Origin of the sequence: Arthrobacter sp. MAHUQ-56 (assembly GCF_019710585.1) — a bacterium.
In the GTDB taxonomy this organism is placed as follows: Bacteria; Actinomycetota; Actinomycetes; order Actinomycetales; family Micrococcaceae; genus Arthrobacter.
Window position 1 is genome coordinate 113,644 of record NZ_JAIFZQ010000021.1, and the last position, 56,262, is coordinate 169,905.

The 56,262-nt window shown below is 66.0% G+C and carries 54 protein-coding genes and 1 tRNA gene (2 of these 55 cut by a window edge); 16 read left to right on the plus strand and 39 right to left on the minus strand.

Features of this window, described 5'->3' with window-relative positions; all coding sequences use genetic code 11:
* On the plus strand, positions 1-304 hold the 3' end of the coding sequence (locus K4G53_RS18160) for a DUF559 domain-containing protein (protein WP_221387076.1). Its footprint begins 608 nt before the window's first position; 304 of the gene's 912 nt are visible here — the last part of the coding sequence; its start codon lies off the left edge, out of view; it ends in the stop codon at positions 302-304.
* A gap of 58 nt (positions 305-362) precedes the next feature.
* Here the strand turns inward: K4G53_RS18160 and K4G53_RS18165 are convergent, their stop codons facing one another.
* Positions 363-938 (minus strand): cupin domain-containing protein, encoded by a 576-nt coding sequence (locus tag K4G53_RS18165; RefSeq protein WP_221387077.1) that lies wholly within the window; start codon positions 936-938, stop codon positions 363-365.
* Between the two features lie 249 nt (positions 939-1,187).
* Here K4G53_RS18165 and K4G53_RS18170 point away from each other — a divergent pair, with 249 nt between their 5' ends.
* Positions 1,188-2,708: a sodium:solute symporter gene (locus tag K4G53_RS18170; protein WP_221387078.1), complete on the plus strand. Its 1,521-nt coding sequence runs from the start codon at positions 1,188-1,190 to the stop codon at positions 2,706-2,708.
* Positions 2,709-2,823: 115 nt separating this feature from the next.
* Here the strand turns inward: K4G53_RS18170 and K4G53_RS18175 are convergent, their stop codons facing one another.
* Entirely contained in the window at positions 2,824-3,051 is a 228-nt protein-coding gene (locus tag K4G53_RS18175; RefSeq protein WP_221387079.1) for a hypothetical protein, read from the minus strand.
* Positions 3,052-3,350: 299 nt separating this feature from the next.
* Between K4G53_RS18175 and K4G53_RS18180 the strand changes: the two genes are divergently transcribed.
* Positions 3,351-4,487: a VIT1/CCC1 transporter family protein gene (locus K4G53_RS18180; protein ID WP_221387080.1), complete on the plus strand. Its 1,137-nt coding sequence runs from the start codon at positions 3,351-3,353 to the stop codon at positions 4,485-4,487.
* 38 nt (positions 4,488-4,525) lie between these two features.
* Here the strand turns inward: K4G53_RS18180 and K4G53_RS18185 are convergent, their stop codons facing one another.
* Positions 4,526-5,662, minus strand: a complete 1,137-nt coding sequence (locus K4G53_RS18185; RefSeq protein ID WP_221387081.1) for an LOG family protein — start codon at positions 5,660-5,662, stop codon at positions 4,526-4,528.
* 272 nt (positions 5,663-5,934) lie between these two features.
* Between K4G53_RS18185 and K4G53_RS18190 the strand changes: the two genes are divergently transcribed.
* Together K4G53_RS18190 and iolB are read left to right on the plus strand one after the other, a co-directional pair.
* Positions 5,935-6,675, plus strand: coding sequence for a GntR family transcriptional regulator (locus K4G53_RS18190; protein WP_221387082.1), 741 nt, complete (start codon positions 5,935-5,937; stop codon positions 6,673-6,675).
* Between the two features lie 17 nt (positions 6,676-6,692).
* Positions 6,693-7,586, plus strand: a complete 894-nt coding sequence (gene iolB / locus K4G53_RS18195; RefSeq protein WP_221387083.1) for a 5-deoxy-glucuronate isomerase — start codon at positions 6,693-6,695, stop codon at positions 7,584-7,586.
* Between the two features lie 142 nt (positions 7,587-7,728).
* On the opposite strand, the gene K4G53_RS18200 is transcribed toward iolB, so the two are convergent.
* The gene (locus tag K4G53_RS18200) at positions 7,729-8,934 is read right to left on the minus strand and encodes an MFS transporter (protein ID WP_221387084.1); all 1,206 of its coding nucleotides are present in this window, start codon (positions 8,932-8,934) and stop codon (positions 7,729-7,731) included.
* Positions 8,935-9,091: 157 nt separating this feature from the next.
* Here K4G53_RS18200 and K4G53_RS18205 point away from each other — a divergent pair, with 157 nt between their 5' ends.
* Positions 9,092-9,541, plus strand: a complete 450-nt coding sequence (locus tag K4G53_RS18205) for a MarR family winged helix-turn-helix transcriptional regulator (RefSeq protein WP_221387085.1) — start codon at positions 9,092-9,094, stop codon at positions 9,539-9,541.
* Between the two features lie 14 nt (positions 9,542-9,555).
* On the opposite strand, the gene K4G53_RS18210 is transcribed toward K4G53_RS18205, so the two are convergent.
* From K4G53_RS18210 to K4G53_RS18280, 15 genes are all read right to left on the minus strand, one after another.
* Entirely contained in the window at positions 9,556-10,599 is a 1,044-nt protein-coding gene (locus K4G53_RS18210; RefSeq protein ID WP_221387086.1) for a Gfo/Idh/MocA family oxidoreductase, read from the minus strand.
* Complete coding sequence (locus K4G53_RS18215) at positions 10,596-11,381, minus strand: TIM barrel protein (protein ID WP_221387087.1); 786 nt, start codon at positions 11,379-11,381, stop codon at positions 10,596-10,598. The genes K4G53_RS18210 and K4G53_RS18215 overlap by 4 nt, the downstream gene beginning before the upstream one ends.
* Positions 11,381-12,439 (minus strand): Gfo/Idh/MocA family oxidoreductase, encoded by a 1,059-nt coding sequence (locus K4G53_RS18220; protein ID WP_374226184.1) that lies wholly within the window; start codon positions 12,437-12,439, stop codon positions 11,381-11,383. The genes K4G53_RS18215 and K4G53_RS18220 overlap by 1 nt, the downstream gene beginning before the upstream one ends.
* Before the next feature lie 247 nt (positions 12,440-12,686).
* A complete protein-coding gene (locus K4G53_RS18225) occupies positions 12,687-13,622 on the minus strand; it encodes an ATP-binding cassette domain-containing protein (RefSeq protein ID WP_221387089.1) in 936 nt (311 codons plus the stop codon).
* A 5-nt stretch (positions 13,623-13,627) separates the two neighbouring features.
* The gene (locus K4G53_RS18230; protein ID WP_221387090.1) at positions 13,628-14,686 is read right to left on the minus strand and encodes an ABC transporter permease; all 1,059 of its coding nucleotides are present in this window, start codon (positions 14,684-14,686) and stop codon (positions 13,628-13,630) included.
* Positions 14,687-14,748: 62 nt separating this feature from the next.
* Positions 14,749-15,747, minus strand: coding sequence for a substrate-binding domain-containing protein (locus K4G53_RS18235; RefSeq protein ID WP_221387091.1), 999 nt, complete (start codon positions 15,745-15,747; stop codon positions 14,749-14,751).
* 243 nt (positions 15,748-15,990) lie between these two features.
* The gene (locus K4G53_RS18240; protein ID WP_221387092.1) at positions 15,991-17,448 is read right to left on the minus strand and encodes a sugar porter family MFS transporter; all 1,458 of its coding nucleotides are present in this window, start codon (positions 17,446-17,448) and stop codon (positions 15,991-15,993) included.
* Positions 17,445-18,320: a sugar phosphate isomerase/epimerase family protein gene (locus tag K4G53_RS18245; RefSeq protein ID WP_221387093.1), complete on the minus strand. Its 876-nt coding sequence runs from the start codon at positions 18,318-18,320 to the stop codon at positions 17,445-17,447. The genes K4G53_RS18240 and K4G53_RS18245 overlap by 4 nt, the downstream gene beginning before the upstream one ends.
* Before the next feature lie 73 nt (positions 18,321-18,393).
* A complete protein-coding gene (locus K4G53_RS18250; protein WP_221387094.1) occupies positions 18,394-19,407 on the minus strand; it encodes a Gfo/Idh/MocA family protein in 1,014 nt (337 codons plus the stop codon).
* Between the two features lie 57 nt (positions 19,408-19,464).
* A complete protein-coding gene (locus K4G53_RS18255; protein WP_221387095.1) occupies positions 19,465-20,376 on the minus strand; it encodes a sugar phosphate isomerase/epimerase in 912 nt (303 codons plus the stop codon).
* 25 nt (positions 20,377-20,401) lie between these two features.
* Positions 20,402-21,916, minus strand: coding sequence for a CoA-acylating methylmalonate-semialdehyde dehydrogenase (locus K4G53_RS18260; protein WP_221387096.1), 1,515 nt, complete (start codon positions 21,914-21,916; stop codon positions 20,402-20,404).
* A 32-nt stretch (positions 21,917-21,948) separates the two neighbouring features.
* Positions 21,949-23,898 carry a 3D-(3,5/4)-trihydroxycyclohexane-1,2-dione acylhydrolase (decyclizing) gene (gene iolD / locus K4G53_RS18265; protein WP_374226185.1) on the minus strand — a complete coding sequence of 650 codons (1,950 nt, stop codon included), beginning with the start codon at positions 23,896-23,898 and terminating at the stop codon, positions 21,949-21,951.
* A gap of 32 nt (positions 23,899-23,930) precedes the next feature.
* Entirely contained in the window at positions 23,931-24,866 is a 936-nt protein-coding gene (locus K4G53_RS18270; protein WP_221387098.1) for a deoxyribose-phosphate aldolase, read from the minus strand.
* Positions 24,863-25,879 (minus strand): 5-dehydro-2-deoxygluconokinase, encoded by a 1,017-nt coding sequence (iolC, locus tag K4G53_RS18275; RefSeq protein ID WP_221387099.1) that lies wholly within the window; start codon positions 25,877-25,879, stop codon positions 24,863-24,865. The genes K4G53_RS18270 and iolC overlap by 4 nt, the downstream gene beginning before the upstream one ends.
* Before the next feature lie 186 nt (positions 25,880-26,065).
* Positions 26,066-26,470 carry a tautomerase family protein gene (locus K4G53_RS18280; protein ID WP_221387100.1) on the minus strand — a complete coding sequence of 135 codons (405 nt, stop codon included), beginning with the start codon at positions 26,468-26,470 and terminating at the stop codon, positions 26,066-26,068.
* 166 nt (positions 26,471-26,636) lie between these two features.
* Here K4G53_RS18280 and K4G53_RS18285 point away from each other — a divergent pair, with 166 nt between their 5' ends.
* Together K4G53_RS18285 and K4G53_RS18290 are read left to right on the plus strand one after the other, a co-directional pair.
* A complete protein-coding gene (locus K4G53_RS18285) occupies positions 26,637-26,996 on the plus strand; it encodes a helix-turn-helix transcriptional regulator (RefSeq protein ID WP_221387101.1) in 360 nt (119 codons plus the stop codon).
* Positions 26,993-27,475 carry an SRPBCC family protein gene (locus tag K4G53_RS18290; RefSeq protein ID WP_221387102.1) on the plus strand — a complete coding sequence of 161 codons (483 nt, stop codon included), beginning with the start codon at positions 26,993-26,995 and terminating at the stop codon, positions 27,473-27,475. The genes K4G53_RS18285 and K4G53_RS18290 overlap by 4 nt, the downstream gene beginning before the upstream one ends.
* Here K4G53_RS18290 and K4G53_RS18295 read toward each other — a convergent pair.
* The 15 genes from K4G53_RS18295 to K4G53_RS18365 form a co-directional block, all read right to left on the minus strand.
* Positions 27,433-28,251, minus strand: coding sequence for a triose-phosphate isomerase family protein (locus K4G53_RS18295; RefSeq protein ID WP_221387103.1), 819 nt, complete (start codon positions 28,249-28,251; stop codon positions 27,433-27,435). The genes K4G53_RS18290 and K4G53_RS18295 overlap by 43 nt on opposite strands.
* 26 nt (positions 28,252-28,277) lie before the next feature.
* The gene (locus K4G53_RS18300; RefSeq protein ID WP_221387104.1) at positions 28,278-29,624 is read right to left on the minus strand and encodes an MFS transporter; all 1,347 of its coding nucleotides are present in this window, start codon (positions 29,622-29,624) and stop codon (positions 28,278-28,280) included.
* 92 nt (positions 29,625-29,716) lie between these two features.
* Positions 29,717-30,484, minus strand: coding sequence for an SDR family NAD(P)-dependent oxidoreductase (locus tag K4G53_RS18305; protein WP_221387105.1), 768 nt, complete (start codon positions 30,482-30,484; stop codon positions 29,717-29,719).
* Between the two features lie 38 nt (positions 30,485-30,522).
* Positions 30,523-31,476: a 3-hydroxyacyl-CoA dehydrogenase family protein gene (locus K4G53_RS18310; protein WP_221387106.1), complete on the minus strand. Its 954-nt coding sequence runs from the start codon at positions 31,474-31,476 to the stop codon at positions 30,523-30,525.
* Positions 31,473-31,967 carry a ribose-5-phosphate isomerase gene (locus K4G53_RS18315; RefSeq protein ID WP_221387107.1) on the minus strand — a complete coding sequence of 165 codons (495 nt, stop codon included), beginning with the start codon at positions 31,965-31,967 and terminating at the stop codon, positions 31,473-31,475. The genes K4G53_RS18310 and K4G53_RS18315 overlap by 4 nt, the downstream gene beginning before the upstream one ends.
* Positions 31,968-31,977: 10 nt before the next feature.
* A complete protein-coding gene (locus tag K4G53_RS18320; RefSeq protein WP_221387108.1) occupies positions 31,978-33,699 on the minus strand; it encodes a dihydroxyacetone kinase family protein in 1,722 nt (573 codons plus the stop codon).
* Between the two features lie 42 nt (positions 33,700-33,741).
* Positions 33,742-34,740 carry a sugar phosphate isomerase/epimerase gene (locus K4G53_RS18325; protein WP_221387109.1) on the minus strand — a complete coding sequence of 333 codons (999 nt, stop codon included), beginning with the start codon at positions 34,738-34,740 and terminating at the stop codon, positions 33,742-33,744.
* Positions 34,741-34,880: 140 nt separating this feature from the next.
* Entirely contained in the window at positions 34,881-35,570 is a 690-nt protein-coding gene (locus K4G53_RS18330) for a GntR family transcriptional regulator (protein WP_221387110.1), read from the minus strand.
* A 108-nt stretch (positions 35,571-35,678) separates the two neighbouring features.
* Positions 35,679-36,455, minus strand: a complete 777-nt coding sequence (locus K4G53_RS18335) for an SDR family NAD(P)-dependent oxidoreductase (protein WP_221387111.1) — start codon at positions 36,453-36,455, stop codon at positions 35,679-35,681.
* 9 nt (positions 36,456-36,464) lie between these two features.
* A complete protein-coding gene (locus K4G53_RS18340; RefSeq protein ID WP_221387112.1) occupies positions 36,465-37,814 on the minus strand; it encodes an MFS transporter in 1,350 nt (449 codons plus the stop codon).
* Between the two features lie 227 nt (positions 37,815-38,041).
* Positions 38,042-38,773, minus strand: a complete 732-nt coding sequence (locus K4G53_RS18345; RefSeq protein WP_221387113.1) for a FadR/GntR family transcriptional regulator — start codon at positions 38,771-38,773, stop codon at positions 38,042-38,044.
* A 201-nt stretch (positions 38,774-38,974) separates the two neighbouring features.
* Positions 38,975-39,877, minus strand: coding sequence for a succinate--CoA ligase subunit alpha (gene sucD / locus K4G53_RS18350; RefSeq protein WP_221387114.1), 903 nt, complete (start codon positions 39,875-39,877; stop codon positions 38,975-38,977).
* An 11-nt stretch (positions 39,878-39,888) separates the two neighbouring features.
* Positions 39,889-41,058: an ADP-forming succinate--CoA ligase subunit beta gene (gene sucC / locus K4G53_RS18355; protein ID WP_221387115.1), complete on the minus strand. Its 1,170-nt coding sequence runs from the start codon at positions 41,056-41,058 to the stop codon at positions 39,889-39,891.
* Between the two features lie 224 nt (positions 41,059-41,282).
* Entirely contained in the window at positions 41,283-41,990 is a 708-nt protein-coding gene (locus K4G53_RS18360; protein WP_374226181.1) for a hypothetical protein, read from the minus strand.
* Positions 41,991-42,017: 27 nt separating this feature from the next.
* The gene (locus K4G53_RS18365) at positions 42,018-42,695 is read right to left on the minus strand and encodes an NADPH-dependent F420 reductase (RefSeq protein WP_221387116.1); all 678 of its coding nucleotides are present in this window, start codon (positions 42,693-42,695) and stop codon (positions 42,018-42,020) included.
* Between the two features lie 129 nt (positions 42,696-42,824).
* On the opposite strand from K4G53_RS18365, the gene K4G53_RS18370 reads away from it, so the two are divergent.
* Positions 42,825-43,403, plus strand: a complete 579-nt coding sequence (locus K4G53_RS18370) for a TetR/AcrR family transcriptional regulator (protein WP_221387117.1) — start codon at positions 42,825-42,827, stop codon at positions 43,401-43,403.
* Between the two features lie 63 nt (positions 43,404-43,466).
* On the opposite strand, the gene pcrA is transcribed toward K4G53_RS18370, so the two are convergent.
* Positions 43,467-45,959: a DNA helicase PcrA gene (gene pcrA / locus K4G53_RS18375; protein WP_221387118.1), complete on the minus strand. Its 2,493-nt coding sequence runs from the start codon at positions 45,957-45,959 to the stop codon at positions 43,467-43,469.
* Positions 45,960-46,296: 337 nt separating this feature from the next.
* On the opposite strand from pcrA, the gene K4G53_RS18380 reads away from it, so the two are divergent.
* The gene (locus K4G53_RS18380; RefSeq protein WP_374226182.1) at positions 46,297-47,715 is read left to right on the plus strand and encodes an HNH endonuclease; all 1,419 of its coding nucleotides are present in this window, start codon (positions 46,297-46,299) and stop codon (positions 47,713-47,715) included.
* A 3-nt stretch (positions 47,716-47,718) separates the two neighbouring features.
* On the opposite strand, the gene K4G53_RS18385 is transcribed toward K4G53_RS18380, so the two are convergent.
* Complete coding sequence (locus K4G53_RS18385) at positions 47,719-48,549, minus strand: inositol monophosphatase family protein (protein ID WP_221387119.1); 831 nt, start codon at positions 48,547-48,549, stop codon at positions 47,719-47,721.
* Between the two features lie 32 nt (positions 48,550-48,581).
* Here K4G53_RS18385 and K4G53_RS18390 point away from each other — a divergent pair, with 32 nt between their 5' ends.
* Positions 48,582-49,211: a hypothetical protein gene (locus K4G53_RS18390; RefSeq protein WP_221387120.1), complete on the plus strand. Its 630-nt coding sequence runs from the start codon at positions 48,582-48,584 to the stop codon at positions 49,209-49,211.
* A gap of 42 nt (positions 49,212-49,253) precedes the next feature.
* Here the strand turns inward: K4G53_RS18390 and K4G53_RS18395 are convergent, their stop codons facing one another.
* Positions 49,254-50,027, minus strand: coding sequence for a DUF998 domain-containing protein (locus tag K4G53_RS18395; RefSeq protein ID WP_221387121.1), 774 nt, complete (start codon positions 50,025-50,027; stop codon positions 49,254-49,256).
* An 82-nt stretch (positions 50,028-50,109) separates the two neighbouring features.
* Here K4G53_RS18395 and K4G53_RS18400 point away from each other — a divergent pair.
* From K4G53_RS18400 to K4G53_RS18410, 3 genes are all read left to right on the plus strand, one after another.
* Positions 50,110-50,182, plus strand: a tRNA-Arg gene (locus tag K4G53_RS18400).
* A gap of 1 nt (position 50,183) precedes the next feature.
* Complete coding sequence (locus K4G53_RS18405; protein ID WP_221387122.1) at positions 50,184-50,669, plus strand: DUF6314 family protein; 486 nt, start codon at positions 50,184-50,186, stop codon at positions 50,667-50,669.
* The gene (locus tag K4G53_RS18410) at positions 50,666-51,157 is read left to right on the plus strand and encodes an NUDIX domain-containing protein (RefSeq protein WP_221387123.1); all 492 of its coding nucleotides are present in this window, start codon (positions 50,666-50,668) and stop codon (positions 51,155-51,157) included. Before K4G53_RS18405 ends, K4G53_RS18410 begins: the two co-directional genes overlap by 4 nt.
* Here the strand turns inward: K4G53_RS18410 and K4G53_RS18415 are convergent.
* Positions 51,154-53,067, minus strand: a complete 1,914-nt coding sequence (locus K4G53_RS18415) for an ABC transporter ATP-binding protein (protein WP_221387124.1) — start codon at positions 53,065-53,067, stop codon at positions 51,154-51,156. The genes K4G53_RS18410 and K4G53_RS18415 overlap by 4 nt on opposite strands.
* Positions 53,064-54,731 (minus strand): ABC-F family ATP-binding cassette domain-containing protein, encoded by a 1,668-nt coding sequence (locus K4G53_RS18420; RefSeq protein ID WP_221387125.1) that lies wholly within the window; start codon positions 54,729-54,731, stop codon positions 53,064-53,066. Before K4G53_RS18420 ends, K4G53_RS18415 begins: the two co-directional genes overlap by 4 nt.
* 188 nt (positions 54,732-54,919) lie before the next feature.
* On the opposite strand from K4G53_RS18420, the gene K4G53_RS18425 reads away from it, so the two are divergent.
* The gene (locus K4G53_RS18425; protein ID WP_221387126.1) at positions 54,920-55,657 is read left to right on the plus strand and encodes a hypothetical protein; all 738 of its coding nucleotides are present in this window, start codon (positions 54,920-54,922) and stop codon (positions 55,655-55,657) included.
* A protein-coding gene (locus K4G53_RS18430) for a hypothetical protein (protein WP_221387127.1) crosses the window boundary here: on the plus strand, positions 55,654-56,262 show its 5' portion. 129 nt of this gene lie beyond the right edge of the window; only the first 609 of its 738 coding nucleotides appear in the window; it begins with the start codon at positions 55,654-55,656; its stop codon lies off the right edge, out of view. The genes K4G53_RS18425 and K4G53_RS18430 overlap by 4 nt, the downstream gene beginning before the upstream one ends.

The following is a 56,262-nucleotide window of genomic DNA, read 5'->3' on the forward strand; positions in this document are numbered from 1 at the left end:
GGACTTCCTGCTGGGCGGCTTCTTGATTGTGGAGGTTGACGGCTTCGCATTCCACTCCAAGCGCGGGGACATGCTCCGCGACCGGGAGCGCAACAATGCCTCCGCCGTCAGCGGCTACGCAGTCCTGCGCTACATGCCGGAGCACATCTGGTTCAATTCCGGCCAGGTGATATCGGAAATCAGGACTGTCCTGGCGGCAGGGCAACGCAAACCGGGCCAGCGATTGTGCAGTCCAGCCCAGTTACTCCCACGCGAATGCACTGCGTCCTGCGGAATCCCGGGAAGGCGGGCGGCTCCCCGATGAAGACGACCTGAAGTAAGTGGGAAGGAGCGCACGGCAAGCACCTAAAAGCCCAGAAGGGTTAACGGCTGGCGGCGGGCACCAGGACCCACAGCACCTCCACGGGCTTGTCGGTTGGGTTGACCCAGGTGTGCGGCTCGCGGCCGGGGAAGGTCACCGTGTCCCCCGCGCCGAGGTCGTATTCCTCGTTGGTGAGGATCAGCTTGATGGATCCCTTGACCACATGCAGCACATCCACGTCGCAGTCCACGGCATAAAGCTCCGACTCGCCGCGGCCGTGCGGTTCGATGACGGCCTGGATGATCTGGACCCGGCGTTCCGAGCGGGCGGTGAGCAGCCGCTCCACGATCCCCTCGCCACCGAGGGAGATGCGGGGGCCGTCGTTCCGCCGGGTGAGGTGGGTTTCAGGCGCGGCGAAGAGATCGCCGATGGAGATGGACAGGACCTGGCACAGGGTCACCAGGGACGCCACGGAGGGCGAGGTCAGGTCCCGCTCCACCCGGCTGAGGAATCCTTTGGTCAGCCCGGTGGCATCGGCAACCTGCTCAATGGTGAGCCGTTGCGACTGCCGGGCGGCCCGGATCCTGGAGCCAATGGCTACGGGAACATTGCTCGGCTCAACTGGCAGTGCCTTCATCTACGAACCTTTCATGGGCCGGCAGCCCGGCTGCGCTCTCGAGCCATCCTAATCGGCGGCCGGATTGTGACGCGCGCATGCCACGGGAGCCATCGGGTCCTTGACTGTTACTGGCGTCACACCCTAGTCTTTGGAAACTCCTGTTGCCTATAAGGCAAATCAGGACTCCTTCCTCCCGTCAAGAGCGACGGGTTCAGGACGCGCCCCCGGAACGCACCCCGGTGCCCAACAGCTCCAAGGAGCCAACTTATGGATGCAAGTGCCATCAACATCGCCATCGTGGTGGTGTACCTCCTCGCCATGCTGGCCTTCGGCTGGTGGGGCAAGTCCCGCACCCGGAACAACAGCGACTTCCTGGTGGCCGGCCGCCGCCTGGGCCCCTTCCTCTACACCGGCACCATGGCCGCCGTCGTCCTGGGCGGAGCCTCCACCGTGGGCGGTGTGGGGCTTGGCTACAAGTTCGGCATCTCAGGCATGTGGCTTGTGGTGGCCATCGGCGCCGGCGTCCTGCTCCTGAGCCTGCTCTTCGCCGGGACCATCCAGAAGCTGAAGATCTACACCGTGTCCCAGATGCTCACGCTCCGTTACGGAAGCAGGGCCACGGAAGCGTCGGGCATCGTCATGCTCGCCTACACCCTGATGCTTTGCGCCACCTCAACCGGCGCCTACGCCACCATCTTCGTGGTCCTCTTCGGCCTGGACCGCGCGCTGGCCATCGCCATCGGCGGCGCGACCGTGCTGGTGTACTCCACCATCGGCGGCATGTGGTCCATCACGCTGGCCGACCAGGTCCAGTTCGTCATCAAGACGGTGGGCATCTTCTTCCTGATGCTTCCCTTCACCCTGAACGCCGCCGGTGGCCTCGACGGCATCCGCAGCCGCGTGGATGCCAGCTTCTTCCAGATCGATGGCATCGGCGTGCAGACCATCATCACGTACTTCGTGGTCTATACCCTGGGCCTGCTGATCGGCCAGGACATCTGGCAGCGCGTGTTCACCGCCAAGACTCCCAAAGTGGCGCGCTGGGGCGGCGCCACGGCAGGCATCTACTGCATCCTCTACGGCGTCGCCGGCGCGCTCATCGGCATGGCCGCCAACGTTGCCCTGTCCAACGTCAGGATAGCGGCGAAGGATGACGTCTACGCCGAGGTCGCCCAGAACATCCTGCCCGTCGGCATCGGCGGACTCGTCCTGGCCGCCGCTGTCGCCGCCATGATGTCCACCGCGTCCGGCGCCCTCATCGCCGCCGCCACCGTGGCCCGTGCCGACGTCCTGCCGTTCGTCGCCGGCTGGTTCGGCAAAACCATCAACACCGGCGACACGGAGAACCCGGAGCACGATGTGAAAGCCAACCGCATCTGGGTCCTGGCCCTCGGCATCGTAGCCATCGTCATCGCCATCATCACCAAGGACGTCGTCGCGGCCCTGACCATCGCCTACGACATCCTGGTGGGCGGGCTCCTGGTGGCCATCCTCGGCGGCCTGGCCTGGAAGCGCGGCACCGGGCTGGGCGCCGCCGCGTCCATGGCTGTCGGCTCGGTGGTGACCTTGGGAACCATGATCATCCTGGAGATCAACGCCGAAGCCCCGCTGGACGGCGTCTACGCCAACGAGCCCATCTACTACGGGTTGGTGGCCTCTGCGGTGGTGTATGTGGCGGTCTCGCTGCTCACCCCGCCCACCGATTCCCGGGTGATGCACGCCTGGCAGCGCCGCGTCTCGGGCCAGGACGCCCCCGAAACCCCTGAGGAAGTGCTCGCCGCCAACTAGCGGCAGCTGCCCCGGGGCGGGCCGCGGCGGGGTCCCTGGAACGGGCGGGCGTTAAAAAACGACGACGGCGCCTCCTTTCGCAGTTCAGCGAAAGGAGGCGCCGTCGTCGTAAGTCCTACTCCCCTGTGTCGCGGGGCTCGTCATCGTCGAGTGGAACCTCGCGGTCCTCGGCATCGATGACCACCGGCGGCGCCTGGACCACCGGCTCCTCCTCGTCGAGGAACTCGTCCTCGGCGTCCCAGTCGGCATCGTCTACCGGTGCATCCTCGGCGTAGTCGTAGGCGGGATCCGCCTCTACGGCATCCAGGTGCGGCATGTCCGGGTGTTGTCCGGTGGTGCTCATGATTGAACCTCCGTCTGTTCGCCTGACGTGCTCTTACAGGTAGGCGCGGGCAGCGCCACACCTTCATCACAGCACCGGGCAGGCGGGCGGGTCAATAGCCGCGCCGAGCCATTCGGCCACCCCCGGGAGGGGCGGAAAGGCGCCCGCTGGGGCCTGCAAAAGTGGACATGCCGGCGTCAGGAAATGAGGCTTACCGAAACCCCGGAGCGAGGTTCGCCAGCCGAAAAAGCGCGGAAATCCGCAGTAGGCTGGCAGGGCAAAGGCGCCGAAAACATGCCCTTTCCAGCCCAGGAGTACCAGTGTCGCAGCACGCCCAGCCCGAGTCCCACAGCGCGCCCGAGGAGGCAACCCGGACCCAGCCCTCGCCGGCGAACATTAAGCGGTGGCGGCAGTACCTGGCCGATGAGCGCGCCGAGGCGGCGGTCTACCGTGACCTTGCCCAAAACCGGGAGGGCGAGGAGCGCGACATCCTGCTGGCCCTGGCCGAGGCGGAGGGCCGGCACGAGGCACACTGGCTGGCACTGCTCGGGGAGCACGCGGGCAAACCGAAGAAGGCGTCGGGCAGGAGCCGGTTCCTGGGGTTCCTGGCGCGGCATTTCGGCTCCGTTTTCGTGCTGGCACTCGCGCAGCGGGCGGAAGGCCGGTCCCCTTACGCCAAGGACCCCAACGCAACCGACGCCATGGCTGCCGATGAGCAGATCCATGAGGAGGTGGTCCGCGGCCTGGCCACCCGCGGGCGCAGCCGTTTGGCTGGCACATTCCGGGCTGCGGTCTTTGGCGCCAACGACGGCCTGGTCAGCAACCTTTCCCTGGTGATGGGCATGGCGGCCTCGGGTGTGGCCAGCAGCGTGGTGCTGCTCAGCGGGATCGCCGGCCTCCTGGCCGGTGCCATGTCCATGGGCGCCGGCGAGTTTATCTCCGTCCGGTCCCAGCGCGAACTCCTGGCGGCCACCCGCCCCACCCAGGTCACCCTGGCGGCCGCGCCCAACCTGGACCTTGAACACAACGAACTCCTCCTCGTCTACCTGGCCCGGGGGATGTCGCGCGAAGCCGCGGAGCACCGCGTGGCCGAGCGCATGGGCCTGCTGTCCTGCGACTGCGACCCCAGCCTGTCCCTGCAGCCGGAACTGCCGGACGACGGGGACCAGCATGAGGCGGTCGGCACAGCATGGGGAGCCGCGCTGTCCAGCTTCTGCTTCTTCGCCTCCGGCGCCATCGTCCCCATCCTGCCGTTCCTGTTCGGCTTGACCGGCGTTCCCGCCCTGGTGGCGGCCGGGGCCCTGGTGGGCATCGCGCTGCTGGCAACCGGTGGCACCGTTGGCCTGCTGTCCGGCACGTCACCGCTGACCCGCGGCCTGCGCCAGCTTGCGATCGGCCTGGGCGCGGCGGCGGTCACGTACGTGCTGGGCCTGGTCTTCGGCACGGTAGTCGGATAGCGACGGTCGGTTAGCCGTGGTCGGCTAGCCGGGGCTGGCTAGCCCCGGCGCAGCACCTCGACGGCTTCGTCCACCGAGTCCACCAGGAAGATGCAGTCCGCCATGGCCCGGCCGGCCGCGAGGCTGCGCAGCATGGGCCAGGCCGGATACTCCTCTTCCCAGTGCCGCCGCCCCACCAGCACCATCGGGGCCACCTTTTCGCGGGCTCCGTAGTAGTTTTCGCAAGCGTCCTGGAAGATCTCCTGGACGGTCCCGGCAGCCCCGGGCAGGAACACGATGCCACCGTGGCACAGCTCCAGCAGGATGGCTTCCCGGATGGCGTTGGCGAAGTATTTGGCGATGTGCGTGGCGAAGTAGTTGGGCGGCTCATGCCCGTAGAACCAGGTGGGGATCCCCAGCGACGGCGTCCCGCCGGGATGGCGTTCGACGACGGCCGCGGCCGCACGCGCCCACGCGGACACCGAGGGACGGAACCCCGGGACGGCGGCGAGCGTGCCCAGCGCCGCCTCCACGTCGCCGTCGGACGCCCGGCTCAGGTAGGCGCCCAGGTTCGCCGCCTCCATGGCCCCCGGGCCGCCGCCGGTGGCGACGGCATGGCCGTCCCGGGCAAGGAGCCTTCCAAGCCGCGCCGCCCGGGCGAAGTCTGCGCTGCCGCGCGGTGCTGCATGGCCGCCCATAACGCCCACGATCGAGTCCCGGGTCCAGGGCGCGGACCGGGTCAGCTCGTCCAGCGCGTCGCCGATCGCATGGTCGTGAAGGGCCGAGGCCAGGGTGGAGTCCACCCGGTGCCGCTGGCCGGGCTGGATGCTCCAGTGGTAGATGCGGGCGTCCGGCAGTTCCTCGTAGGGTGACGTTGCGAGCCCGGCGTACAGTTCCGCCGGAGAGTAGAGGCTGGCGCGGTAAGGATCGAAGGGCACGCCCACCAACTTCGGGAAGATCAGTGCGCCCCGGCTGCGGAGGTTGCCCTCCATGCCCTCATCGAAGGTGCAGCCGAGGAACATCGCGCCCTCGACGTTCACCCTTTTAAGCGCCGCTGCCCGGCCGCGCAGGTCCAGGGACTGGGCGTGCCAACCGTGCAGGTTGACCGCGCCGGCGCCCACCAGACGGTCGAAGCTGGCCAGGTCCTGCACTTCAAGGTTGCGGGGGCGCGGGCCGAGGCTGCCGGCGAAATTCACGGCTGTTTCCCGGTCCAGGTCATGAGGCCAGCCTAGGCCACCACACGGAAAAACGGGGGCCGGATACCATCCGTCGGGAGGACCGATGTGTCCAGGTCTTCGGCCACGGCAGCCGCCCCTCGGCAAGGATTGCGGCGAACCCCTTGACCGGCCCCGGGCGCCTGCTACGATCAACGATGGAAGTATGTCCTATCAAGCGAACAAATAGCAGCAAGCTGCTGGCGCTGCCGCCCCGCCGGCCGCGCAGAGACCAAACATGAGGGAAACGCACCGTGGCGAACAACCTGGGACTCAGCATTGACCGCTCCTCCCCCGTACCCCTGTATCACCAGGTGGTCCAGGGCATCGAGGCCGCGATCTACAGCGGCGTGCTGGAACCGGGCAGCCGGCTGGACAACGAGATCGACCTTGCAGCCCAGCTGAACCTGTCCCGCCCCACCATGCGCAAGGCCATGGACGAGCTGGTCCGGTCCGGACTCCTGGTGCGCAAGCGGGGCGTGGGAACCCAGGTGGTCTCCAGCCAGGTCCGCCGCCCCCTGGAGCTCTCCAGCCTCTACGACGACCTCACCAACAACGGCAAGAATCCCACCACTGAAGTCCTCAGCTTCTCGCACGTGGAGGCGGACGATGCCACACTCACAACGCTGCAACTGCCCGCGGGATCGAAGGTCTACCACTTCACCCGACTGCGGAAGGTGGGCGGCAAGCCGCTGGCCCTGATGGAGAACTGGGTGCGCGACGACATCGCCGAGATGGATGAAGCCATGCTGGGCGCCGAAGGCCTGTATTCCATCCTCCGCCGGGGCGGAGTGAACTTCCGGCTTGCTACGCAGCGCATCGGCGCCAGGACAGCCGATGAATACCAGGCGTCCATGCTCGATACACCTGCGGGTTCCGCGCTGGTGACCATGGAACGCACCGCCGTTGACGATACCGGCCGCCGCGTTGAGACCGGCCAGCACGTGTACCGCGCCGATTCCTACAGCTTCGAAATGACACTCGTACAGCGCTAGCGCAAAGGAACACCTCCATGACCAACTGGGTCTACCCCCTGGGCACCGCCGCCGACGGCAGATGGGACGTCTCGATCGGAACCTCGGATTCCTCCCTCTCCGTGGACGGCTGGGCACACACCGGGTTGAAGGTCGCCACGCTTCCGGCCGGGGCCTCCGTCGAACTACCCGCCGCGGACGAGGAACGCATCGTGGTGCCGCTGAACGGATCCTTCACCGTCACCGTTGACGGCACCGACTACCCCCTCGACGGGCGCCCGTCGGTATTCTCCGGCCCCAGCGACGTGCTGTATTCGGGTACCGGACGCGCCGTGAGCATCAGCTCTGCCGACGGCGGCCGGGTTGCCGTGGCCACGGCACCGGCGACGGCGTCCTACCCCACGCGCCTGGTCCCGGCCGCCGAAACCCCGGTTGAACTGCGCGGCGCCGGCAACTGCTCGCGCCAGGTGCACAACTTCGGCACCCCGGCAGCGCTGGAGGCGGACCGGTTCATCGTCTGCGAGGTCCTCACCCCTGCGGGGAACTGGTCCTCCTACCCGCCGCACAAGCACGATGAAGAGAAGGACGGCGAGACCTCCCTGGAGGAGATCTACTACTTCGAAACCCAGGTGGCTGCCGGCTCTCCAGCACCTGCCGACGCGGACGCGATCGGCTACCAGCGCGTCTATGCCTCGGATGAACGGCCCATCGATGTCTCGGCAGAGGTCCGCAGCGGCGACGTCGTCCTGGTTCCCTACGGCTGGCACGGCCCGGCGATGGCGGCGCCCGGCTACGACCTCTACTACTTGAACGTGATGGCGGGTCCGGGGCCGGTGCGGGAATGGCTGATCAGCGACGACCCGCACCACGGCTGGGTTCGGCAGACCTGGGACAGCCAGAACATCGACCCCCGGCTGCCGTTCGGCGCCTGACCGGCGACCCACCACTCCTGCCCCGCACCCGGGCGGGCAGCGGCAACCAGGTGATGGTCGCCGTCGGCTCCGCCGGTCCGCGGGCCGGCGAAGCCGACGGCGTTGATTCCGTCCTGACCGACGACTTCCGTTCCGGCGCGGCCTAGCGGCTGACCAATTCCCCGGCTGCCGCCTGCCTCTGGCCTTCGCCGCGCTGCTCGCCCTTCCTGGCGGCTGCAGCGGCGAACGCCATGACGGCAAGGCCGGCGAGGGTGATGGCCGCCCCGGCCCAGATGGGTGAGGTGTAGCCCAGGCCCGCGGTGATGGTCACGCCGCCCAGCCAGGCGCCCAGGGCGTTGCCCACGTTGAAGGCACCGATGTTGGCGCCGGATGCGAGGGTGGGTGCGCCGCTTGCGTAGGTCATGACGCGCATCTGCAGGCCAGGGACAGTGGCGAAGCCGAAGCCGCCCATTAGGACCAGCGAGATGACGGTCAGGACCGGATTCGCCGCCGTCAGGGCGAATGCCACCATAACCAGCGTGAGGACGGCGAGTACCACCAGGAGCGTGCGGTCCACGTTACGGTCGGCCGCCTTGCCGCCCAAGGTGTTGCCGGCGAAGAGTCCCGCACCGAAGACGACGAGGAGCCATGGAACGGCGGAGGCGGCAAAACCGGAAACTTCAGTCAAGGTATAGGCGACGTAGGTGAAGGCACCGAACATTCCGCCGAAGCCGAGGATTGTCACCACGATGGACAGCCACACCTGGCCCGAGCGGAAGGCCCGGAGTTCCGAGCGGAGACCGCCTGCTTCCCCCGTTTCGCCTGCCTGCTTGGGGACGAGCGCCAGGATGCCCGCGAGCGCGGCGACGCCGATGACGGTGATGGCCCAGAAGGTGGCTCGCCAACCGGCGGCCTGGCCCAGCAGGGTCCCGAAAGGCACGCCCAGGACGTTGGCCGCCGTGAGCCCGGTGAACATCAGCGCGATCGCACCGGCCTTCTTGCTGGGCGGGACCATGCCCGCCGCTACCACCGCCCCAATTCCAAAGAAGGCGCCATGGGAGAGTGCGGCAATAACGCGGCCCAGCATCATCGGCCAGTATCCATCGGCCGTGGCGGAGAGCAGGTTGCCGGCAATGAACAGGACCAGCAAAGCGGCCAGTACAGGCTTGCGCGGGAACCGGGTTACGGCCGCCGTCAGGCCCAGCGCCCCGACCACCACCGAGAGCGCGTACCCGGAGATGAACCAGCCGGCCGACGCTTCACTGACGTGGAAGTCCGCGGCAACCTGCGGGAGGAGGCCGGCGATGACGAACTCGGTGAGTCCGATGCCGAAGCCACCCAGGGCGAGTGCTATCAGGCCTATAGGCATGAGAATGCTCCTTTGAGCTGTACTGGATTGGGGATGGCGCCTAAGATAGTTGCAGGCGCGGTATTTATTGTTGCATGTGCAAATATACCGCGCAAGCAACTATATGCGTGCCGTTGATGACCGGCCTTCCCGGCCGTTCTCTGGAAAGGAGCAAGCAATGGGCATCAAGGACGACGCCGTCGAGGTCCGCGCGCAGGGGTGGCGAACGCTTGCTGCCCTGCATGGGCTGATCGAAGCTGAGCTCGAGCGCTCCCTCCAGGCCGGGTCACAGCTCTCGGTGGTGGAGTTCACGGTGTTGGACGCGCTCAGCCGGCAGGACGGGTGGCACATGCGGATGCAGCAGCTGGCCCGCGCCACGGCGCTGAGCCCCAGCGCCACCACCCGGCTGGTCAACCGGTTGGAGGACCGTGGCCTGCTGACCAGGATCCTTTGCGACGACGACCGGCGCGGCATCTACACCGAGCTGACGAAGAGCGGAAGCAGCCTGCTCGCGGAAGCGCGGCCCGTGCACGACGCGACGCTCGAACGCGCCCTGGGCGAGGCCCAGGCTATCCCGGAGCTGGCGCCGCTCGTGGAGGCCCTCCCCCGGCTCCACGCGCCGTCCTGACCGGATTGCCTGATTCAGGACGCCCGGTTGGCCACTGCTCCTCCCACCCGCACAGGGTCACCGCTGGCCAGGGACTCCTGGGCGGCATCGGCAACCCGGGAGGCGGCCACGGCGTCCTCGGGCGTGCACGGGTTGGCCCGCAGGCCCAGGACAAGCTCAACGAAGGCGGCCATTTCTGAACGGTAGGCCTGGTCGAAGCGCTCGGCAAAGGTCCTATGCGGCTCACCCGAAGGGAAAGCGACGCCGGGTTCCGCCGAGTCCATGGCCATCTTGCCGTCCAGGCCCACCATGAGCGACCGGCGGGACCCTTGGATTTCCAGCCGCACGTCGTGTCCCGCCCTGTTATACCGGCTCGCCGAGACCGTTCCTACCGTCCCGTCGTCGAAAGTGACCAGGGCCAGGGCCGTATCCACGTCCCCTACTTCGCCGATGGCCGGATCGCCGTTATTCGAACCCTTGGCGTAGACCTCAACGATTTCGCGGCCGGTCAGCCAGCGCAGGATGTCGAAGTCGTGGACGGAGCAATCCCGGAACAGCCCTCCGGAGGTTGCGAGGAATTCGACCGGCGGTGGTGCCATGTCGCACGTGACAGCCCGCAGGGAGTGGATCCACCCCAGTTCGCCGGCCTGGTATGCCCGCCTCGCCTCAAGATAGCCGGCATCAAAGCGGCGCTGGTGGCCAATCTGGACCACGCCGTTGTTGTCCCGGATGTAGTCCAGCACTGGGAGGGCGTCCGCAACGTTCATCGCCACCGGTTTCTCGCAAAATACCGGGATGTTGGCGTCCACCCCTGCCCTGATTAGCTTGGGATGGGTGGCGGTTCCCGTGGCCACCACCAAGCCGTCCACACCCGAGGCGAGCAGCGCATCAACTGATGAACGGTATTCGGCTTCGAGGCCCGCGGCGACACTTCTTGCGTGCTCTTCCGCCACGTCCGTAAGGCGGAGCGCCACGTTGATGCCCTTGGCATTCAACACTCCGTTGAGGGCCGCGATGTTTTGGGCGTGCATCACGCCGATCCGGCCCACGCCGACCAGGCCAAGCGTTACCCTCTTCATCGTTCTACCTCTGCATGGACGGTAAAAGCGGTCCGAAAGGCGTCAAGGGCTGCATTACTGTCATCCTTCGCCCATGACTCCAGGCCCACCGTGCCTTCATATCCGGCCTCAGCCAGGCTGCGGGCCACAGCTACATAATTGATTTCCCCGGTGCCCGGTTCACAGCGCCCAGGAACGTCCGCCACCTGGATTTCCCCGATATACGGCAGGGCCGACCTCACCAGTTCGATAAGGTTCCCTTCCCCAAGCTGTGCGTGGTAAAGGTCCAGCATCAGTTTCGCGTTGGGGTGCCCGGCGGCCTCCACCAGTGCCAAGGTGTCCTTGGCGCGTGCCAGGGGGATCCCGGGGTGGTCAAGGATGGTGTTGAGGTTTTCAAGGCAGAACGTCATGCCGTACTTTTCCCCCAGGGAGCCAAGCCGCTGCAGGGTACGGGCGCCCGTGGCCCACATGCGGCCGGTGGAGCGGTAAATCGGGCGGGCGGCACGGCCGTCCAAGAGCTCGGCGGGGTGCACCACCATGCGGCTGGCGCCAAGTTCGAGGGCGGTGGGGATCAGGGATTCAGCCGTCCGCACCACGTCATCGGCTGTGTCCGGGTCCACCAGGCTGCCGGAAACGTAGCCCGTCATGGAGGAGAAGACGGCTCCGGTAGCCTTCAGTGCCTGGATGTCTTTAGTCCTCGCATCCCAGAGTTCGACGTCGAAGCCCGCCGCATGGATCCTGCGCACCCGTTCCACGAACGGCAGGTCCAAAAAAACCATCTCGGCGCAAACGGCCAGGCGCATCAGACGCCTGCCTTTTCGGAGACGGCAACAGGGGCGCCGCGTTTGACGGACTCGATGCAGGCCAACGCCATTGCAAGGGCACGGCGGGCGTCGGCAGCGCCGGGCGTCAATGTGAAATCGGACGACGGCGGCGATACGTCCCCGCGCCGTGCACGGACCGCCCCGGCGAAGTCGGCCAGCTCGTCCGTATAGGCCTGGCGGAAGAGCTCGACGTTGAGCCGTGGAGTGTCGGCGGAAAGCCCTTCTGCCGTGTAGCGGCGGGCCGCCGTCTCCGTGGCGCGGCCAGCCTGGACCATGCCCTTGGAACCGAAGACCTCGCCGCGGACGTCATACCCGTACAGGGCACTAAAGTTCGCCTCGGCCACTGCCAGCGCGCCGTTGCTGTACCTGATGGTCACCACCGCTGTATCCAGGAACCCCTGTTCGCGAAGGGATGGTTCCACCAGCGCGTCCGCCACGGCAAACACCTCCACCGGTTCAGCCCCCTCGTTGAACCAGTTGAGGGTGTCGAAGTCGTGGATGAGGGTCTCCAGGAAGATGGTCCAGGCCGGGACCCGCGCAGCGTTTGGAATGCTTCCGGTCCCGGGATCACGGGTCAGCGAGCGCATGAGTCGCGGAGTCCCGGCAATGCCTGCGGCGAGGTCCTTCTTCGCTGCCCGGAAATCGTCAGCGTACCGGCGGTTGAACCCGATCTGGAACAGGACACCAGCCTCGTCCACGGCGGCGAACGCGGCGTCGAGTTCGGCCAGAGACTGACCGGCAGGCTTCTCGCAAAAGACATGCTTTCCGGCCGCAGCGGCCTGGGCTATCAGCGCTGCGTGGAACCGTGCCGGGCTGGCGATTATTATGGCGTCAACCTCCGGATCTGCGAGGACGTCGTCAACACTGGCCGTCACTTTGGCAGTACCCAGCTCCAGTGCGATGTTCTGCGCGGACTCGATGTTGGGGTCCGCTATGGCGGCCAACTCAGCTCCGGGAACGCGGCGGGCGATGCTCTCGGCATGGAACGCACCCATCCAGCCGGAGCCGATGAGTCCGATCCGTACCGGTGCGGGCATTGCGATGGTGTGCTGGGAGATGTAAGCCAATGGCTTGTCCTTTCAATGGCGCGTAGGGAATGGATCAGGCGGCCGTTCCGGCTTCGCCTGGATTCGCTGCCGGAGCACGGCGGCCATCAGTAGATCACTTTGGTGAAGGCACCGTCACTGTGCAGCGGGCGGATCATGGCTTGTGCCACCTGTGGTGCCTTGTGGCCGTCCTCCCCGGGGGCCTGTCAGGCGTCGCCGTCGGGCCCCCGGCTGGGTGCTATAGGTGCCTGGGGGTGCTTTCCCTGGGAGATTCCGCGTTTTCAGTGACATCGGCAACCTCGGCCTGGACTTCTTTGACAATGTCACCGTGACCGCCAAGCTGTTCCAGTTCGTGGGCCAATTCGGCCAGTTCCGCGCCACCGGCCATTTGGGCGGTCAGTTCGTCGAGGGTGATGTCCTTCTTGTCGTAGTAGCCGATGGACCTGCCCCGCTTGAGCAGGAGGAACCGGTCGCCGACGGGGAAGGCATGGTGTGGGTTGTGGGTGATGAAGATGACCCCGAGTCCCCTGTCCCTCGCCTGGAGGATGTAGCGCAGGACGACGCCCGACTGCTTGACGCCCAGGGCCGCCGTCGGCTCATCCAGGATGAGGACCTTGGCCCCGAAGTAGACTGCCCTGGCAATTGCGACGCACTGGCGCTCACCGCCCGAGAGCTGGCCGATGGGCTGTTCCACGTCGCGGAGGTCGATGCCCATGTCCGCGAGCTCTTTCTTGGTGATGTCCTTCATCTTCTGGACGTCGAGGCTCTTGAAGGGACCAAACCCGGTGGTCAATTCCGAGCCGAGGAAGAAGTTCCGCCAAATGGGCATCAACGGCACCACCGCCAGGTCCTGGTAGACAGTGGCGATGCCAACATCCAAGGCGTCCCTGGGAGAGGTGAACTTACGCTCCTCCCCCATCACGTTAAGGACTCCAGCGTCGTGTTGGTGGAGCCCGGCGATGATCTTGATCAGGGTCGACTTACCGGCGCCGTTGTCGCCGAGGACGCACGTGACGCGGCCGTTGTCCACGGCCATGGTGACATCGGTAAGCGCCACGATGCTGCCGTAGTGCTTGCCCACGCTCTCAAGGGAAAGCAGGTGCACGGGTGTGTGGGTCAACGGATCCTTTTCGCCGCTGAGGAGTTGCTGCTGGTCGATCTGGTTGGCGTTCATGGTTATCAGCCCTTACTTGCGTCTGCGCGGCGCTTGACGTAGAGGTTCACGATGGTGGCCAGGAGCAGCATGAGGCCCAGGAAGAACTTGAACCAGTCAGGGTTCCACTGGGCGTAAACGATGCCCTTGTTGGCCATGCCGAAGATGAAGGCGCCGATGGCACCGCCTACCGCTGACCCGTAACCACCGGTCAGGAGGCACCCACCGATGACGGCAGCGATGATGTAGAGGAATTCGTTGCCGACCCCTTCACCGGACTGCACGGCGTCGAAGGCGAACAAATTGTGCATGCCCAGGATCCAGGCGCAGAACCCTACCGCCATGAAGAGCCCGATCTTTGTGGATTTGACAGGCACGCCCACAGCCCGGGCCGCATTGGCGTCACCGCCGACGGCAAAGATCCAGTTGCCCACCTTGGTGCGCAACAGTACCCAGGACGCCACGGCCACCAGCGCGATCCAGATGAAGACAGTGTTGTTGACGTTGACGCCGGCGATGTTCACGGAGGAGGCGAAGATGGCCCGTGCCGCAGCGTAACCGTCCATGTTGGAAATCGATGGGGAGGACACACCGCCGCCGATCATGCGGGTGAGACCAAGGTTGAGGCCTGTCAGCATCAGGAAGCTGGCAAGGGTAACGATGAAGCTCGGCAGCTTGGTCTTCATCAGGATCCAGCCGTTAATGAACCCAATGGCCAGGGAGACGACGAGGGCCAGGACCACGCCCACCCAGACGTTCATGCTGAAGTACCAGCTGAACATGGAAGCTGTCAGGGCGGAACTGATCACGGCAACACCGGTGGAAAGGTCGAATTCCCCGCCGATCATCAGCAGCGACACTCCGACGGCCATGATGCCGATGGTGGAACTGCCGTAGAGAACGGTGGCGAAGGCGTTCGGCTGGATGAATGTCTGTGAGACGGATGCGAAGAAGACGAAGAGGACGATGGCACCGACGAGGGCGCCCACTTCGGGACGTGCCAGGAGTTTCTGGAAGGGGTTCCGCTTGCTGACGCGTTCGTCGCGGACCGCCTGGGGCTTTGTCACACTCTGGGTAATGGTCATTTTATTCTCCTACCTAACGCCGGATCCACGGCTTGTCGCCCCGGACCCGGCGGGAGGGTGTCCTAGCGGACACCCTCCTTCGCAAACTTGAGGACGTCGGGAGCGGCTGCCTGGTCGACGATCGAGGGTCCGGTGAGTACAGGCTGGCCACCGCCAACGTGGATGCCTGCGCGCTTTGCCTGCCACAGCGCATCAATGGCGCCATAGCCCTGCAGCCAGGGCTGCTGGTCCACGGTGAAGGCAACCTTGCCATCGATGATGGCCTGGGCCAGTTCGCCGTTCATGTCGAAGGAGGCCACCTTGACCTTGTCCTTCAAATTCAGTGACTCCACCGCTTTGTTGATCGTGAGCGTGAAAGGGGCACCAAGTCCGATGATGGCGTCGGCTTCGGGCGTGGCTTGGAGCTTCGCGGTGACGGTGGAGGAAACCTGCGTCATGTCCGTCCCCTGGACGAACAGGTTCTCCGTGGCCGGGATCTTGGATTTGACACCGGCGCAGCGGGCATCAAGCGCCACATTCCCCTGCTCCATAATGACGCAGATCGGGCGCTTGGCGCCCATAGAAAGAAGCTTCTCACCCACGGCGGCGCCCGCAAGGTTCTCATCTGAACCAAAGTGGGTGAACGCGCCCATACCCTTCCACACGTCGGCGCCGGAGTTGAGGCTTACCACCGGGATGCCCGCAGCTGTTGCCTTCTTCAGCGCGTCCTTGACCGCGTCCGGCTTGGCCAGGGTTACGGCAATTCCGTCAACTTTCTGGTCGATGGCCTGCTGGATCAGCTGCGCCTGGCGTCCGCCTTCGGGGTCGGACGTGTAGAGCAGTTCGACGTTGTCCTTTGCCGAGGCTTCCTCCGCACCCTTGCGCAGGATGTCCCAGAAGGTGTCACCCGGAGCGGCGTGCGTGACGAGCGCGATCTTCATCCGCTCAGTAGTGGCAACCTGGCCGCCACCGCCGGCGCCTCCCTGCGGCGTCCTACCGCCAGTGCTGGAGCAGGCGCTCAGCGCCATCATGGGGACAACCGCTGCTACCAGTGCGGCCTTCCGCCAGGAAAACTTCTTCACGATAAATCTCCTTTGATTCGGGCCAGCCACACGCTTCGTCGCGTGGGTTCGAATTTGCCTTCATGACGATCATGGTGACCCGCCTCACAAAAGTCAAGACTTTGTCCTGTCATTAGTATGTTATGACGTAATTAGATTGCTTTGGCGTGGCCACAGTACATTTCGACACCCCCCGGCAGCCGCCCGGGAGGGACAAAAGATGCCCCCTCAAGACAGGTCTCAAGGGGGCATCTTCAGGAACATTCAGTACTTGTTTGGCACGGCCTGTCGCTCGTGGTCGACCGCGTGGGCTTCAGTGCCGGCCGTGTTCTTGAAGTAGTGCTCCAGGTCCTCAAGGCTCTTGTCCTTGGTTTCGGGAACATACTTGGCCGCGAAGGCGATGGCCCCCACACCCAGGACGGCGAACACGAAGAACGTGTTGGAGATGCCGATGGCGGCCAGCAGCTGCGGGAAGCCGAACCCGATCAGGAAGTTCACGATCCACAGCAGGAAGGCCGACGCCCCCATGCCCAGGCCGCGGATCTTCAATGGGAAGATTTCCGAGAGCATCAGCCAGGTGACCGGGGAGATGGCGCCCTGCTGGAACGCCAGGAACGTCACGGTGAGCGCAAGGATGACGAAGCCCCGGGCTGAGCCCTCCGGCAGGATCAGGGAGAAGAGCCCGATCAGCAGCAGCGCCGTCGTCGTTCCCACCTGTCCGGTGATCAGCATCCGTCGGCGCCCCACCTTGCCCAGCAGCCAAATGCCCACGAACGTGGCGAGTACCGAGATGACGCCGTTGGCGATGTTCGCGGTCAGCGCCGCCTCGCGGCCAAAACCTGACTGAGACAGGATCTGCGTTCCGTAATACATGATCGAGTTCACGCCGGTGATCTGCTGGATCACGGCAAGGCCCAACCCAACGAAGAAGATCCGGCGGAGCCATGGGATGCCCAGGTCCTTCCACGACCCCATCTTGGACTTGTAGTCCTCCACGGCCATGGCTTTGACTTCCTCGAACTCCTTCCGGGCCTCCGCTTGGGACCGGATCCGTTGCAGCACGCTGAGCGTCTCGCCGAAGCTGCCCATGGAAGCCAGCCAGCGGGGGCTCTCGGGCATGAAGTTCATCCCGATCCACAACGCGATGGCCGGAAGCGTGGCGATCACCAGCATCCAGCGCCAGATGCCGTTGGATTCGCCGAAGGAATTGCCAAGGTAGGCGTTGAAGACGAAGGCCAACAGCTGCCCTGTGACGATCATGAGTTCGTTCTGGGTCACGATCCGGCCGCGCCGGTTGCTGGGCGATACCTCGGCCAGGTACACGGGAACAGTCACTGACGCCCCACCCACCGCAAGGCCCAGGATGAACCGCGCGGCGATCATGACTTCCGTACTGGGCGCGAACGTGCAACCCAGCGTGCCCAGCAGGAACACCACTGCCAGCACCATGATCATCTTGCGCCGGCCGCTACGGTCAGCCAGCCGTCCGCCGAACAGGGCGCCAAAGGCAGCACCCAGCAGAAGGGACGACGTGACTAGGCCTTCAGTCAGCGGCGTGAGGCCCAGGTCCTCCTGCATGTAGGGCAGCGCACCGTTGATGACACCGGTGTCGTAGCCGAACAGCAGCCCGCCGAACGTGGAAATGATGGTGACGGTCCGCAGGGCCCGCGTGTGATTGCCGGGCTGCTTTACGGCGGCGTGGCCAGAAACAGGCGAACTCATACGCTGACCTTCTGCACGTACTGCTTCATGGTCTCCAGTTGGTACCGGGAGACGTCCGCGGCATTCTCATCCTCGGCGAAGACGCTGGACACCATGACCGTGTCCTCGCGGTCCAGGAAGCCAATCTCCTTCAGGCCGCCGAAGAACTCGTCCCAGTTGACGTCGCCGTCGCCGATCTTCAGGTGCTGATGGACGCGGACAGGATTGCCCGGCGGGTTGGTGATGTAGCGCAGGCCATGGGAGGCATGGTGGTCCATCGTGTCCGCCACATGGACCAGCCGCAGCTTGTCCCCCGCTGCCCGCATGATGTCCAGCGGGGAGTCCTTCATGTGGAAGCTGTGCGAGGCCACGTACACCATGCCGACGTTCTTTGAGTTCACACCGCGAATCACGCGAAGGGCGGCCAGGCCTTCCTCCACAAAATCGTCCGGGTGTGGATCGATCAGCAGGTCGATCCCCTCGCGCTCGATGATGGGCAACAGTTCCTCCATGGAACGGTAGAACGCCCGCTCGGACTCCTCTGCCTTCTCCGGGCGGCCGCTGAACTCGGTGTTCATGGTGCTGACGCCAAGGTCCACGGTGATCTGGATGGCGCGCTTCCAGTAACGGACGGCTGCCTCACGGGCCTCCTCGCCCGGCCCCGACCAGCGGAGCACCGGCAGGACGGAGGCGATCTCTATTCCGGCGTCCGTGCAGGCCTTCTTCAGCTGGCCGACGAGTTCGTCGTCCGCCTTGGGGTGGTTGAAGAACGGGATGAAGTCCGCGTGCGGAGTCATCTGCATGTACTTGTAGCCCAGGTCCGCCACCACTTTGGGGAAGTCCAGCAGGCTGTGCGAGTGGTGGAACGGGGTGGGGTCAAGTGCGGTTTTCACGTAAACACTCCATTGTGGATCAGGGAGGCCTGGGACACGAAAGGGGACGGATGGCTCCGCCCCCTTTCCGCTCCTACTTGTAGAGGTCGGGCTTTGCGGCCAGCTTCACGGCGACCTTCTCGCCGTTCTTCTGCGCTTCGACGCCTGCTTCGCAGCACGCGGCGGTGGCGTACCCGTCCCAGGCCGACGGACCCCCGATGTCGCCCTTAAGTGCCGCGTCCACCCATGACTGGATTTCGACGTCGTATGCCGCACCGAAGCGCTCCTCGAAGCCAGGCGTGACAGTGCCGCCCCAGCGGCCGGCGCTGCGGGTGTAGGGGCCCTTGTCGCCGCCGATGCTGACGATGCCGTCCTCGAAGGACGCCTGGGTAGCCACTTCATAGCCGAACTTGGCATTCACGAAGATTTCGACGTCGGCCAGGACCCCTGATTCGGTTTCCAGCAGGACGTGCTGGGGGTCGTGCTGGCCGTTCGGGGCATTCCTGCTGGCCTTGCCCAGACGGACCTGGACGTTGGTGATTTCCTCGCCGGTGAAGAACCGGATGGCGTCGAACTCGTGCACCACGGAGTCATTGATGAGCATCTCGTTGGTGAAGCCGGGCGGGGTGGTCGGGTTGCGGTGCTGGTGGTGCAGCATCAGCAGTTCGCCGAGTTCGTGGTTCCGGATGATGGAACCCAGGGCTGCGTACTCGGCGTCAAAGCGGCGCATGAAGCCCACCTGGATGCGCTTATGGCCCAGCTCGACCTCGGCCTCGACGATCTTCCAGGAGGATTCGGCGTCGGGGGTGAGCGGCTTTTCGCACAGGATGGGGATGTCCTTGGCGAGGGCTTTGAGCAGGATGTCCTCGTGCAGGAAGCCGGGGGTGGCGATGAGGACGGCGTTGACGTCGCCGTTGTTGAGGGCCTCCTCGGCGTCGGCAAGGGCCACTGCGCCGGGGATGCCTTCGATGGCGGCCTGGGCGCGGGCGAGGTCCACGTCCACGACGGCGGCAACTTCTGCTCCGTGAATGCGCTTGCTGAGGCGCTGGATGTGGTCGGCACCCATGCGGCCTGCGCCGATGACGGCGACGCGGAGGTTTTCAGTCATTGATTTGTCCTTTTGGTTTCTGAGACGGGGTCTGTGCTGTCTGTCAGTGCTGGTCCGTCAGCTGACGGTCGTACGGGAACCGCAGGACAGCAGGTAGTTGCGGGTCCGCTTGGCGATGGGCATGGGAACGTCGAAGGCCACGGGGTACATGTCCTGCTCCACGATGCCGAAGATGGGCCGGTCCAGGGCTTCCACAGCTTCGATGACCGCGCGCAGGTCCGGCAGGCCGTTGGGCGGTTCGGTCATAACGCCGGCCAGGTTTGCAGCGGCCCAGGTCATGTTTTCCTCGTTGACCTTTTTGAGGATCTCCGGGTTGATCTGCTTCAGGTGCAGGTAACCGATCCGGTCCGGGTAGTTCTTGATCAGGTCCAGGCTGGAGGCGCCGCAGTACTCCGCGTGTCCGGTGTCCAGGCAGAGGTTCAGGTACTGCGGATCGGTGGCGCCCAGCAGCGTCTCGATGTCCTCCTGCGCGCCCACATGGGAATCTGCATGGGAGTGGAACTGCTGTTTCAGGCCGAAGTCCTCGAGGAGGGTCTTGCCCAGGCGGTTGTGGCCGGTGAACAGGTCGTCCCAGGCCTTCTCGCTCAAGGTGCCGCTTTCCACTGCTTCGCCCGTCACGTCATCGCGCCACATGGCCGGAATGACAACCATGTGCTCGCCACCCATGGCTGCCGTCAGCTCAGCAACCTTGCGGGCCGGTTCCCATGCGGTTTCCCACTGGTCCAGTCCGCGGTGGAAGGCGGTGAAGACTGTGCCGGCGGAGATCTGCAGGTCGCGCTGCTTGAGTTCTTCCGCGAGGCGGGCCGGGTCGGTGGGCAGGTAGCCGTAGGGCCCCAGTTCGATCCACTTGTACCCGGACTCGGCCACCTCGTCGAGGAAGCGTTCCCAGGGGGTCTGCTTTGGGTCGTCGGCGAACCAGACACCCCAGGAGTCCGGCGCCGTGCCGATGATCAGCTTGTTCTCAGTCATGACAGCGTTGTCTTTCTTCTGGCTGCTAGTTGGAGGGGAAGTTGTAGGAGGCGCCGGAGGCGTGGTGGGTTTCGGGCCAGCGGGAGGTGACGACCTTGCCGCGGGTGTAGAAGGAGACGCCTTCGGGGCCGTAGATGTGCTTGTCGCCGAAGAGGGAGGCTTTCCAGCCGCCGAAGGAGTGGTAGGCCACCGGGACGGGCAGGGGCACGTTGATGCCGATCATGCCGACGGTCACGGAGCGCTGGAATTTGCGGGCGGCCGCGCCGGAGGAGGTGAAGATGGCGGTGCCGTTGCCGTAGGGGTTGGCGTTGATGAGCTTGATGCCGTCTTCGAGGGTGTCGACGCGGACCACGACGAGGACGGGTCCGAAGATTTCCTCCTTGTAGGCGGTCATTTCGGTCTTGACGTGGTCGATCACGGTGGGGCCCACCCAGAAGCCGTTCTCGTGGCCCGGGACCACCAGGTCGCGGCCGTCCACCACCATGGCGGCGCCGGCGGTTTCGGCCTCCGTGACGATCTTGACGATGCGTTCCTTGGAGGCCGGGGTGATGACCGGGCCCATTTCGGCGTCGGGTTCGGTGCCGTTGTTGACCTTGACGGCTTGGGCCCGTTCCCGGACCTTGGCGACCAGGGCGTCGGCGGCGTCTCCGACGGCGACGGCGACGGAGATGGCCATGCAGCGTTCGCCGGCGGAGCCGAACGCGGCGGCGGCGAGGTGGTCGGCGGCGTTGTCCAGGTCGGCGTCGGGCAGGATGATGGCGTGGTTCTTCGCCCCGCCCAGGGCCTGGACGCGCTTGCCGTGCTTGGTGGCGGTCTCGTGGACGTACTGCGCGATCGGGGTGGAGCCGACGAAGGAGATGCCGTCCACGTCGGGGTGGGTCAGGAGCCCGTCCACGGTTTCCTTGTCGCCGTGCAGGACCTGGAACACCCCGTCCGGCAGGCCGGCTTCCTTCCAGAGCTTGGCCAGCAGCAGCGACGCGGAGGGGTCGCGCTCGGAGGGCTTGAGGATGAAGGCGTTGCCGGTGGCTATGGCCATCGGGGCCATCCACAGCGGCACCATCACGGGGAAGTTGAACGGCGTGATGCCCGCGACCACTCCGAGGGGTTCCCGGAAGGAGAAAACGTCAATACCGGTGGAGACCTGGTCCGAGTAGTCGCCCTTGAGCAGGGTGGGAATGCCGCAGGCAAACTCCACGACTTCCAGGCCGCGGCCGATTTCGCCCTTGGCGTCGGAGAGGACCTTGCCGTGTTCGGCGGTCACCAGCTGGGCGAGTTCGTCCACGTGCGCGGCGACGAGTTCACGGAACTTGAACAAGACGGCAGTGCGCTTGGCCAGGGAGATGTCTCCCCAGGTGTCGGCGGCCTTGCGGGCGGCGGCGACGGCGGTGTCCAGGTCCGCACGGTTGGCCAGGCGCAGTTCGCCGGTTACCGCGCCGGTGGCCGGGTTGTACACGGGCGTAGTGCGGTCGCCTTCACCGGCGGTCTCGGCGCCGTTGAGAAAGTGGTTGATAACGCTGGTTTCGGTGGTGGTGGCAGTCATGGGACTCTTCCTTGAGTGGTGTAAAAGTGTGATTAGCCGAGCAGTTTGCGCTGGCGTGACTTGTGGTCGGTGTAGGTCTGGAAGGCCTGCTTGGTGGAGTCGAGTTCGGCGACCTGGGAGACGGGGACGTCCCACCAGGACTCGGAGGACGGTGCGTCCAGGAGCGGGTCGGATTCGACGTGGATCAGGATCGGGCCGCTGCCCTCGGGCGCCGCCTTGGCATCGCGGATGGCCTGCTCCAGCTCGGCGATGACCTTCTCCCCCGGTTCGATCCGGATCACCTTCACACCCAGGGACTGGGCGTTCAGGGCCAGGTCAACGGGCAGGTTCTCCCCTTCGTCGAAGCTGTGCTGCTCCTCGTCCAGCGTCCGGTACTTGGTGCCGAACCGCTGGGAGCCGAGGGATTCGGAGAGCGAACCGATGGACGCGTAGCCGTGGTTCTGGATCAGGACCACGATCAGTTTGATGCGTTCGGCGACGGCGGTGACCAGCTCGGTGTGCATCATCAGGTAGGAGCCGTCCCCTACCATGACGACGACGTCCCGCACCTTGTCGCCTGAGTCGCCGCCCGCCGTCGTACTTGCTGCTTCGGCGATTGCGGCGCGCTTGACGCCGAGGCCGCCGGGAATCTCGTAACCCATGCAGGAGTAGGCATATTCGACGTGGTAGCCGAATGGATCGCGGACGCGCCACATCTTGTGCAGGTCACCGGGAAGGGATCCGGCGGCGCAGATGACCACGTCGCGGGCGTCCATGGCCCGGTTGGTGGCGCCGATGATTTCGTTCTGGGCCGGCAGCGGGGTGTAGCGGGTGTCGAAGGCCTCGTCCACGGTGGCGTTCCACCGCTTCTTCTCGGCTTCGACTTGTCGCTGGAGGTCAGCACCCACCCGGTACCCGCCCAGCGCTGCGTTGAGCTTGGCCAGGGCCTTGCGGGCATCGGCAACGATCGGCAGGTGCGTGCCGTGCTTGTACGCGTCGATCGGGGCGACGTTGATGTTGACGAACTTCACGTCCGGGTTCTGGAACGCGGTCCGGGACGCGGTGGTGAAGTCCTCATAGCGGGTGCCGATGCCGATGATCAGGTCCGCCTCCGCGGCGATGGCATTGGTCGCCGTCGTTCCCGTGGAACCAATCGCACCCAGGGACTGGACGTGGTCCCACGGCAGCACGCCGACGCCTGCCTGCGTGTTGCCCACCGGGATCCCGGTCAGCTCGGCGAACTTCGCCAGTTCATCGTTCGCGTAGGCGTAGAGGACGCCGCCGCCGGCGATGATCAGCGGGCGCTTCGCGGCCCGGATCGCTGCCGCGGCGCGGGCGATGTCGTCGTCGTCGGCTTCGGGGCGGCGGATCCGCCACTCGCGCTCGGCCAGGAACTCCAGGGGAACGTCGAAGGCCTCGGCCTGGACGTCTTGAGGCAGCGAAATGGTCACCGCGCCGGTCTCGGCCGGGTCGGTCAGGACGCGCAGGCCGTGGTGGAACGCGGAGAACAGCTGCTCCGGCCTGGACACCCGGTCGAAGAACTTGGACAGCGGCCGGAACGAATCATTGACCGTCAGGTCATACGCGTAGGGCTGCTCGAGCTGCTGCAGCACCGGGTCCGCAGCACGGGTGGCGAACGTATCCGAGGGCAGCAGCAGCACCGGCAAACGGTTCGTGGTGGCCAGCGCGGCGCCGGTCAGCAGGTTGGACGAGCCCGGGCCGATCGAGGTGCTGACTGCGTAGGTCTGGCGGCGGCGCGTGTGCCGGGCATACCCGACGGCCTGGTGCACCTGGGCTTGCTCGTTCCGGCCCTGGTAGTACGGCATGATGGCCGGGTCCAGCTGCTGGTACTGCTTCAGCGCCTGGCCCACGCCGGCCACGTTCCCGTGCCCGAAAATACCGAACGTGCCAGGGATCAGCCGCCCACGGTACTCGATGCCGTTCACCGAGTCCACGGTGTACTGCTTGGAAAGGTATTCGACGACGGCCTGGGCCACCGTCATCCTGCGCGTTCCTGTTGTGGATCCCATGGGACTTACTCCGATACTTCTGCGGTGTGGTGAAGGAGGGAAGCGGCCGTGGCGACGGCGCCTGCCACATCCCCGTCTGCGGGGTAGAGCAGGGTTCGGCCCACGGTGAGGCCTTGGACTCCGGGCAGGGCCAATGCAGCTTGCCAGGACGCGAAAACCTCGTCCTGGGACCCTTCCGGGTCGCCGCCCAGCAGGACGGTGGGCATGGTGGTGGCGGCCATGACGCGTTCCATCTCCGCCACCACGGGAACCTTCATCCAGGTGTAGGCGCTGGTGGAACCCAGGCCCTCGGCGATCGCGATGGACTTGATCACCGCGTTGGTGGACAGGTCGTTGCGCACCCGGCCGTTCTCCCGGACGGACAGGAACGGCTCCACCATGGCGATGAGCTTGCGCCCGGCCAGGGAATCGATGGCTTTGGCGGTCGCTTCCAGGGTGGCCACGGTGTCGGGGTCGCCCAGGCAGATGCGGGTGAGCATCTTTCCGCCGTCAGCGCCCAGGGCTTCCAGGGCGGCAGCGGTGTGGCCCGTGAACCGATCATCGAACTCGTTGACCAGCCCGGACAGGCCACCGCGGTTCATCGAACCGAACACCAGCTTGCCGTCCAGTGCACCCAGGAGCAGCAGGTCGTCCATGATGTCCGGGGATGCCAGGACACCATCCACGGCGGGGTTGGCCAGCGCGATCTGCAACCGGTCCAGCAACTGCCGGCGGTCAGCCATCGCCACCGGATCGCTGCCGACAGCCAGGGCGCCGCGGGCCGGGTGGTCGGCGGCGACGATGAAATTCTGCCGCCCGGATTTCAGGCCGGGGTGTCGGCGCCGGGACTTGGCCGCGCGGGCCACGGCCTCCGGGTCTTCCAGGCGGATGGTGCTCAGGTGCCCGTAGCGGCGCGGATCGTCGTTCACGGCACTGCCCCGGGTTACGGGCGTGAGGGTCACAGTCCTGCTCCTTCGGTTGCAAGCTGACCGGCAGGGGCGGCGGGGACCGGGCGGCCGCGTTCTGCCAGCAACGAGGTGACCTCGTCCGGCGTCGGCATCGCATCGGCGCAGGAAAGGCGGGAGGCGACAATCGCGCCTGCGGCGTTGGCGTAGTCCAGGACCTGGGCGAGTGGCCAGCCGGAGAGCAGTCCGTGGACAAATGCGCCGCCAAACGAGTCGCCGGCACCCAGGCCGTTCAGCGTTTCCACAGGGACGGGAGCGGAAACCAGGCGTTCGGTGCGGGTCTTCGCCATCACGCCTTCGGGGCCGAGCTTGACGACGGCGATTTCGACGCCGGCGGCCAGCAGCCGGTCCGCCTGCTCATCAGGAGTGCCCTCGCCCACGGCGACGGCGCATTCCTTGTCATTGCCGATCGCGACCGTAACGTGCGGCAGGACCTTCGCGACCTCGGCCCGGGCTTCCTCTTCGGAGGACCAGAACATCGGCCGGTAGTCCAGGTCCAGGATCGTGAACTGCCCCTCCGTCAGGCCGGTGCGGGGACGGGCCTCATGGGCGGCGATATGTGCGCTGCGGGACGGCTCCTGCGACAGCCCGGTCACCGTGGACCAGAAGATACCCGCCTTGCGGATGGCGTCCAGGTCCAGTTCCTCTGCCTTGATCTGCAGGTCCGGCGCGGTGGGGAACCGGCCGTAGAAGTACAGCGGGAATTCATCGGTCGCGGGCTTGATCGCGCAGAATGTTGCGGGCGTCTGAAGGCCGGCGACCGGCGTGACGAACGTGTCGTCGACGTTGAACTTGCGCAGCTCGCGGTGCAGGTAGGTGCCGAACGGGTCATCCCCGGTACGGGTAATCACCCCGGTCCTGCGGCCGTGGCGGGCGGCGGCAACAGCGACATTCGACGGCGAACCGCCCAGGTACTTGCCGAAGGAATTGACATCCTCCAGCCCCACCCCGATGTCGTTCGGGTAGATATCAACGCTGATGCGCCCGATCGTAAGAAGCTCGTGGGTCACGGGAATCGTGGACCTTTCTGGTGTGGAACTCAAATCCTTTGAGGGGCAGGAGCTCCGGGACTGGCAGGCCGTGGTGTGGGCCACAGGCACTACTTTGCCCTAGATCGAATGTCCTGTCAAAGGTTTGTACTGACATACTTACAACGAAAGTTGAACCGCGGCCATCCCAAATAGTGGGCGCGCCAACTACTTCCCGGGGACGGCCAATTCGCCCGTCACGTACTGTGCCTTGCCGAAGCCGAAGGACCAGTCGCCGGCCGTGTTTTCGACATATCCGATGAAAACGTCCTCGCCGGCAACCCCCGCGCCCGCGAGGTTGTCGGCCACGGCTGCAAAGAGGCGTTGCTTGGCCTCCTGTGACCGGCCGCCCTGGGTGAAGATCTGGATCATCACCACCCCGGGGGTGCGTTCAAAGCCCAAGCCGGCATCCTGGGCGTAGATCCGGCCCCGCGGGTGCTCCGTGAGGATGTGGAAGTAATCCCGCTCCGGGATCCCATACTCGGCGAGGATCGCTTCGTGGATCCCCCGGCTGAGGCGCTGCAGCTCCTCGGCGCTTCGTCCTTCATTGACGTCAATTCGTACAAGTGGCATGCCATCTCCCGCTAAAGTTTGTACTGACATACTAACAAAGATCTTTAACAGCAGGCAAGACCCAAAAGCCTTGAACGAGCCGGTCGCTGGGTCTATTCTTAAACAACCAAATGGTTGATCAACGAATCGACTGATCAACGAATCTATTGATCAAGAAAGGGCAGCAATGAGCTCCGAGAGTGCGGGTTTGGACTCGGCCTTCATGGCCTTGGCCGATCCGGTGCGGCGGAGCATCATCGCCCGGCTCAGCCGGGGCCCGGCAACGGTTAATGAATTGGCGGAACCCTTCGAGATTTCCAAGCAGGCAGTCTCGAAGCACATCCAGGTACTCGAGCATGCAGAGCTGGTCACCCGCACCAGGGACGCGCAGCGCCGGCCCGTACACCTGAATCCCGCACGGCTGGAGGCGCTCACCGCCTGGATCGACCAGTACCGGTTGGTCCGCGAGGAGCAGTTCCGCAGCCTCGATGCCGTGCTTCAATCCAGCGCCGGGCAAGCGGCGCCAAAGGCAAAGGACATGCGATGAGCAATCCACTGAAGATCACTGCGCCGGAGGGACTCCCCTACATCGACTTCGAGCGGGAGTTCGATTTTCCGGTCGCCGACGTATTCCGGGCGCACAAGGACCCCACGCTCGTCAGCCAATGGCTGGGCCCGCGGGGAATGAAGATGGAAATGGACCACTACGATTTCCGCACCGGCGGCAGCTACCGGTACATCCACACGGGCCCGGAGGGAATCCCTTATGAGTTCCGTGGCGTCTTCCACACCGTGCGCGACAATGACTTCGCTTTGCAGACGTTTGAGTTCGGCGGCTATCCGGACTCGGTCAGCCTGGAGTCCATGACCTTCGAGGAGCTCGACGGCGGGCGTTGCCGGCTGAGGGGCCATGCCATGTACCAGAGCATGGAGGCACGGGACGGCATGCTGCACTCAGGCATGGAGGGCGGAATGTCCGAAGGCTATGAGCGGCTGGACGAGCTGCTGGCAGGCGCGTCGGCCTGACGCCGGCGAAGGGCTTCGTCGATGACCCGGCCCAGGTTCGCGGCGTCGTGGGCGAAGCGGCCCAGGAAGAGGCCGTCCGCGGCCGGCAGTTGCGGAAGCAGCCCGGGTCCGGCGCTGCCGCCGTAGATGAGGGGGCATGCGGCGTCCAGGGAGGCGCGGATCAGGGTGAGGACCTCGTTGACGTGCTGCGCCGGGGCGGGCTCCTCCGCACCGATGGCCCAGACGGGTTCATAGGCGAGGACCAGGCTTCTGAGGCGGGCGGCGTCACCGGCCGTGGCTGCCCTGACCTGCTCCAGGCAAAAGTCGGCGGCAGCACCGGCGTCGAGCCTTTCAGGCTCGCCGATGCAGAGCAGCGGGGTGAGGGACTGGTCGACGGCGGCACGCACCTTGCGGGCCACGATGTCGTCGTCCTCGCCAAAGAGTTTGCGTCGCTCGGCATGGCCGATTTCCACGAACGACACGCCCAGTTCGGACAGCATGCCGGGGCTGACTTCCCCGGTCAGCGGCCCGTCACCCCAGGCGCAGTTCTGCGCACCGAGCAGGACGGGTGAGCCGGCCAGGATGCGTGCGGCCGGTTCGAGGACGGGGAAGGACGGGATGACGAAGACCCGGACCGGAGCATCCTTGGCGGCATCCATGGCCAGTCCGGGCCTGTGGTCAACCACAGAGCGGACCTCCGACAGCCAGCGAAGGCTTGCCTGGTACCCCAGGTACATCTTGGTGCTGACACCGACGTATACGGTGCCGTTGCGTTCGCTGCTGCCGGAGGCGCTCATGGGTTTCCTTGCTTGTTGCGGAATGCTCAGTCGAGCAGTTCGTCGGCCTTGTTCTTGAACCGCCTCGTGGCGAACATCATCGCTGCCGCCACGAACGGAAGGACACCCAGCGCGTAGACGCCCATGGATCCGGTGGGTGACTGCGTAGCTTCGTTGACGGCAGTGCGCAGGATGGGTGCCACGAAACCGCCCAGGTTGCCGAGGGAGTTGATCAGCCCGATGCCCGCGGCTGCGGCGGATCCGGCGAGGAACGCCGTCGGATAGGACCACACCACCGGGCCCACGGCCAGGAAGCTGCAGACTGCCAGGGTGATGAACACCATGCCGATGACCGGCTGATGGTTGGTGCCCGCCCAGGCGGAACCGAAGATGCACAGGCCGGTGGAGATGAAGAGGAGGGTGCCGAACTTGCGCCGCTTGGCAACCGTGTTGGCAGCCCGGCCGATGAAGTAGCAGGCGAAGATGCCGAAGAACCAGGGCACGGCGATCAGCAGGCCGACGGCGAGCCCCACCTTTTGCCCGGTCAGGGACGAGACCTGCTGCGGCAGGAAGAAGGTCACGCCGTAAACGGCAATCTGCAGGCAGAAGTAGATCGCGGTGAAGTACCAGACCCGGCCGTTCTTCATGGCCGCGAGGATGCCGCGGGGGCCGTGCTCATCCTTGATGTTGTCCTCCAGGGCCATGACTTCCTTCAGCGCGTACTTCTCCTCGCGGCTGAGGAACTTCGCCTTGTCCGGACCATTGATCAGGAAGAAGAAAGCGGCGATGCCAGCTACGACGGCGAGCATGCCTTCGACGAAGAACATAACCTGCCAGCCGCGCAGGCCGGGAACCTGGTCGCCGATGTTGATCAGCCAGCCGGAGAGCGGGTTGCCGATCATCTGGGAGAACGGCTGGGCCAGGTAGAAGATGGCGAACATCTGGACGCGCACCTTGTTGGGGAACCACTCGGCGAGGTACATGATCACGCCGGGGAACAGCCCTGCTTCGGTTACGCCGAGGAGGAAGCGCAGGATCACGAAGGAGGTCTCGCCCTGGACGAACGCGAAGCAGGCCGAGACGATGCCCCAGGTGATCGCAATCCGCGCGAGCCAGACCTTGGCGCCGACCTTCTTGAGCAGCAGGTTGCTGGGGATCTCAAAGATGGCATAGCCGATGAAGAAGATGCCTGCGCCGAGGGCGAAGGCCGCGGCGGACACTCCCTTGTCCGCTCCCAGCGCCGCCTCGGCAAAGCCGACGTTGGTGCGGTCCAGGAACGAAACGACGTACAGGATGACCAGCATCGGCATGAGCCGGCGGGCCGCCTTGAAAATAGCGGACTTCAGGACCGGACGGGCCAGAAGTTCCTTGGATGTTGCGGTGGTTTCGGACACAACACTCTCCTTCGAGTGGTGACGTTGGTGATGTCCCGTGGGCCGACGGCCCGCGGGGGTGTTGTGGCATTGGTTATGGGAAACCCGTGCCGTCAGTGCATGTACAGGCCGCCGTCGACGTTCAGCGTCTGGCCCGAGATGTAGCCGGCATCCTCGCCAATCAGGAAGGAGATCGCCGCGGCAACGTCGCGGGTGGTGCCCACCCGGTTCACCACCAGATCCTTCACGAGTTCGTCCTTGCGTTCCTCGCTGAGGGTGCCGCCCATGATGTCCGTGTCGATGGGACCGGGCGAGATGGCGTTGACGGTGATGTCGTACTCGCCCAGCTCGCGGGCGGTGGCCCGGGTCAGGCCGATAACTCCGGCCTTCGCCACGGAGTACGGGGTCTTGCTGAAGGTTCCGCCGCCACGCTGGGCCGAGACGGAGGAGATGTTGACGATCCGGCCCAGCCGGTTCCTGGCCATGGACTCGGCGGCCCGGCGGGTGGCGTAGTGCACACCGTTCATGTTGATGTTCACCACCCGGTCCCATTCGGCACCGTCGAGTTCAAGGTAGGGCACCGGTGAGCTGACGCCGGCAATGTTCGCCAGGGCCACCAGCTGGGGCAGTTCCGCCTCGATCTCGTCGATGGCTGCCCGCACCGAGGCCTCATCGCCGATGTTGGCTCCGGCCCCGTGGGCCTTGACGCCGTGCCTTTCGGCAAGCTCCTTGGCCAGGCTCTTGCTGGCGGCGTCGTCGAGGTCGATCACGCCGATGTTCCAGCCGCGCTCGGCAAGGTACTCTGCGGTGGCCCGGCCGATGCCGCGCTCGGAGACGGCCCCGGTGACGATCACCGTGCGGTCTGCGGGAAATGAAGTCATAAGGTCTTCCTTCGGGTGTGGGGGTTGACGGCCTGGGTTTACGCCAGGGGCGCCGGGCCCAGTTCCTCGATGAGCTTCTGCATGGCGACGTACGCCTTGTTCCGGTAGGCAACCAGGGCTGCGGTGCGGTCGGCGGGGACGTCGAGGAATCCGGAGCCGGTCTTGGTGCCAAGCTGGCCGGCGTCGACCTTTTCCTGCAGGATCTTCGGGGTGGCGAACCGTTCCGGGAAACCGGTCTGCAGCGACTTGTAGCAGAAGGCGTAGACGTCGAGGCCTGCCATGTCGGCGATGGCGAACGGGCCGAAGAACGGCAGCCGGAAGCCGAAGGTGGTGCGGACCAGGGTGTCCACGTCCTCGGCGCTGGCGATCCCTTCCTCCACCACCTGGGCGGCTTCGTGGAAGAGGGCGTACTGGAGCCGGTTCAGCACAAAGCCGGTGACGTCCTTGACGGTCGCGGTTTCCTTGCCCGTCTCCCCCACGATGGTGCGGGCGGCCTGGACCGTTGCTTCGGACGTTCCCTCGTGCGGGATGACTTCCACGCCGGGAATGAACGGGGCGGGGTTGGAGAAGTGCACGCCCAGGAAGCGCTCCGGGTTGTCGACGACCTCGGCCAGTTTGGCAATGGAAATGGTGGAGGTGTTGGAGCCGATGATGGCGTCCGGGCGGGCGGCCGCGCTGATCCGGCCCAGGGTGGCGTGCTTGATCTCGAGGACCTCCGGCACCGCTTCCTCGATATACTCCGCGTCAGCTACCGCTTCTTCGATGTCCTTGGCGGCCCAGAGGTTTTCCTTCAGCAGGTCCGTGGCATTGTCCGGGAAGAGGCCTGCCGCCACGAACTCGTCGGATTCCTTCAGCAACCGTTCGTAGTTGCTCTGGGCGATTTCGGCGGAGACGTCCGCCAGGGCCACTCGGGCTCCGGCGAGCGCCAGGACCTGGGCGATTCCGCCGCCCATGTAGCCAGAGCCGACGACGGCGATGTTACGAGTGCTCATTTGTCCTCAAGTCCTTCCGACGCGCCCTCATAGGAGCAGATAGCGTCTACTTTTGCCGCGGATGCGGAGTTTTCATCGAAGCGGTAGTCCAGCCACTCGCCCACGAGTTTCTTGGCCAGTTCCAGGCCGATGACGCGCTGGCCCATGGTCAGCACCTGGGCGTTGTTGGACAGCACAGAGCGTTCCACGGAGTAGCTGTCGTGGGCAGTGACCGCCCGGATGCCGGGCACCTTGTTGGCTGAGATCGCGACGCCGAGGCCGGTTCCGCAGATCAGCAGGGCGCGGTCCGCTTCCCCCGCGGCTACCTTGCGGGCGGCGGCGACGGCCAGGTGCGGGTAGGCGGTGGAGTCGTCAGCGCCGACTCCCACGTCCTCCACCGACGCAACGCGGGGGTCCGCCTCCAGCAGTTCGCGCAGGGCGTTCTTGTATTCGACACCGGCTTCGTCGTTGCCGACGACGATCCGCCAGCCTGACTCGGTCTTCTCGGTCATGCGGTTCTCCTTAGTTGCTTTCGATGGAGGCGGCGTAGTCGGCCACCCTGCGGGCGATGAGGCCGAAGGACACTGCCCCGGGGTCCGGGTGGCCCAGGCTCTTTTCCGCCAAGGGCCGGGCCCGGCCCTTCTTCGGGCTGAGGCCGGCAGTCGCGTCAGCCGCCTTGGCCGCCGCCTCCGCTGCCGCATGCAGGCTCCCGGCCAGGCTGCCGCCGTCGTCAATTGCCTTGCTGAAGGTGTCAGCGAACGGAAGCAGCGCGTCCACCATGGTCTTGTCCCCCGCTTCGGCCTTGCCCAGGGTGATGATGGCGTCGCGGAGGGCGTTGACGGCCGCCGCTGCATCTGCGGCAGTGTAGGCATCCTTGCTGCCCAGGGTCCTTCCGACGGCGGTGACGGCCGCGCCCCAGAGGGCCCCGGAGGTACCGCCCGCGCGCTCGGCCCACTGCTCCCCCGCTGCTGCGAGGAGTTCCTCGAGCCCCGCGCCTGCAGCGTGGGACTTCTCGGCGGCGGCAACGGCGGCATCCACGCCCCGCCGCATGCCGATGCCGTGGTCGCCGTCCCCGGCGATGGCGTCCAGCTTGCCCAGGGCTTCTTCGTGTTCGACGACGACGGCCTGCGCTTCCTTCAGCGCGTCCAGTGCCGTGGCGGCCAGGGCAGTCGACGCCGGCGTGGCGTCCAGCGCCGGCTCCGTTGCAACCTCCGCGAGGGACTCCACGGAACGGGCCCGGCGGGGAGCCAGGTTGCCCTTCCGGAAAGCCGGGGTGTCAGCCGGGGCCGCCCAGAACTTCTCCAGCTCCCCATCCAGCCAGAAGAGGGTCAGGGACAGGCCCGACATGTCCAGGCTGGTGACCAGTTCGCCGCACTCCGGCTCAACGATGTCCAGCCCGGCCGCGGTCAGCAAGGCCTCGATCCTGCCGAACAGCAGGAACAGTTCGTCGTACTTGACGGTACCCAGGCCGTTGAGGATGGGCACCACCCGGCGGCCTGCGGCTTCCGGCTTGTCCTTCAGCAGCCCGTCCACCAGCAACTGGGCAAGCTCGCTGGCGCTGGGCAGGGGCTGCTCGGAGATGCCCGGTTCGCCGTGGATGCCAAGGCCCACGGACATCATCCCTTCGGGCACCGTGAACAGGGGCTCGTCCGCTCCGGGGAGGGTGCAACCGGCGAAGGCCACACCGAGCGAGCGGGTGTGGTGGTTGGCCTTGATGGCCAGGCGCTCCACCTCATCCAGGTCCAGCCCGGCCTCTGCTGCTGCGCCGGCCACCTTGAAGACCGTCAGGTCGCCGGCGATGCCGCGGCGCTTGCCGATCTCCTCGAGCGGCGCGCTGGCGATGTCATCAGTAACCAGCACGGTCCGGGTTTCGATGCCCTCGGCGTTCAGCTTCTCCTGGGCCTGGCCAAAATGCAGGACGTCCCCGGCGTAGTTGCCATAGCTGAGGAGGACTCCGCCGCCGTTCTGGGACGCCTTTGCCACCCGGTACACCTGTCCGGCTGCCGGGGATGCGAACATGTTGCCGCAGGCACTTCCGGCAGCCAGGCCCGCGCCAACCAGTCCGGCGAACGCCGGATAGTGGCCGGAGCCGCCGCCGATGACCAGTGCCACCTGGCCCGCAGGCATTTCAGTGGAGCGGACAACACCGCCGTCAACGCGGGCCACGTACTGGCGGTTGGCGGCGACGAAGCCGTCGAGGGCGTCGTCTGCGAACTGCGCTGGATCGTCAAATATCTTTGTCATGATTCCTCGTCGAACCGGTTGTCGGTTGGGATGCCTGGCGGCCTAGCGGGCCGGGACTGCCGCCGGGGTCTGCCGGCCCTGGGCCACCAAGCTGGTGCCCAGGGCGTAGCCGTCGCGCTTGGGCAGGACCTGGCGGCGCAGGTAGTCCTGGTTGGCGGCGGTGACGCTCAGGCCGTCGCCACCATAGTGTTCCGTGCAGATAATGCCCTGGAAGCCAACGGAGATGGCGAACTGGAAGGCCTCGCGGTAGCTGATGAGGCCCGATTCCATGGGGGCCGGCATGGCGACGTACTGGTCCCGTGCCTGGTCCTCATCGCGGATGTAGTTCTTGACGTGCCAGTAGTTGGAGTACGGCAGGGTCTTGTGCACCAGTTCGCGCCAGTCCTCGATGGGACGGTGCAGGCGGATGAGGTTGCCCAGATCCGGGTTGAGCCCGACGTTGGGCAGGTCGATGTCCTGGACGAGCTGCACGGAGGAATCCCCCGTGCCCAGGTAGGTGTCCTCGTACATCTCCAGCGACACCAGGAGGCCGAGTTCTGCAGCGTGCTTGCCCACCTCGCGGATGCGGGTGACCGCTTTGTTCCAGGTTTCCTTGTCCCCCACCGGATCCTTGTGGCCTTCAACAGTCCAGAACCAGAGCTGCTTCTGCTGCTCAGGGGTGATGGCCTGGTGCAGGCCGATCGAGACAACCTCGCACCCCAGGTGGGCTGCGGCCTCGAGCGTGCGGTGGGTGTAGGCCAGGTTTTCTTCCCAGTTGGCTTCTTCGATCACGCTACGGCGGATAGCGGAGATGGAGGGCAGGCCAATGCCGGCGGCGGTGGCGGCCGCCTTCAGCTCATCCAACCGGCTGGCGGAGAGATCTCCGGGACGCACCCAACTGTCAGTGAGGTCGGCGTTGGTGAATCCGGCGTCGGCCACTTCTTCGAAGACCTTCTGCCAGTCGCTGGCGGCGGCGTCCTGGACGGTGGTTCCATCGGGCTTGGTTCCCGGGAACTGCAGCAGGGCTGCGGCGATGGGCCAGTTTTCAGCGGTGTACGGCATTGTCACTCCAGATCTAAATCGCATTTCCTATAGGATCTACGCTGCAAAGGCACCCTGTCAAGGGCTTGTGTGTTGTGCCTGCTCAGGGCAGGGCGGGTATTGGGGGCTGGCTCCGCGGCCGGTACGCCAGGGAAGGACCGCTAGCTGCGCACTTCGCTGTCGTGCTGTGAGCGCTGCTTGACGCCCTCGATGTGGTCGATCATTTTTTGCCGGGCGAGTTCGGCGTCACCGGACTCAAAGGCCTTGAGGATCTCGGTGTGCTCCGCGATGGCGTAGTCGGCGTCGGTCACGCCCAGGCCGCCGAAAAAGCGGAAACGCTGCACTTGGCCGCCCAGCGCGTTGTAGGCGGACAGCAGGAACTGGTTATCCGCGAATTCGGCGATGAGCCGGTGGAAACGTTCATCCGCTTCCCAATAAGCCCGGAACTCGGCGAAACTGGGACCCCGCGGGGCGGCTTTCAGGTCTTCGATGGCTTGTTCCAGCTGTTTGGCCAGTTCCGGGTCCGCGTTCCTGCAGGCCATGAAGGCGTTGGCGGGTTCGATCACCAGCCGGGCGTCCATCAGGTCTGCCAGCTCTTCAGGGGAAAACAATGGAGCCACGCGATAACCGCGCAATGCCATTCTCCGCACCATTCCGGTGGCTTCCAGCCGGGCGAGGGCTTCCCGCACCGGTGTTGGGGAAACGTCCAGTTCCCTTGCCATGCCGTCGATGCTGACGGGCGTGCCGGCCTCCAGCCGGCCGTCCATGAGGGCAACAAGAAGCGCTTCGTAAACGTGGTCGGCGAGGACCTGCCTGCTCACGCCGCCTGAGGCCTGGTTCTTGATTGCCATGTAGAAATCCTATAGCCGGAAGATGCCCGCGAATGCGGGCACCAAGGAGGCGGGCCTGAAGGTGCCGTGCCGCCCGTGGGCCGGCACGGCACCTTCAGTACGGCGGTCTCAGGAAACCTGCAGGCCACCGTTGATGTCATAAGTGGCGGCAGTGATGTAGCCGGCGTCCTCGCCGAGCAGGAATGCGATCAGCGCGGCCACTTCCTCCCGGGTCCCCACCCTGCCCATCATGATCCCCTCGGACATCTGGGCCTTGCGCTCGTCCGACAGCGTTCCGCCCATGATGTCGGTGTCGATCGGGCCCGGTGCGATGGCGTTCACGGTGATGTTGTGCTCCCCCACTTCGCGGGCCAGGGCACGGGTGAAACCGAGGATGCCGGCCTTGGACGCGCTGTAGGCCACCTTGGAGTAGGTACCGCCACCGCGCTGCGCCGAGATGGAGGAGATGCTGACGATCCGTCCCAGCCTGCGCTGGATCATGCCCTTGAGCACCCGCTGGGACACGATGAACGTACCGCGCATGTTGATGGCGAATACCTTGTCCCATTCCGCCACGGAGGTCTCCATGAAGGGGGTGGGGGAACTGATTCCGGCGAGGTTCACGAGTCCAACGATCGGCGGGAGGGCCTGTTCGATCTCTGTGATGGCACGGTCCACGGACGCTTCGTCCGAGACGTCGGCACCCACGCCGATTGCCTTGACGGCCCTGTTGGATCCGATTTCCGCGGCTGCCGCCTGGGCATCTTCAGCGTTGATGTCCAGGATGGCGATCGACCAGCCCTCGCTGGCCAGCCGGTCCGCGGTGGCACGGCCGATGCCCCGGGCCGAGGCCGCGCCGGTAAGGACAACGGTGCGCTCTGCAGGGAAGGTGTGCTGCTCAGTCATTGGTGTTTCCTAGTGGGTTTCGGCGGCAGGAACGGTGGCTCCGGGGGCGGAGACACCTTCCGGCCGATTGCGTGCGTAAAGGTAGGTGGCGACGGCGGTCACGGCGAGGCAGGCGGCCAGGAAGACCAGGCCGCTCTGGCTGTTTCCGGTGGCGTCCTTGAGGATCCCCACGATGTAGGGCGCCACGAAGCCGCCCAGGTTGCCGAGCGAGTTGACCATCGCCAGCCCCGCGGCCGCCGCAGCACCGGTCAGCGCTGCGGAGGGCATGGCCAGGAAGGGGGCGATCGCGGAGTAGATGCCCATGGCTGCGAGGGTCAGGAACACCATCGCGAGCACGGCATTGACCGGAAGCAGGAACCCGGCGCCCAGGAGGCCGACGGCGGCGAGCACCATGCTCACGCTGGCGTGCCATACGCGGTTGCCGGTACGGTCGGACCGCTTGCTCCAGAAGTAGACGAAGACCGCTGCGATGGCGTACGGGATGAAGACAATGAAGCCCACCTGAGTTGAGTCGAACTTGCCGAGCGCCTTGACGATGGTGGGCAGCCAGAGCCCCAGGCCGTAGATGCCGCAGACCAGGCCGAAGTACAGCGCCGAGTAGGCGATGGTGCGGGGGTCCTTCAGGCCGGCCAGGAAGTTGTGGTTGCCGGACTTCTGCTTGTGGGCCAGCTCCGCGGCCATGGTGGTGGAGAGCCATTCGCGCTCTTCGGGCTTCAGCCACTTGGCGTGCTCGGGGCGGTCGGTCATCACGAACGGCGTGATGATGCCGAGGATGATGGCGGGGATGCCTTCGATGATGTACAGCCACTGCCAGCCGTGCAGCCCCGCGACGCCTTCCAGGTTCAGGAGCATGCCGGACACCGGTGCGCCCAGGGCGTTGGAGATGGGCTGGGCAAGGATGAAGATGCCCAGCACCGTCACGCGCTGCGCGGCCGGGAACCAGAGGGTCAGGTAGAAAAGGATTGCGGGGAAGAAGCCGGCTTCCGCAGCGCCCAGCAGGAAGCGGATGACGTAGAAAGTGGCCTCACCGTTCACCAGGAACATCGCTGTCGCGAAAATGCCCCAGGTGATGAGGATGCGGGCGATCCATTTGCGGGCGCCGTAGCGGTACATGCCTCCATTGCTGGGGATTTCGAGCAAGGCGTAGCCCAGGAAGAATATACCGGCACCGAGGCCGTAGGCGGCTTCGGTCAGGCCGATGTCGTTCTGCATCCCGAGCTTGGCGAAGCCGACGTTATTGCGGTCGAGGTAGGCGATGAAGTAGAGGAGGACGATCAGGGGCATGAGCCGGCGCCTGACCTTGCGGAGGGTCGCCTCCCCGAGGTCGCTGAGTGCCGGGGCGGCTGCGCGGGCGCTCATCGCTGAGCTCCAGTGGTGGTGTGGGGACCCATGGTCAGGGAATGCGCGCACATAACGACTCCTTTGGCTGGCGGCATTTTTTGGGGGGGTTTGATATCAGATGTCTGATGTCTGCTTGAGATTCTAGTCACAGCGTTATGAGCACGTCAATACGGCTGGGAAGGGGGTGAGCTGCCTACCGTTCAGTGGGCAGGGCCCATTGTGGGAAAGAGCCGGCCGGAGAGCTTTTAGCCTGCGGTGGCGCCGCTGCGGCTTGCCTCTGCGAGGTAGTGTTCGTAGTCCTCGAAGGTCTGGGTGATGTGGGCGTCCATTGCGGAGCGCGCTATCCCGGAATCGCCGGACGCGACGGCGGCGAGCACCAGTTTGTGGTGATGGATGGCGTGCCGCTGCACATCGGGGAATGCGGAAGTCTCGCGCCGCATGGCGAACAGCAGCGTGGACAACTGGCCCAGCAGCGCCGGGACGAACGGATTGCCGGACGCCCGCAGGATGCGGTCGTGGAAGGCGATGTCAGCGACAGTCAGGGCGTCCACGTCACCGGCCTCGTGCGCGGCTTCCATCTCGTGCAGGCTTTGTTCCATCGCGGCAAGGTCATCCTGGTTGTGCCGGACGGCAGCCAGTTCGGCCGCCCCGGTTTCCACCATGCGCCGAACCTCGAGGAGCAGCAGCGCCACCTGTTCGGATGCCACGCCCCTGGAGGCGGCCTGCATGATGGCGTCCAGGCCGGTCCACCGCTCCGGCGGATTGACGAAAGTGCCAAGGCCGCGTTTGACGTAGACGACGTTCTGCGCCTTGAGGACATTCATGGCCTCGCGTGCCGTCAGCCTGCTGACCCCGGATTCCTTGGCGATGTCCGCTTCAGGCGGCAGGGCGTCGTCGGGCTTTATCTCTCCACTGAGGATGTGCTCGAGGACTCTGTCCACGACGACGTCCACCAGCGTTCGCCGTGCTTCTGCCATCCTGCTCCCCTGCCTGGCCGCCATGGCCCGTTTTGCCTCTTAAACCCTACTCGACGTCTGACATCCGGCGGCACGCGTTACGTGCAGCGCCGCGAGACGGTGATTAAACGCGTAACGCGGGGCCGCCCCGGGGTCCGTTGGACGGACTGGCCGGAAGCGGCCCCGCGTTACGCGGTTCTGCTGGAGCGTCGCGCAGTTCTGCTAGAGCGCTGCGTAGACCTCGCGAAGCAGCTTGGCGGTTTCGGACGGCGTCTTGCCGACCTTGACGCCGGCGGCCTCGAGGGCTTCCTTCTTGGCCTGGGCAGTACCGGCCGAGCCGGAGACGATGGCACCTGCGTGGCCCATGGTCTTGCCTTCAGGGGCGGTGAAGCCGGCAACGTAGCCGACAACCGGCTTCGTCACGTTGGCCTTGATGAAGTCGGCGGCACGCTCTTCGGCGTCGCCACCGATTTCGCCGATCATGACGATCGCCTTGGTCTCGGGATCAGCCTCGAATGCGGCCAGGGCATCGATGTGGGTGGTGCCGATGATCGGGTCGCCGCCGATGCCGATGGCGGTGGAGAATCCCAGGTCGCGCAGTTCGTACATCATCTGGTAGGTCAGGGTGCCGGACTTGGAAACCAGTCCGATGGGGCCCTTGCCGGTGATGTTGGCGGGCGTGATGCCCACCAGGGCTTCGCCGGGGGTGATGATGCCGGGGCAGTTCGGTCCGATGATGCGGGTGACCTGGTTGCCGTTGGCGTCCACCTTGGACTGGGCGAGGGCCCAGAATTCGGCGGAGTCCTGGACGGGAACGCCTTCGGTGATGACGACGACCAGTCCGATGCCGGCCTCGATGGCTTCGACGACGGCGTTCTTGGTGAATGCCGGCGGTACGAAGACGATGGAGACGTCGGCGCCGGTTTCGGCCATGGCTTCCTTGACGGTGCCGTAGACGTTGATTTCGTTGTCGCCGTGCAGGACAGTGGTGCCGGCCTTGCGGGCGTTAACGCCACCCACGATGTTGGTGCCGGCCTTGAGCATCAGGGCGGTGTGCTTGGTGCCTTCGCCGCCGGTGATGCCCTGGACGATGACCTTGGAGTCCTTGTTGAGGTAGATAGACATGGTGCGTCCCTTTACTTAGCTGCGTTGGCGAGCTCGGCGGCCTTGTCGGCGCCCTCGTCCATGGTGGCGGCCAGGGTAACCAGCGGGTGGTTGGCCTCGGTGAGGATGCGGCGGCCTTCCTCGACGTTGTTGCCGTCGAGGCGGACGACCAGCGGCTTGTTTGCGGAGTGGCCGAGCTCGGCCAGCGCACCGACGATGCCCTTGGCGACGGCGTCACAAGCGGTGATGCCACCGAAGACGTTGACGAACACGGACTTGACCTGCTCGTCGCCCAGGATGACGTCCAGGCCGGCGGCCATGACCTCGGCGGAGGCGCCACCGCCGATGTCGAGGAAGTTGGCGGGCTTGACGTTGCCGTGGTTTTCGCCGGCGTACGCAACGACGTCGAGGGTGGACATAACCAGGCCGGCGCCGTTGCCGATGATGCCCACTTCGCCGTCGAGCTTGACGTAGTTGAGGTCCTGCGCCTTTGCCTTGGCCTCAAGGGGGTCGGCAGCGTCCTTGTCCTCAAGCAGCGCGTGCTTGGGGTGGCGGAAGTCGGCGTTCTCGTCCAGGGAGACCTTGCCGTCGAGGGCGACGATGTCACCCGCGCCGGTCTTAACGAGGGGGTTGACCTCCACGAGGGTGGCGTCTTCCTTCTTGAAGACGTCCCAGAGCTTGAGGATGACGCCGGCGACCTTGCCACGCAGTTCCTCGGCGAAGCCCGCGGCGGCGACGATTTCGTCGGCCTTGGCCTGGTCGATGCCCACGGCGGGGTCGATGGCGATCTTGGCCAGCGCTTCGGGGCGTTCGACGGCGAGCTGTTCGATTTCCATGCCGCCCTCAACCGAGCACATGGCCAGGTAGTTGCGGTTGGCCCGGTCCAGCAGGACGGAGAAGTAGTATTCCTCGGCGATGTCCGCACCCTGGGCAATCATCACCTTTTTTACGGTGTGGCCCTTGATGTCCATGCCCAGGATGTTGGAGGCGTGCTCAAATGCCTCGTCGGCGGACTTTGCGACCTTGACGCCGCCGGCCTTGCCGCGGCCGCCTACCTTGACCTGTGCCTTGACAACGGTAACGCCGCCGATCTTCTCGGCAGCTGCCTTTGCTTCTTCTGGGGTGTACGCCACGATGCCGGCAAGCACGGGTACACCGTGCGCCTCGAACATATCGCGCGCCTGGTATTCAAACAGGTCCACGGTTTAGTGTCCTTCTACGTCGAAGTAGTTTCGGTACAGTCGGACACCATCGAAAAGACGATGACCGCGCTGCGGATTGCACGCACCGGCGGCCTGTCTGGAAACGAGCCACGCGGCGTAATGCTCCATGGGGAACTCTAGTCCTTTGGAGGGACCGGGCCGTCCCAGACTACCTCTTATGTGAGTAACGACACTATTCTATGAGGCGTAGAAAAACCGCGTATTTACGGGGTTTTTGGGGCTTCCGTGGGCATCTTGGAGGGGCCCTTGCCGGGGCCGGGGACCAGCTCGTAACGTTCGGTGGAAACGAAGAATCCGACGCCGGAGGAGACGTTTCCGCATGCCACGCCGCCATTGTAGGCGGAGCAGCGCAGCCCGTTGCGTTCGATGTTTTGCCCGTCGGCCAGGACGTGCAGTTCGGCCAGCGGTCCTGACTTGCTCCCCTTGGGTCCGAACGCCGCCTCCATGGATGTGACGCCGGAGCGGCACTCACCGTAACGGGCGTTATCCGGCGCCAGGAGGGCGACGCCGCCAAGGTAGCCAAGGTTGGTTCCGGCGCAGTCGTCCTTGATGTCGGCGGGCTGCGGCGCGGGGTACCTGCCGAGTTCGCAGTGGGCGACCGGGACGATGGGGAGTTTGTTGTTGGCGGCGTCGCTGTAGCGGTTCTGCTCATACGGGAGGTTCAGGTGCTCTCCGCGCGCGGACGTGAGCGAGCAGGCAACGCTGTGGTCCTCCGTGATGAAGGAAAGCACGTCACCTCCCCCTGCTGAGAAGTCCTTCGGGTCGGCCAGGGGAGCCTTCTCCAGCTGTTCGAGGGGAGGCAGCGGGGGCGGCGGAACATAGGAAGGGTCCTTGGTGGTCACGCTGCACGCCGTTGCCACCAAAAGAAGGGCGGCGAGCATCCCCCAAACAGTCCGTCGCATGGCCTCCATTATGCCCGGCGCCCGCAGCCTCCTGCGTCAGCGGACGATCTTGAAATTGAACGCGGGGGTTCCGAGTGCGCCCCAGAGGCGGAGCCATACCGGCAGGAGCATTTCGGTTCCACGGGCGGTGCTGATGTCGCCGAGGTCAATGACGTCCTGGTGGCCAAAGTCCTTCAACAGGCTGCTGACGATGGCCTTGGCCTCGGCGTCGTTGCCGGAAACGAAGACCGTGCCGGGATCGGACAGCTGTCCCGGGCGGGCCATCAGGTCGGCGTTCATGGTGTTGAGGGACTTCACCACCCGGGCTCCGGGGAAGGCGCGCTGGATCTGCTCACCCAGGGAGTCGGTGTCTTTGACGAACAGGGTTGGGGGCATGCCGTTGCTGAAGTCGAGCGGGTTGGCGATATCCAGGATGATCTTGCCGTCGAGATTTTCCTCCCCGGCCTGGGCCAGCACCTCGAGGGATACGCCGCCGTTGGTGGCGTTGACAATGAGTTCAGCCCCCACGGCGGCGTCGGCGAAGCCGGCGACGTTGATGCCGGGGTTTTCCGCCGCCCAGGTGGCGAAGGGCGCGGTACCCATGGCGTCGACGCCCGTCCGGGCCAGTGTTGCCTCGGGATCGCGGGTGCCGATAACCACGGTGTGACCAAGTTCGGCGAGGCGTGCGGCGAGGGTCCGGCCAACCATGCCCGTTCCAAGTACTGCTGTCTTCATGCTGTTCTCCCAGTGGTTCAGGTTCAGGGCGCAAGGCCCAATGTGACGGATCGTTCTCAAGTTTGTGACGGATCGTTCCGTCTGTCAAACTTGGAGAGACATCCCGGAAGATCCAGAAGGAGTGGCTTGATGGCGCGCAGGACGGGCGAGGAGAACCGCCGCAATGTTCTCGCAGTGGCCACGCGCCTGTTCTATACCCGCGGTATCAGGGCCGTGGGGATGGACAGCGTGATCAAGGAATGCGGGGTTGGCAACGCCACCGTCTACCGCCAGTTCCCCACCAAGGACGCTCTCGCCACCGCCTACGTGGAGGGCCGGGCAGACGCCTGGTTCGAACGCATGCGCGAGGCCGCCGCAGAGCATGGGGACCCGCGGGAGAAGCTCATCGCCGTCTTCGAAGTGCTCGCTACGGACTGCGCCGGCAGCACCTACCGGGGATGCCCCATGCTGAACACCAGCACGGAGTTTCCCGAAGGGCAGCACCCGGCCCACCTGGCAGCCGTGACCCACAAACAGCAGGTCCGCGACTGGTTCTGCTCCCTGGCAGCAGATGCGGGGGTTGCCGATCCCGACCGGCTCTCCGAAGAACTCCTCATCGTCCTCAACGGGGCCTACGCCACCGCAGCCGTCCTTGACGGCGGAACGTACGGAAAACGCGCCGCCGATCTGGCAAGGCGCATCATCGCCGAAGCCTGCCCGAGTGTGTAGCCCTGGCGCTTAGCCAGGCATGCTGAAGGCACCCCATGGGGACAGCACCAGCACGGACGTGGGCTAGGCGTCGAGCTTTGTCAGCGGCGCGTAGCGCAGCAGTAGTCGCTTTTCTCCAACGTCGAACTTCACCTTGGCCACGGTCTTGTCACCCGCCCCTTCAAGAGCCAGGACCGTTCCGTTGCCAAAGCTTGTGTGGTTGACCTTGTCCCCCACGCTGACGGCGATGATCTCCTTCTGCGGCTGCACCCGGTTCTTGGCGATGAACGCCGGGACGTCGGCGTTGAAGCCGGCGGAAGAATCTGCCGCGGCGCCCCGGGCCATACCTGCGCCCCAGAACGATCCGCTGTAGCGGCCTGAGCCGATCGAGCCGCCGCCACCCCACGACTGCCGGCTTGTTCCTTCGCGCTTCCATTCCAGGAGTTCAGCGGGGATTTCTTCCAGGAACTGGCTGGCAGGGTTGTACTGGCTTTGGCCCCACATGCTGCGCACCTCGGACCGTGTCACGTACAGCCGCTTCCGTGCACGGGTGAGGCCCACGTAGGCCAGCCGGCGTTCCTCGGCCAGTTCCTTGGGGTCGGTGGCGGAACGCTGGTGCGGGAAGAGACCGTGCTCCATGCCTGTCAGGAACACCACGGGGAATTCGAGCCCCTTTGCCGTGTGTAGCGTCATGAGGGTCACCACGCCCAGCCGCTTGGCCTCGGCAACGGCGGAGTCGATGTCTGCGCCGGGTGCGTCCGGGATCTGGTCTGCATCCGCCACAAGCGACACCTGCTCCAGGAACGCTGCAAGGCTGCCTTCCGGGTTCTCCTGCTCGTATTCACGAACGACGGCGACGAGTTCGGCCAGGTTCTCCACCCGGGACTCATCCTGGGGATCGGTGCTGGAGCGCAGCGCGGCGAGGTAGCCGGTCTGTTCCAGGACGGCTTCCAGGGCTGCGGCCGCGCCTGAGCCGGCGGCCACTTCCGCCAGGTCATCGAGGAGCTTCACGAAGCCCAGGACGGCGTTGACGGAACGGGTGGCCATGCCGGGTGCTTGGTCCGCACGCCGCGCCGCAGCGATGAAGGACGTGCGTTCACGCTCGGCCAGGGCTGCCACCGCACCCTCGGCGCGGTCCCCGATGCCGCGCTTTGGTTCATTCAGCACGCGGCGCAGGTTGACGTCGTCGTCAGGGTTGACCAGGACGCGCAGGTAGGCGAGGGCGTCCTTGATTTCCTTGCGCTCGTAGAAGCGGGTGCCCCCCACCACCTTGTAGGGCAGGCCCACGCGGACCAGCACGTCCTCGATGGAGCGGGACTGGGCGTTGGTCCGGTAGAAGATGGCGACGTCGCCGGGACGCAGGTTTTCCTCGTCCTGGAGGCGGTCTATTTCCTTGGCGATGAACTGAGCTTCGTCGTGCTCGTTCTCGCCCACATAGCCGATGATCTTGTGGCCTTCGCCTTCGGCAGTCCACAGCCGCTTTTCCGGGCGGTTCGGGTTCCGGGAAATAACCGAGTTGGCGGCGGTGAGGATGTTTTGCGTGGAGCGGTAGTTCTGCTCCAGCTTGATGGTGCGGGCCTCCGGATAGTCCTTCTCGAACTCCACGATGTTGCGGATGTCAGCACCCCGGAAGGCGTAGATGGACTGGTCGGAATCGCCCACTACGGTCAGTTCCGATGCCCCGGGTCCCTCCCCCACGATCTCGCGAACCAGCGCGTACTGGGCGTGGTTGGTGTCCTGGTATTCGTCCACCAATACGTGGCGGAACCGCCGGCGGTAGGACTCGGCAAGCGCCGGGAACGCGCGGAACATGTAGACGGTTTCGGCGATGAGGTCGTCGAAGTCCATGGCGTTGGCCTGGCGGAGCCGCTGGGTGTAGCCCTTGTAGACGTCCGCAACCGCATGTTCGAAGGGATCGTTGTAGTTGGCCGCGGAGGCATAGGAGTCGGCGTCGATGAGTTCGTTCTTCAAGGCCGAGATCTTGTGCTGAATGGCCTTGGGCGCAAATTTCTTGGGGTCCAAATCCAGTGTTTTGGCCACCTGCGTAACCAGCCGGAGGGAATCCGCGGAATCGTAGATGGAGAAGTTGGATTTGAGTCCGACGTTGGCCGCTTCCTGCCGCAGGATCCGGACGCAGGACGAGTGGAACGTGGAAATCCACATGATCTTGGCGCGGCCACCCACCAGGGCCTCGATGCGTTCCCGCATCTCGGCGGCCGCCTTGTTGGTGAAGGTGATGGCCAGGATTTCCCCGTGGTGGGCGCGGCCGGTGGCGATCAGATACGCGATCCGGTTACTGAGCACGCGGGTCTTGCCGGATCCGGCGCCAGCGACGATCAACAGCGCGGACCCGGCGTGCTTGACCGCTTCCTCCTGCTGCGGGTTCAGTCCCTCCACCAGTTGAGCGGGGTCCAGGCGGTGGCTCCGGTGTTGCCCTTCCGGTGCCCGGTCTGCGTGGACGCTGCCGCCGCTTCCCGGTGCCGCAACTGCGCCTTCCGCGGGCGACTTGATGCGGGCGCCGGCTGCAGGCGCGGCCTTGAAGGGTCCGTCAGAGTACGGGTCAAACAACATATCCATGGTGCCTACAAGTCTAGGCGGTGGGACCGACAGGCTCTTCCCGCCTGTGGATTGCCGGTCGAATTCCCAGTCGTTGTCCACATAGGGATTTCGGCTAGGTACCGGTGTCACACCCTGCTGGAAGACTTTGGTTATGGAAGCAGTGGGCACGACTCAAGCGAGCGGGACGGCGGTGATGGCCCCTGTTGCGGTTGTTCCCGCCTTTCCCACCCTTGATGATGTCCTGGCTCTGCTTCGTTCCGTGCCGTTCGCCGCCGATGGCCCGGGGATGATTGACCAGGTCCGGGGGTTGGAGGATCTTAAGTGTCTGGCGGGGGCGCAGCAGGCGCGGCTTGCCGTGGCGTTTGATCTTCAGCAGCGGGAGGAGCAAGCGGCGGCCGGGGTCCCGGTTGATGAGCAGGGTGCCGGGGTCGCGGCGCAGATCGCGCTGGCCCGGCGGGAGTCGCCGGCGAAGGGTTCGCGGCTGCTGGGCATGGCCAAGGCCCTCACGGGGATGCCGCACACGTTCGCCGCTTTCCGGGCCGGCCGGTTGAATGAGTGGCGGGCAACGCTGATCGTGAAGGAAACCATCTGCCTGTCTGTCCAGGACCGGGCCGCGGCGGACGAGGAACTCGCCGCCGACACAGGAACCCTCACCGGCACCCTCGACGGCGCCGGTGATAGGGCGGTCGTGGCCGCGGTCCGTGCCGCGGCCTACCGGCGCGACCCCGCCTCCGTTGCCAAGCGTGCGGCCCGGGCGGTGGGCGGGCGGTGCGTGAGCCTGCGCCCGGCACCGGACACCATGGCCTACCTGACCGCGCTGCTCCCTGTCGCCCAGGGCGTCGCCGCCTACGCCGCCCTGGCCCGGGACGCCGACACCGCCCGCTCGGCAGGCGATGACCGGTCCCGCGGGCAGGTCATGGCCGACACCCTGGTCGAACGCGTCACCGGCACCCCCGGCGGGGTGTCCGGGGTCGAGATCCAGCTCGTCATGACCGACCGCACCCTCCTCCAGGGCGATGCCGAACCCGCACACCTCCCCGGCTACGGCACCATCCCCGCAGCAACCGCCCGGGACCTCGCCCTCACCGGCAGGAACGGCACAGGCAAGAGCGGCACAAACGACGCCGGCAAGAGCCAAGCCGGCGTACAGGAACTCAACCTCTTCCTCCGTCGCCTCTACACAGTCCCCGCCACCGGGGAACTGGTCGCGATGGACTCCAAAGCCCGGCTCTTCCCACCCGGGCTCAAGCGCTTCCTCCAGGTCCGGGACGACACCTGCCGCACCCCGTACTGCGACGCCCCCATCCGGCACCACGACCACATCGCCTCCTGGCAAGCAGGCGGCCCCACTGTTGCGTCCAACGGCCAGGGCCTCTGCGAAGCCTGCAACCACACCAAGGAAACCCCAGGCTGGACCGCCAAACCAGAACCAGGCCCGCGGCACACAGTCAAAACCACCACCCCAACCGGACACACCTACCGATCAACCGCACCACCGTTACCGGGAACGGCGCCGCCCGGCAGGGCGCTGCCGGGAACAGCACTGATCGGTACAGGCACACTCAAAACGGGCACTCCCCCGGCCGCACGCCCAATAGGGGCTGGAGCAGGCACAATCTCCCCTCCACCTCCGGCGATCCGCCTGCGGCGCGACCGCGCCGAGGGGAGCATTGCGGACGCCTGCAGGGGCACTGGCACTGGCAGTGGCAGTGGCACTGGCGGCAGGAGGTCTACGTCCAAACGGACTCCCATCCAGCAACCGGTGTTGTGGTGATGCTTACGCCACCGACGCAGACTGGAGGGCTGCACGCAGTTGGCGTACCGCCGTCGCGCCTCCCGCCATGAACCACTCCAGGCCGTTGACCGTGACGGTGTCCACCGAGCCGCCGGCTGCCGCGACGATGGCCTTGCCCGGCAGCCAGTCCCACTCCGGGCAGCTGTGCTGGAACCAGCAGCCCAGCTGCCCGTCCGCCACGCGGCCCAAATCGCAGGAGCCCGAACCCAGCATGCGCAGGGAGGCAGCGGAGGTGGCTGCCGCGTGCCAGGGCATGGCGCACATGGGGTCCATCAGCCAGGTGGGGTGGATGTAGGTGGCAGCGCCGAGCTCAGCAACGGCGGTGGCGTTCCGCTTGCCGCCGTCGTCGGTGAAGACCGTCAGCGCTTCGCCGTTGAGCGTTGCCGGCCTGTCCCGGCCGCCGAGCCACAGCTTGTCCTCTTCCGGCTGGAAGATGGCGCCCAGCAGGACATCGTTTGAGTCCTTGAGGGCGATGGCCGAACACCAATAGGTGGAGCCATGCAGGAAGTTATAGGTGCCGTCCACGGGGTCGATGACCCACGTGCGACCGCTGGTGCCCGTAATGGAAGTGCCCTCTTCGCCCAGGATGCCGTCGTCCGGGCGGCAGCGCCTCAGCTGTGCAAGCACGTAGGCCTCGGCCGCATGGTCCGCCGCGGTCACCACATCGGAGACGGAGGTCTTCCGCTCGGACTGCAGGCCGCCCATGCGCATGAGGAGCGCCAGCTTCCCGGCTTCCTTCACGAGCCCTGCTGCGAGCTGGTAGTCGTCCAATGCAGGGTCAAGTTCAGCAGCGCTGTGCCGGCCAATGGTCATGGCTTCAGTGTAGGGGGCGGGATAATGGTGCCATGGCCAAAACCCCTGCCCAGCGGATCAAGAAGCACGGCGCCAACGCGGTTGTCCCGCAGCATCACCTGCCGCCGGTGGTGAATCCGACGACGGCGCGCACGCCTGAGAAGGCGCAAGGAAACAGCAACCTGATCGTGATTGCGGGCGTGGTGGCCAGCCTGTTCCTCTTCTGGTACCTGCACTTGCTCACCCTGGACCAGCTCACGCAGCTCACCGAGGGCCGGGCCATGCCGGATTCCCTGGTCGGTGGTTTCGATACGGGCTACATCGGGCAGCTGCAGGCGGCGATGAACGCCGATGCCTTGGGCCAGCTGAACTACGTCCACAAGACCGCAGGCACGCTGTTCCCGCTGATTTTCGGGTTTACGTGGCTTCTCCTCATCGGCACGAACGTGGCCCGGAAGGCGTTGCGCTGGGGCCTGTGGGCGCTGCCGCTGCTGTTCGTGGTGGTCCGGCTCTGGGGCAACGTAGCCATCGACGCCATGCTGGCCTCAAATGGTCCCGACGCCGGGCAGGTTGCCTTGGCGTCCGGCCTCACGGTTGCCGGCTGGGTGCTGTTCGTCCTGAGCCTGTTGGCGGGCGCTGCGGCGGTGCTCCTCCGGAAGCGGAAAGCCCCGGACGAAAACTAAGGCGGCCCCAACCAAGCCATACCGGCCAGGCCGCCCCGGCCGCTACGGCGCGTCCACCCGGGCGGCAAGGGCCAGAGCTCGCCGTGCCTTCCGGTGCCGGTGTACCCGGCTGGCCACCACCAGCCCGGCGGCAGCCATCCCCACGGTCACCGGATATGCCATCAGCCGTTCCAGAGTTCCCGGCTCCGGCACGGCCATACGGGTCAGGCCGCCGGTGGCGAGCGCGGCCGCCGACACGGCGCCGCACGCAAGGATGAGCCATGCCATTCCGGTTTTGCGCAGCCACAGCAGGCCCAGCACCAGCAGGGCAGCGGCGCCCGCGACGAAGTACAAGACGGCGCCCGTGTAGTGCCATGGGGAACCCACATCCTCGGGAACGAACCCCACGATCACGGTCCCGATACCTGCGGCGCCCGTCAGCAGCCGCACCCACAAGGCTGCCAACCATGGCTTCCGGCGCCCCCGGTCCACGCGGGCACCAGGGCGCGCCGCCACGCACAGCAGTCCCGAGGTCAGGAGCACCGCTCCCAGCAGCATGCCGAGCCCCTGCACCACGAACGAGGCATTCATCAGCCAGTTCAGCGGCGAGCACACGTCCCGGCCGGAGTAGATACCGCAATGGATGGCGCCAAGGTCGCTGATGTAGCCGGTCCGGAGGTCGTAGGGCCGGGGACCCGCCCACGCCATCGCCACCGCCGCTTCGGCAGCAAAGTATTGCAGCACGCTCAGGGTGGACCACGCACCGATGTAATGCCGGGTGGAGGCAGTGTCCGGGATGTAGACAGCGGACGGAGCGGCGGTCGGGGCTGGACTCATGGGTTGAGCGTAGTACGCCCCCGCACCTTGTATGCTTGTAACCGTGTTCGGACGGACCGGTCCCGCCGACCCCCGGACGCGCGCCCTCGTAGCTCAGTGGATAGAGCACGGCTCTCCTAAAGCCGGTGTCGTTGGTTCGATTCCAATCGAGGGCACTTGAACCGTCGTTCCCCGGAGCCCCACCTCCGCGCCTACCTCCTCGGCAGCGCCCCGGACGCTCCTGCGCCCGAACGGCCGGGCCGCTGGCAGGTGGAGCGTGACCTGCTGGACCGCTCGGATGGCACCCGCGGAACCTTCTCCGGCGTCGTACTTCTTACGCCAACGGACGACGGCGGCCTGGTCCTTTCCGAGGAAGGCACCATGCGCTGGCCTGCTTTCACCGGCCCCGCCTCGCGGAGGTATGTTCTGAAGCCTTCGGGCCAACCGGAGGCGCTGGACGTGTTCTTTCCTGACGGCCGGCCCTTCCACCGGATGAGCTTCGCCCCGGACGCCAACCTTGATTCGCATTGGTGCGACCCGGACACCTACCGCGTTCTGTACACGTGGGAGGGGCCGGACGCGTTCAGCTACAGCTGGGACGTGGCCGGGCCGCGCAAGGACCTGCTGCTGGTGTCGCGGCTGGTCCGGAGGGAGGACGCGTGAAGGACCGCATCGTGGTGTCCGCCGTCTGCGTCTTCGACGACGCCGGGCGGCTCCTGACCGTCAGGAAGCGCGGAACCGCCATGTTCATGCACCCCGGCGGCAAGCCGGAACCGGGCGAAAGTGCCGTCCAGGCAGCGGCCCGCGAGCTCGCTGAAGAGGTGGGGATCGTTGTCGATCCCCTGGACCTTGCCCTGATGGGCGTCTGGATCGCCGACGCTGCCAATGAGGCCGCCACCGATATCGAGGCGACGGTCTTCCTGGCCCCGGGCACCTGGGAGGCCAGGCCCGCTGCCGAAATCGCAGAGATCCGCTGGCTGGACCTTGACCTGCTAGCCGGTGGCGCTTCCCTCCCGCAGGACCTGGCACCGCTGCTGACGGACCATGTCCTGCCCGTGCTCGCCGGCACTCCCCCGGAACCCGGCCAACCCGAAGCCGGCCGACCCGGACCCGGCCAACCCGAACCTCACCGGCTGGAGCACACCGACTAGTACTCGGGTACTGCTTCCTGCGCCACGGCAGTCGCCTCGGCGAACTGCGTCCGGTACAGCTCAGCGTAGCGGCCGTCGGCGGCCAGGAGCTCTGTGTGCGTTCCGCGCTCGACGACCCGGCCGCCCTCCACCACCAGGATGGCGTCGGCGGCACGGACGGTGGACAGGCGGTGGGCAATCACCACGGCGGTCCGCCCCTCAAGCGCCGCCCCGAGGGCTGCCTGCACAGCGGCTTCGTTCGTGGAGTCCAGTGCCGCGGTGGCCTCGTCCAGGATGACGACGCGGGGCTGGGCGATGAGCAGGCGGGCGATGGTGAGCCGTTGCCGTTCACCGCCGGAGAGCCGGTAGCCGCGCTCGCCCACCACCGTTTCCAGCCCGTCCGGCAGGGACCGGATCATGTCTTCCAACCGCGCCTGCCGCAGGACGTCCCACATGTCCTCGTCAGTGGCGTCCGGACGGGCCAGGCGCAGGTTGGAGGCGATGGTTTCGTGGAAGAGGTGTCCGTCCTGGGTGACCATTCCCAGTGTGTCGCGCAGGGAGTCGAACGTGGTATCCCGGACGTCGACGCCGGCCCCCGGCCTGGAGCCGCCGAGCCGCACGGCCCCGGAGTCGACGTCGTACAGCCTGGCCAGCAGCTGCGCGATGGTGGACTTTCCGGCGCCGGACGAGCCGACCAGCGCCACGGTCTGGCCGGGTTCCACCCGGAAGCTGATGCCATGCAGCACTTCCTCGCCACCGCGGGTGTCCAGCGTGGCGACCTCCTCCAATGAGGCCAGCGACACCTTGTCAGCGGCCGGGTAGCCGAAGCGGACGTTGTCGAACTCGACCGACACCGGGCCGGCGGGAATGGGCACCGCGTCAGGCTTCTGCTGGATCAGGGGCTGCAGGTCAAGGATTTCAAAGACGCGTTCGAAGCTGACCAGGGCGCTCATGACCTCCACGCGGGCGCTGGACAGCGACGTCAGCGGGGCGTAGAGCCGGGTGAGCAGGAGCGCCAGGACAACCACGTCCCCGGCTGCCAGCTGGCCGGTAATTGCCATCCAGCCACCCAGGCCGTAGACCAGGGCCTGCGCCAGCGCGGAGACCAGCGTCAGGGCCGTCACGAAGGTGAACTGCAGCATGGCCGTGCGGATGCCGATGTCGCGGACCCGCCCGGCGCGGAGGGCGAACTCGCGGGATTCGTCGTCCGGCCGGCCGAAGAGCTTCACCAGCGTCGCCCCCGGCGCCGAGAACCGCTCCGTCATCTGTGTGCCCATGGCCGCGTTGTGTGCCGCGGCTTCACGGCGCAGGTCCGCCAGCTTCGAGCCCATGCGGCGGGCCGGGATGAGGAAGATCGGCAGCAGCACCATGGCCAGCACGGTTACCAGCCAGGAGGTATTGAGCATCACGGCCAGTGTCAGGGCCAGCGCCACCACGTTGCTCACCACGCCGGAGAGGGTGCCGGCGAACGCGGACTGCGCCCCGATGACGTCATTGTTGAGCCTGCTGACCAGGGCGCCGGTGCGGGTGCGGGTGAAGAAAGCGATGGGCATGCGCTGGACGTGGTCGAACACCCGGGTGCGGAGGTCCACGATGACGCCTTCGCCGATGGTGGCCGACAGCCAGCGGGTCAGCAGCCCCACGCCGGCTTCGCCAACGGCCACGAGTGCGATCAGCACCGCCAGCCGGATGACGGTGTCCACCCCGGCGTTGGCGATGATGGCGTCAACCACCTGCCCGGCGAGCACCGGGGTGGCGACCGCCAGGAAGGCACCCGCCACCGAGGCGAGCACGAAGGCAATGAGCTTGCCCTTGTGCGGCGCGGCGAAACCCAGCACGCGCCGCAGCGTTTCCCTGGAGATCGGCCTGGAGCCACTCTGGGCGGTGCTGATGTTGCGCAGTGAGTTCCAGGCCACGCGGTCCATGCTCATGGTTGTTTCTCCTGGCTTGGGATGCGGTGGAGCTCCTGGACTTTTCCGTTTTCCAGGTGCCACCGGGAGTCGAGTCGTACGTTTTCCAGCAGCCGGCGGTCGTGGGTGACCAGCAGCAGGGCGCCCTCGTAGCTTTCCAGCGCCTCTTCGAGCTGTTCGATCGCGGGCAGGTCGAGGTGGTTGGTGGGTTCGTCCAGCACCAGCAGGTTCACGCCGCGTGCCTGCAGCAGGGCAAGGGCTGCGCGGGTCCGCTCGCCGGGTGAGAGTGAGTCGACGGTCCGCGACGTATGGTCGGCCTTCAGGCCGAACTTGGCAAGGAGCGTACGGACGTCGGCGCTGTTCCAGTCCGCCAGTACGGCCTCGACGGCGTCACCCAGGTTTTGGCCGCTGTCCAGCAGGCCTCGGGCCTGGTCGATCTCGCCGACGGCGACTGAGGCACCCATGGAGGCGTCGCCGTCGTCCGGTTCCTGCGTTCCCAGCAGCAGGCGCAGGAGTGTCGATTTGCCGGCGCCGTTGGGCCCGGTGATGCCGATGCGTTCGCCGCCATTGAGCTGGAGGTTGACCGGACCCAGCGTGAAGTCGCCTTGGCGTGCCACGGCGTTGCGCAGGGTCGCGACGACGGCGCTGGAGCGGGGAGCTGCGCCGATGGAGAACTGCAGCTGCCATTCCTTCCGGGGCTCCTCCACCACGTCGAGCCTGGCGATGCGCGATTCCATCTGGCGGACCTTCTGCGCCTGTTTCTCGGACGACTCCGTGCTGGCGGCGCGGCGGATCTTGTCGTTGTCTGGATTCTTCTTCATGGCGTTCCGAACGCCCTGCGAACTCCACTCCCGCTGGGTCCGCGCCCGCGACACCAGGTCCGCCTTGGTGGCGGCGAACTCCTCGTACCTCTCGCGCGCGTGCCGCCGCGCCACGGCCCGTTCTTCAAGGAAGGCATCGTAGCCGCCGTCGTAAACGGCCACGCTGTTCTGGGCCAGGTCCAACTCGACCACCCGGGTGACGCAGCGCGCCAGGAATTCGCGGTCGTGGCTGACCAGCACCACACCGCCGCGCAGCCCCTTGACGAAGGCTTCCAGGGTGGCCAGGCCTGCCAGGTCAAGGTCGTTGGTGGGCTCGTCCAGCAGCACCACGTCGAAGCGGCTCAGCAGCAAGGCGGCCAGCGCCACCCGTGCCGCCTGGCCGCCGGAAAGACCGGTCATCAGGGCGTCCGGGCCTGCCTCCAGCCCCAGGTCGGCCAACACGGCAGGCATGCGGTCCTCAAGGTCCGCGGCGCCGGAGGCCATCCAGCGGTCGAAGGCGCGGGAGTAGGCGTCGTCGGCGCCGGGCGCGCCGGCGCCCAGGGCCTCGGCGGTGGCTTCCATCTCGGCGGTGGCTTCTGTACAACCGGTCCGGCGGGCGATGTAGCCGGCCACCGTTTCGCCGGGAATGCGGTCATGCTCCTGCGGCAGCCACCCGACGAAGGCGTCGGCAGGTGCCAGGCTGACAGTGCCCTCCTGCGGCTGGTCCACGCCTGCCAGCAGCCGCAGCAGGGTGGATTTCCCGGCGCCGTTGGCACCGACGACGCCCACGACGTCACCCGGGGCGACAGTCAACGAAAGCGCGGAAAAAAGTACCCGGTGGCCGTGGCCGCCGGCAACGTCCTTGGCAACAAGGGTCGCAGTCATCGATGTGGTCCTTTCGCGAACCGCCCAGGCCTGCAGGCATGAAAGAACCCGCTGGTCCGGACTTGGGGGGTGTACGGACCAACGGGCTCGACCAACAACTATAGACGAACCGCCGGGCATGGGCAAAACGACGTGTACAACAACACGGTAAAATCGATTCCGACCACCCTTTATGCAGAGAGCATTTCATGACCCTCACCGCCAAGGCGTTCCAGCGCTGGCTGCAAGGCATTGCCCCGGATGCCAGCACTGCAGACATCTGCAGGGTCTCCGGCATCAAGCGCACCACGCTCGCCCAGCAGCTGGTGCGGGGAAAAATCTCCGTAGGCACCGTGGTCAGCATCAGCCGGGCCTACAACCTCAATCCCGTCACGGCGCTGGCCGGTTTCGACGCCTACAGCGTCCTCGCCGGACCCCCGCAGGCCCCCACCAGCTCCGAACTGGTGAGCCAGATCTCCACTGCCGACCTCCTGCGCGCCGTATTGGCTCGTCCCGCGATGGACCCCTCGGGAAGGAAGGGCGCCCCGCCCTTCGTCCTCAGCCCGGCCCCGCACGCCACCTCGGTCAAGAACTGGGTGGATGCGATTGACGACGGCGAGGTCCGCCACCGTGTCTCGGCAGCGACCGGTGTTGCACCGCAGAACTACTCCGCGCAATTGACTGCCAACCGGCTCTCTCCGGAACTGGCGGTAGCCACCGCGTTGGCTGCCGGGGTGGCGCCGGCCAGCGGACTGGTGGCGACCGGGGTCATCACGGAAGAGGAAGCCGGCTGGCCCCCGGACGCCCGGCAGGCAGCGTTGGACAGCATGTCCGACGGAGAGCTGACCACCCTGGCCGGGGACCGGCTTCAAGCACTGGGCAAGACGCTGCGCCGGCAGGAGCAGGACCAGGCGCAAACGGAAAAGATTTGGGAGAACCTGGGATGATCGAGACCCTGCAATGGACAACGCTCGCGGTCTGCGGCCTGATCGCGGCTGCCCGCATCCCCAGCGCGCTGCGCGGCGAAAACCGCTCCCTCTTTGGAATCTTTGCCTTGATGACCCTGGCCATCCTGCTCAGCATCCAGGAGCCCTACCTCATCATCGACCGGGCCCTCGGCGGCACCAACATCGCCAACCTGTTGCTGCGCTTCGTCATTTTCGGGGCGATCTTTTTCCTGGGCGTCAGGGTGTCCAAAGGGTTCGGCGCGGATGCCGCCTACCGGCTGATCACGGGACGGACGGGGATGGCCGTCCTGCTGGCCGTCTCCGTGGTACTGGTCGCCGTGTTCCTCGCCATGGACACCACGGGCTCTTCAGCGGGACTGTCTGCGGTCTCCGGAAAGGATGACCGACACTACGCCCTCGTCGAATACTATGGCGCCGCCGGCCGGGCCTACCCCGCCTTCGTGGCCCTGGCACTGCTGCCCGCCATGGTGCGCGCCGTACAGGACCGGCTGCCGGTTTTGGTGCGGATCGCCGCCGGGCTCCTCGCGCTGGGCGGCGTGGCGGTCACCCTTTCGCTGCTCTTCCCTGTGATTCCCTCCGAGTTG

What these genes read in the sequence shown, in the direction of transcription:
- K4G53_RS18165 (WP_221387077.1), bottom strand. Translation starts at nt 938, where the DNA reads ATGAAGGCACTGCCAGTTGAGCCGAGCAATGTTCCCGTAGCCATTGGC.
- K4G53_RS18170 (WP_221387078.1), top strand. Translation starts at nt 1,188, where the DNA reads ATGGATGCAAGTGCCATCAACATCGCCATCGTGGTGGTGTACCTCCTC.
- K4G53_RS18175 (WP_221387079.1), bottom strand. Translation starts at nt 3,051, where the DNA reads ATGAGCACCACCGGACAACACCCGGACATGCCGCACCTGGATGCCGTA.
- iolB (WP_221387083.1), top strand. Translation starts at nt 6,693, where the DNA reads ATGACCAACTGGGTCTACCCCCTGGGCACCGCCGCCGACGGCAGATGG.
- K4G53_RS18200 (WP_221387084.1), bottom strand. Translation starts at nt 8,934, where the DNA reads ATGCCTATAGGCCTGATAGCACTCGCCCTGGGTGGCTTCGGCATCGGA.
- K4G53_RS18205 (WP_221387085.1), top strand. Translation starts at nt 9,092, where the DNA reads ATGGGCATCAAGGACGACGCCGTCGAGGTCCGCGCGCAGGGGTGGCGA.
- K4G53_RS18210 (WP_221387086.1), bottom strand. Translation starts at nt 10,599, where the DNA reads ATGAAGAGGGTAACGCTTGGCCTGGTCGGCGTGGGCCGGATCGGCGTG.
- K4G53_RS18215 (WP_221387087.1), bottom strand. Translation starts at nt 11,381, where the DNA reads ATGCGCCTGGCCGTTTGCGCCGAGATGGTTTTTTTGGACCTGCCGTTC.
- K4G53_RS18220 (WP_374226184.1), bottom strand. Translation starts at nt 12,439, where the DNA reads ATGCCCGCACCGGTACGGATCGGACTCATCGGCTCCGGCTGGATGGGT.
- K4G53_RS18225 (WP_221387089.1), bottom strand. Translation starts at nt 13,622, where the DNA reads ATGAACGCCAACCAGATCGACCAGCAGCAACTCCTCAGCGGCGAAAAG.
- K4G53_RS18230 (WP_221387090.1), bottom strand. Translation starts at nt 14,686, where the DNA reads ATGACCATTACCCAGAGTGTGACAAAGCCCCAGGCGGTCCGCGACGAA.
- K4G53_RS18240 (WP_221387092.1), bottom strand. Translation starts at nt 17,448, where the DNA reads ATGAGTTCGCCTGTTTCTGGCCACGCCGCCGTAAAGCAGCCCGGCAAT.
- K4G53_RS18250 (WP_221387094.1), bottom strand. Translation starts at nt 19,407, where the DNA reads ATGACTGAAAACCTCCGCGTCGCCGTCATCGGCGCAGGCCGCATGGGT.
- K4G53_RS18255 (WP_221387095.1), bottom strand. Translation starts at nt 20,376, where the DNA reads ATGACTGAGAACAAGCTGATCATCGGCACGGCGCCGGACTCCTGGGGT.
- K4G53_RS18260 (WP_221387096.1), bottom strand. Translation starts at nt 21,916, where the DNA reads ATGACTGCCACCACCACCGAAACCAGCGTTATCAACCACTTTCTCAAC.
- iolD (WP_374226185.1), bottom strand. Translation starts at nt 23,898, where the DNA reads ATGACGGTGGCCCAGGCCGTCGTCGAATACCTTTCCAAGCAGTACACC.
- K4G53_RS18280 (WP_221387100.1), bottom strand. Translation starts at nt 26,470, where the DNA reads ATGCCACTTGTACGAATTGACGTCAATGAAGGACGAAGCGCCGAGGAG.
- K4G53_RS18285 (WP_221387101.1), top strand. Translation starts at nt 26,637, where the DNA reads ATGAGCTCCGAGAGTGCGGGTTTGGACTCGGCCTTCATGGCCTTGGCC.
- K4G53_RS18290 (WP_221387102.1), top strand. Translation starts at nt 26,993, where the DNA reads ATGAGCAATCCACTGAAGATCACTGCGCCGGAGGGACTCCCCTACATC.
- K4G53_RS18295 (WP_221387103.1), bottom strand. Translation starts at nt 28,251, where the DNA reads ATGAGCGCCTCCGGCAGCAGCGAACGCAACGGCACCGTATACGTCGGT.
- K4G53_RS18305 (WP_221387105.1), bottom strand. Translation starts at nt 30,484, where the DNA reads ATGACTTCATTTCCCGCAGACCGCACGGTGATCGTCACCGGGGCCGTC.
- K4G53_RS18310 (WP_221387106.1), bottom strand. Translation starts at nt 31,476, where the DNA reads ATGAGCACTCGTAACATCGCCGTCGTCGGCTCTGGCTACATGGGCGGC.
- K4G53_RS18315 (WP_221387107.1), bottom strand. Translation starts at nt 31,967, where the DNA reads ATGACCGAGAAGACCGAGTCAGGCTGGCGGATCGTCGTCGGCAACGAC.
- K4G53_RS18320 (WP_221387108.1), bottom strand. Translation starts at nt 33,699, where the DNA reads ATGACAAAGATATTTGACGATCCAGCGCAGTTCGCAGACGACGCCCTC.
- K4G53_RS18325 (WP_221387109.1), bottom strand. Translation starts at nt 34,740, where the DNA reads ATGCCGTACACCGCTGAAAACTGGCCCATCGCCGCAGCCCTGCTGCAG.
- K4G53_RS18330 (WP_221387110.1), bottom strand. Translation starts at nt 35,570, where the DNA reads ATGGCAATCAAGAACCAGGCCTCAGGCGGCGTGAGCAGGCAGGTCCTC.
- K4G53_RS18335 (WP_221387111.1), bottom strand. Translation starts at nt 36,455, where the DNA reads ATGACTGAGCAGCACACCTTCCCTGCAGAGCGCACCGTTGTCCTTACC.
- K4G53_RS18340 (WP_221387112.1), bottom strand. Translation starts at nt 37,814, where the DNA reads ATGAGCGCCCGCGCAGCCGCCCCGGCACTCAGCGACCTCGGGGAGGCG.
- K4G53_RS18345 (WP_221387113.1), bottom strand. Translation starts at nt 38,773, where the DNA reads ATGGCAGAAGCACGGCGAACGCTGGTGGACGTCGTCGTGGACAGAGTC.
- sucD (WP_221387114.1), bottom strand. Translation starts at nt 39,877, where the DNA reads ATGTCTATCTACCTCAACAAGGACTCCAAGGTCATCGTCCAGGGCATC.
- K4G53_RS18360 (WP_374226181.1), bottom strand. Translation starts at nt 41,990, where the DNA reads ATGGAGGCCATGCGACGGACTGTTTGGGGGATGCTCGCCGCCCTTCTT.
- K4G53_RS18365 (WP_221387116.1), bottom strand. Translation starts at nt 42,695, where the DNA reads ATGAAGACAGCAGTACTTGGAACGGGCATGGTTGGCCGGACCCTCGCC.
- K4G53_RS18370 (WP_221387117.1), top strand. Translation starts at nt 42,825, where the DNA reads ATGGCGCGCAGGACGGGCGAGGAGAACCGCCGCAATGTTCTCGCAGTG.
- pcrA (WP_221387118.1), bottom strand. Translation starts at nt 45,959, where the DNA reads ATGGATATGTTGTTTGACCCGTACTCTGACGGACCCTTCAAGGCCGCG.
- K4G53_RS18385 (WP_221387119.1), bottom strand. Translation starts at nt 48,549, where the DNA reads ATGACCATTGGCCGGCACAGCGCTGCTGAACTTGACCCTGCATTGGAC.
- K4G53_RS18390 (WP_221387120.1), top strand. Translation starts at nt 48,582, where the DNA reads ATGGCCAAAACCCCTGCCCAGCGGATCAAGAAGCACGGCGCCAACGCG.
- K4G53_RS18395 (WP_221387121.1), bottom strand. Translation starts at nt 50,027, where the DNA reads ATGAGTCCAGCCCCGACCGCCGCTCCGTCCGCTGTCTACATCCCGGAC.
- K4G53_RS18415 (WP_221387124.1), bottom strand. Translation starts at nt 53,067, where the DNA reads ATGAGCATGGACCGCGTGGCCTGGAACTCACTGCGCAACATCAGCACC.
- K4G53_RS18420 (WP_221387125.1), bottom strand. Translation starts at nt 54,731, where the DNA reads ATGACTGCGACCCTTGTTGCCAAGGACGTTGCCGGCGGCCACGGCCAC.
- K4G53_RS18425 (WP_221387126.1), top strand. Translation starts at nt 54,920, where the DNA reads ATGACCCTCACCGCCAAGGCGTTCCAGCGCTGGCTGCAAGGCATTGCC.